Below are 45,488 nucleotides of genomic sequence, written 5' to 3'. Positions count from 1 at the left end.
TTACGTTCGGGCTACGCCCTCTCTACAGGGCACACAACTCTATCTGCTTGCAAAGGTAATCATTTTCCATCAGTTTTCCACCTTTCTGTGTCTACTTTTTGAGGGGCAGCACCCAGAGGTGGTTACAGTGGTTGCGGTTACAGAAGTTACTAACACATTTCTGCAGGGCATTTTTGGTGGTATCAGAAAAAAGTCGTATCTTTGCAAACAATAAGTAATCATGACTTTATTGAGAACTGAAATAATAACAATTTAAAATTAGATGAGTATGAAAAGACGAATCTTTCTGATGGCTGTTCTTAGCCTGGTGTTTGTAACAAGTGGTTTCGCACAGTTTCAGAGATCAATATTCAACCATGTTGGTTTGAATGTGGGTGCTGGTACTGAGGGTATCAACGTGGGTGTGGCTGCTCCTCTCACCAATTATCTTGAGCTGGAGGCGGGAGTCAGTCTCATGCCAAGCATCAAGGCTAATGCCGATGTTGACTTGCACTCGAATGTATCGCTCAACGTGCAGGGAGTGGCGGTGAGAATCCCAGATGCTACGGTGAATACCGAGGTAGATATCGCTCGTACTACCTTCAACGTCAAGGCACATCTCTATCCTTTTGGAGGAAACAGCAAGTTCTTCCTTACCGGTGGTTTCTCATTCGGCAATCCTAAAATCGCCAAACTGAGCGGCCATAGTGACGAGATTGAGAGATTCGCCAACCAGTATCCAGCTTACAAGCAGGAAATCCTTGACCTGGTCAGCGTGGGACTGGCTGATTATAACGTGAAGCTGGACGATAACTTCGATATCCATGGCGACATCCGCTGCAATTCCTTCCGTCCTTATCTGGGTTTGGGCTTCGGCAGACTGGTTCCCAAGAAGCGCGTAGGTGTACGTGTGGAACTGGGATGCCAGTTTATGGGAACCCTGAAGGTTTACCAGAACGATGAGAAGGTGGAAATCAACAAGGTGTTGGACGATACGATGGGCGATGATGCTGACGACATCTCCAAGTTTATCGAAGACTGGAAGTACTATCCGGTGCTCAAATTGCAGATTGTAGGCAGAATCTTCTAAGGTTGCCAAGATGGGGAAAAATAGTTGGCAGGTGCATGGAACGGTGAACTTTTGCAGGCTATGTACAAGAAAAGTTTGAATTTTGCATAAAAAATACGCTCAAACGCTAGCAATCTGCTCATTTTTTCGTAACTTTGCACCCGCAAACTTATAAATAATAAAAGAAGAATGGCTAATTTGAGATTTGAGGTTGTAGCCGAGGCCTTTAAGAAAAGACCTGTAGAGGTAGAGGCTCCCAAGGTGCGCCCTTCGGAGTACTTTGCCAAGTATGTATTCAACCGTCAGAAGATGTACAAGTATCTGCCATCTGATGTGTACGAGAAACTCATCGATGTGATTGATAATGGTACTCGTCTGGACCGTTCCATCGCTGATGCCGTGGCTGCCGGCATGAAGCTCTGGGCTGAGGAAAACGGGGTAACACATTATACTCACTGGTTCCAGCCATTGACAGAAGGTACTGCCGAGAAGCATGATGCCTTCGTGGAGCACGATGGAAAGGGGGGTATGATAGAAGAATTCTCTGGCAAGCTGCTCGTACAGCAGGAACCTGATGCCAGCTCATTCCCTAACGGCGGTATCCGCAACACCTTCGAGGCTCGTGGCTATTCTGCATGGGATCCAACATCGCCTGTGTTTATCATCGACGATACCCTCTGTATCCCTACCATCTTTATATCTTATACCGGTGAGGCTTTGGACTACAAGGCTCCATTGCTCCGCTCGCTCCATACCCTGAGTGAGGCGGCTACCGAGGTGTGCCACTATTTTTACCCTCAGGTGAAGAAGGTGCAGACCAATCTCGGTTGGGAGCAGGAGTACTTCCTGGTAGACGAGAGCCTTTACTCGGCTCGTCCTGACCTGATGCTCACGGGTCGTACCCTGATGGGACACGACTCTGCAAAGAATCAGCAGATGGACGACCATTATTTCGGAACCATCCCTGAGCGTGTGCAGGCTTTCATGAAGGATTTGGAAGTACAGGCGCTCGAACTCGGCATCCCTTGCAAGACCCGTCATAACGAGGTGGCACCAAACCAGTTTGAGCTGGCACCAATCTATGAGGAATGCAATCTTGCCGTAGACCATAATATGCTCCTGATGAGCTTGATGAAGCGTGTGGCTCACAAGCACGGTTTCCGTGTGCTCCTTCACGAGAAGCCATTTGCCGGTGTGAATGGTTCGGGCAAGCACAACAACTGGAGTCTCTGCACCGATACCGGCGTGCTGCTCCATGCAGCAGGCAAGACACCGGAGGACAACCTCCGCTTCGTAGTCTTCATCGTAGAGACCCTGATGGGCGTTTACAAGCACAACGGACTCTTGAAGGCATCCATCATGAGCGCAACCAATGCGCATCGTCTGGGAGCCAACGAGGCACCACCAGCCATCATCTCTTCATTCCTCGGAAAGCAGTTGACCGACCTGCTCGACCATATCGAGAAGGCAGACAAGGAAGAACTCTTTGCTCTGGCTGGCAAGAAGGGTATGGAGCTGGATATCCCTGAGATTCCAGAGCTGATGATTGATAATACCGACCGCAACCGTACCTCTCCATTTGCCTTCACCGGTAACCGTTTCGAGTTCCGTGCTGTAGGTTCAGAGGCCAACTGTGCATCATCCCTCATCGTATTGAATGCTGCCGTAGCTGAGGCTCTTGAAGACTTCAAGACTCGTGTAGATGCCTTGATAGCAAAGGGTGAGGACCAGACATCGGCTATTATAGATATTGTACGCGAGGATATCAAGACCTGCAAGCCTATCCGCTTCGACGGCAACGGCTATTCAGATGAGTGGAAGGAAGAGGCTCAGAAGCGAGGTCTGGACTGCGAGGCATCCTGCCCGGTAGTCTTCGACCGTTATCTGGACAAGGAAAGCATCGAGATGTTTGCCAAGACCAACGTGATGAGCGAGAGCGAGTTGAAGGCGCGCAACGAGGTGAAGTGGGAGACCTATACCAAGAAGATTCAGATTGAGGCTCGTGTGATGGGCGACCTGAGCATGAACCACATCATCCCAGTGGCAACCCACTATCAGAGCCGTCTGGCAAAGAATGTAGAGGGCATGATTCACATCTTCGGTGGCGAGGAAGGCAAGAAACTGACAGCCCGCAACGTGAAGATTATCCGTGAGATAGCCGAGCGCACCGAGGCAATAGAGCGTGGTGTAGAGGCATTGGTAGATGCCCGCAAGGTAGCCAACAAGATAGAGAGTGAGCGCGAGAAGGCAGTAGCATATCACGACACGGTAGCTCCAAAGATGGAGGAAATCCGTTATCAGATAGACAAGCTCGAGCTTCTCGTAGCCGATGAACTTTGGACATTGCCTAAGTATCGTGAGCTGCTGTTCATCAGATAATATTTCCAGGATTAGGAATTAAGATAATAAAAAAGAGTGCATTGTTTGTTACAGTGCACTCTTTTTTTGCTTATCCTGAGCAGAAAAGCGCAAACTAAGTTAAATATTCATAAAAGTTTAGGGTTAAAACTCGTAACCTACACATAATCAAATAAAAATGTGTAATTTTGCAGTCCGATTATTTCGGGGATACACTTAGAGTCCCCTGGGTATGGTGTGTTAATAGCACTTCCTGTGGCCGGGATTTGCGGTTAGTGAATCACCTATCCGAAACATAAGTGAGTAAGAAAAGATTAAAAACGTTTTTTAGTAGTAAATTTAAATTTTAAAATGGACACATTAAGTTTCAAGACTATCTCTGTTAATAAGGAGACAGCTAAGAAAGAGTGGGTTGTAATCGACGCAACAGACCAGGTAGTAGGTCGCCTTTGCTCAAAGGTTGCTAAGTTGCTTCGCGGTAAGTACAAGCCAACTTTCACTCCACACGTAGATTGTGGTGACAACGTAATCATTATCAATGCAGCTAAGGTTGTATTCTCTGGCAAGAAGGAGACTGATAAGGTTTACACACGTTACACTGGTTACCCTGGTGGTCAGCGCTTCAATACTCCAGCTGAGTTGCGCAAGCGTCCTGATGGAATGGACAAGATCCTCCGTCATGCAATTAAGGGTATGTTGCCAAAGGGCCCTCTCGGTCGCTCTTTGATGGACAACCTCTTCATTTACGATGGCACAGAGCACAAGCATGAGGCTCAGCAGCCAAAGGCAATTGATATTAACCAGTATAAATAATTAAGGTAGAATGGAAGTAATTAATGCAATTGGTCGCCGTAAGAGCGCTGTAGCTCGCGTATACCTCACAGAGGGTACAGGTAAGATCACAATCAACAAGAAAGATATTGAAACATATTTCCCATCAGCAATCCTTCGCTATGTAGTAAAGCAGCCATTGCAGTTGCTCGAAGCTGAGGGTAAGTATGATATTAAGGCAAACCTCGACGGTGGTGGTTTCACCGGTCAGAGCCAGGCTCTCCGCCTCGCTATCGCTCGCGCTCTCGTTAAGATCGACGCTAACGATAAGAAGGCATTGAAGGATGCAGGCTTCATGACACGTGACTCACGTGCTGTAGAGCGTAAGAAGCCAGGTCAGCCAAAGGCTCGTCGTCGCTTCCAGTTCAGCAAGCGTTAATCTTATACATATTATTATATATTCAGATTATTATAGCTGAGCTAAAAAGTTTAGTATCTAAATCGGTGAGATTCCATTAATCGGGGACTACTCATCGACTGATTCTAGTAGATTTTTTTCGATAAGCGAGAGCAGAGCCATGCTTGCATGAGTTATGCCGAGCAGAGAAAAAATGCACGTTAGTGAATTCAAAAGAAAGTAAACACAATTTAAAAAGAAAAGACAATGTCAAGAACAAATTTTGACCAGTTACTTCAGGCAGGTTGCCACTTCGGACACCTCCGTCGCAAGTGGAACCCAGCAATGGCTCCTTACATCTTCATGGAGCGTAACGGTATTCATATTATTGACCTCAACAAGACTGTTGCTAAGGTTGACGAGGCTGCTGAGGCCCTCAAGGAAATCGCCAAGACAGGTAAGAAAATCCTGTTTGTCGCTACTAAAAAACAAGCTAAGGATGTAGTTGCCGAGAAGGCAGCTTCTGTAAATATGCCATACGTTAACGAGCGTTGGGCTGGTGGTATGCTTACCAACTTCCCTACAATCCGTAAGGCAGTTAAGAAAATGACAAACATAGACAAGTTGATGAACGATGGTACATTCTCTAACCTCTCTAAGCGTGAGTTGCTGCAGATCAGCCGCCAGCGCGCTAAGTTGGAGAAGAACCTCGGTTCTATCGCTGACTTGAGCCGTCTCCCTAGCGCACTCTTCGTTATCGACGTAATGAAGGAGCACATCGCTGTTAAGGAGGCTAACCGTCTTGGTATTCCAGTTTTCGGTATCGTTGATACAAACTCAGATCCTAAGAATATCGACTACGTTATCCCAGCTAATGATGACGCTAAGGACTCAGTAGAGGCTATCCTCACTGCTGTTTGCGGTGCTATCGCTGAGGGTATCGAGGAGCGTAAGGCTGAGAAGGCTGACGACAAGGCTGCTGCTGAGCAGAAGGATCAGCCTAAGAAGAAGGCTGCTCGCAAGGACGAGGCTGAGTAATTAGGCAAACAAAAATATACTGGAGCCATTGATTCTGTTTTATGATTCGATGGCTTTAGTACTTTTAAAGCAAAGATTATTATTAACTTTTAATATTAAAAAATATTATGGCTGTTTCAATTGAAGATATCAAGAAACTTCGCGCTATGACTGGTGCTGGTCTTGCTGACGTTAAGAAGGCACTCACAGAGGCTGAAGGTGATTTCGATAAGGCAAAGGAGTTGCTCCGTGAGCGTGGTCTCGCTATCGCTGCTAAGCGTTCTGACCGTGAGACTTCTAACGGTTGCGTTCTCGTTAAGAAGGTTAACGATTTCGCTGCTATCATCGCTCTCAAGTGTGAGACAGACTTCGTTGCTAACGGTGCTGACTTCATCAAGTTGACATCTGACATCCTCGACGCTGCTATCGCTGCAAAGGCTCATACTCTCGACGAGGTGAAGGCTTTGAAGGTTGGCGAGTCTGATGCTCAGGCTGCTGTTACACAGCGTTCTGGTATCACCGGTGAGAAGATGGAGCTCGACGGCTACTGCGTTCTCGAGGGTGACAACATCGAGGTTTACGACCACATGAACAAGCACACTTTGTGTACTATGGTTCAGCTTAACGAGAACAACGTAGAGGCAGGTCACAAGGTAGCTATGCAGGTAGCTGCTATGCGCCCTGTAGCTCTCGACGAGTCTTCTGTTTCTGAGGAGACTAAGAAGACTGAGCTCGAAGTTGCTGTTGCCAAGACTAAGGAAGAGCTCGTAGAGAAGGCTGTTAACGCAGCTTTGAAGAAGGCTGGCATCAACCCAGCTCACGTTGACTCTGAGGATCACATTGAGAGCAACACCAAGAAGGGTTGGTTGACACCTGAGCAGGCTGAAGAGGCTCGCAACATCAAGAAGACTGTAGGTGAGGAGAAGGCTGCTTCTTTGAACCCAACTATGATCCAGAACATCGCTAACGGTCGTCTGGCTAAGTTCTTCAAGGAGAACTGCCTCGTTGACCAGGAGTTCCAGTTCGGTGATGGCGACAAGCAGACAGTTGCTCAGTACCTCGCTTCTCAGAGCAAGGATCTCAAGATTGTTGCTTACCAGCGTTTTACTCTTGCTGCTGAGTAATCATTATTCGGAAGCAACTGTTAATTTGACTTATAGTTAAATTAGAATATCCGGGAGTTATGGAGTTAAAGCTTTGCTTTGCTTCTAACTCCCATTTCTTTTTTATAAATATTTTTGAGTTATGAAGATATTTGCTATCGGTATGAACTATACCGAACACAATAAATCGCTCCATGGTACGTTATCTAAACCAGAGCGTCCTGTTATCTTTACCAAGGCAGACTCGGCGCTGCTCAACAACGGCAAGCCTTTCTTCATTCCAGACCATCTGGGAAGAATTGAATATGAGACAGAATTGGTGGTGAGAATCTGTAAGTTGGGAAAGACCATTCCGCAGCGTTTCGCCCACCGCTATTATGATGCGGTGACCGTGGGCATCGACTTTACCGCCCGCGAGATGCAGAAGAAGCTGAGAGAGGCTGGACAGCCATGGGAACTTGCCAAGGGATTCGACGGTTCGGCTGCCATCGGAGAATGGGTAGACATCCAGAAGTTCCGTGACATCCAGGCCATCCATTTCCATCTCAACATCAACGGTGAGAACGTGCAGGAGGGCTGTTCCTGCGATATGCTCTACAAGGTGGATGAGATTATCTCCTACATCAGCCAGTACTTCACGCTGAAGACGGGCGACCTGCTCTATACGGGCTGTCCTACTGGTTGCGGTCCGGTGAAGATTGACGACCATCTGGAGGGCTATCTGGAAGACAGAAAGGTGCTCGATTTTATGTGTAAATAATCAAAAGATAGAATTCTAGGTAGGAATATATGAATATGAGTAAGACTTTTCGGATATGGTGGATAGGGTTGTGCCTTCTCTTCATGGCATTGCCCGTTTCGGCACAGAAGTTCTTTAACCTCACTTCGGATGAAGTGAAGGTAGACTCTGTCTTGCCGCAATTCATCTATTCCTATCCCTTGCAGGGTGATTATCAGGATTCCATTTATACCGTAGAGCTGAAATATCCGGAATATATCGATATGTCGGCTGATGATATTGCGCATTATAATCATCTTTCCGGTGCCATTCTGCCTGGTCAGGTGGTGGTAAACCAGAAGGTGATGGAATGCCGCAAGAAGGGAGTCCTGATGGTTTCTCTTTCTCCGCTCCTCTTTAGGCAGAACAGATATCAGGCGCTGGTGAGCTTTATGCTCGATGTCAAGGCGCAGCCCTTGAAGCGGGCACAGCAGGAAGCCGGCAAGGAAAACTTGATGAAAAGCCGTGCTGCGGGCAAATCGGCTTCGCTCTATGCTGACCATTCTGTCCTGGCATCGGGAGCATGGGCTAAGATTAGAGTGAGCCAATCGGGCATTCATCAATTGACGGATGCCGTGGTGCGCCAAGCCGGATTCTCTAATATAAATAAGGTGAAGATTTATGGCTATGGCGGAAATCTGCAGAATGAGGCGCTTATAGCCGGTGAACTGAAGAAGCTTGATGATTTGCAGGAAGTGCCGCAATGTATTGTTGATGGCAAGCACTATTTCTATGCCAAGGGACCTGTAAGCTGGGAGGACAAGACTTCTATCCAGCGCATCCGGAATCCTTATTCTGATTACGGATATTATTTCATTACCCAGACTGGGGAAGAGCCTGCACGGATGGATTCTGCCACCTTTATATCTACCTATTTTCCCCAGGCTGAAGACTATCATTCGCTCTATGAGAAGGATGGATACAGCTGGTTCCCTGGAGGAAGGAATCTCTTCGACCCTACCGAAGTACCGTTGGGAGGCAAACAGCAGGTAGCCATCGTCAATCAGACCGGAAGCAGTAACGGAAAGTTGACCGTTGGGGTTACGATGGGTGTCAATGGTTCGGTAGAAGTTCAGAAGAATGGCGTTTATCTGGGAACCATCACCCTGCAGAAGTCGGTGACCTCTGATGCTTCCTACCAGATGGCAGTAGAGAGCTTTGCCACCTATCCACTAAAGGATTTATCAGAAAAGGATACCATCACCCTGCTGCCGAAGACGGGAGGTCCGATGCATCTCGACTATGTGGCGATGACTTGGGAGAAGCCTGTCCCTTTCCCTGGATTCACAGGCATGGTGCCTGCAGCACAGTATGTTTATGGCATCACCAATCAGGACCATCATGCTGACGGGGCGGCTGATATGGTCATCATCATCCCTACCTCCCAGAAATTACTGAAACAAGCTAAAAGACTGAAAGAATTTCATGAAACCCATGACGGGTTGAGAGTTACGATAGTGCCGGCTGATGAACTCTATAACGAGTTTGCCAGCGGAACCCCTGATGCCAATGCCTATCGCCGCTATCTGAGAATGCTCTACGACAAGGCTCAGACCGAGGCGGATATGCCTAAGTATCTGCTGATGTTTGGCGATTGCGTCTGGGACAACCGAATGCTGACGGCAAGCTGTAAGACGCTGAATCCTGACGACTATCTGCTTTGCTATGAGAGCGAGGAGTCTTTCTGCAAGGTGCATTGCTTCGTGAGCGACAGCTGGCTGGGCATCCTGGGCGAAGGAAAGGGAACGGATCCGAGAACCGAACTGCAGGATGTGGGTGTGGGAAGATTCCCGGTAACCACCGTCGACGAGGCTAGGATTATGGTAGACAAGACCATCAACTATGCCAATAACGAGAATGCCGGAAGCTGGCAGAACACCCTGATGTTCATGGGCGATGACGGCAACAACAATCTCCACATGAAGGATGCCAACGAGGTGGCTGATTTCATCTCTTCCCTCTATCCGGGCTATCTCGTCAGGAAGGTGATGTGGGATGCTTATAACCGTGTCACCTCTTCTACCGGAAATACCTATCCCGAAGCTACCAAGATTATCAAGCAGCAGCAGACCGCTGGAGCATTAATCATGGATTATGCCGGACATGCCAGCGAAACGCAGCTCTCTCATGAGGGCGTGCTGAAGATAGCTGATTTCAGGGAGTTCCGCAATGCCAATCTGCCTCTGTGGGTTACTGCCTGCTGCGATATTATGCCGTTTGACGGAGTGACTTCCAATATCGGCGAAGAGGCGGTGCTCAATGCTGGCGGCGGTGCTGTGGCTTTCTATGGTACAACCCGTACGGTTTATGCCCTGGAAAACAAGTATATCAACCGTGCTTTCATGCGCAGGGTACTGAGTAGGGTAGACGGCAAGCCGATAACGTTGGGCGAGGCACATCGTCTGGCTCAGAATGACATCATGATGGGCGCTGTGGTCCAGGGAGAAAAGGATAATTCCGAGAATCATCTCCAGTTTTCGCTGCTGGGAGATCCTGCCCTCTCGCTCAATCTGCCTCAGATGAAGGTGGTGGTAGACTCCATCAATGGGGTGGATTGCCGACAGACAGATGCGGTGGCGAAACTGAAGGCAGGTTCTATTGCCCGAATTGCCGGACATATTGAAGGGGCAGAGGATTATCAGGGTGTGGTGACTGCTACGGTTCGCGATTCCAGAAATCAGATTACCTGTAAGTTGAACGATACTTCTGATGATGGAGCTTCTGAGGCTTTCAGGTTCTATGACCGTCAGAAAACCCTCTTCAATGGTTCTGATAGTGTAAGAAATGGTCAGTTTGTCCTCTCCTTTGCTGTTCCTAAGGATATTAATTATTCGGATAGTGCGGGTCTGGTGAATCTCTTTGCCATCAACGGCAGCAAGAACCAGCCTGTGCAGGGGGCTTCCGACCGTTTCCTGGTGGGAGGCAGTGAGGAGATGCAGAATGATTCCATCGGTCCTTCCATCTATTGCTATCTCAATTCTCCTTCTTTCACGGATGGCGGAAGGGTGAATGTCACTCCTTATTTCGTGGCACAGATTACGGATAAGGACGGAGTGAATGTGTCTGGTAGCGGTATCGGACATGACCTGCAGCTCGTGATAGATGGAGATATGTCGAAGACCTATGTGCTCAACGATCATTTCACGTATGATTTCGGAAGCTATACCAGTGGTTCCACTTATTACAGCATTCCGGAGTTGGAGCCGGGCAAGCATCAGCTGATGTTCCGTGCATGGGATATCCAGAACAACAGTTCTACGGTCCGGCTGAACTTCAACGTGGTGAAGGGACTTACGCCTAATCTCTTCCAGGTGGGCGTGACGGAGAATCCTGCCCGTAATTCTACTACCTTCATCATCTCTCATGATAGGGCAGAGAGCAATATGGATGTGGTGATAGAACTCTATGATACTTCCGGTCGTCAGATATGGCGGCATGCAGAAAATGGAGTTCCTGCTTCTGGGACCTATACCGTGAAATGGGACTTGACGGTTGATGGCGGGCGACCTTTGTCTACAGGTCTCTACCTCTATCGGGTAAGGATTGCTGCCGGGGGTAGCAGTTATGCATCGAAAACCCAAAAACTGATAGTAATCAAATAGATAATATAAAAAATAAACATAATATGAATCAGACTTTCAGAATAATCATAGTAGGAGTCCTCTCCTGTCTGTCCTTGGGAGTGAAGGCGGCAGATGATGATGATACAAAGGAAAAGTTGTTCAATCCTGTCAATTACGCTGTCATATCGCAGACCATTGCGCCTGATGCCCGTGGTGGCGGTTTGGGTGATGTGGGTGCGGCTACCGACCCGGATGTCAACTCCCAGTATTGGAACCCGGCAAAGTATCCGTTCAATATTTCGCGTGCAGGTATCTCCCTGAACTTCACCCCTTGGCTGCGTTCATTGGTCAATGACATGAACCTTGCCTATCTGTCTGGTTATTACCGCATTGGCGATTATAGTGCCGTCTCTGCCTCCTTGCGCTATTTTAATATGGGCGAGGTATATACCGAAGATCCGGGTGTCAATCCGAATGCCAATCCGAATGCCATGACCATCAATCCATACGAAATGTCATTCGATGTGGCTTATTCTCTGATGCTCAGTGAGAAGTTTTCGCTTGCAGCAGCCATCCGCTGGATTTATTCTGATATGCGTTTCGATTACAAGGAGGACAGTTCTCCGGCTTCTGCCTTTGCTGCCGATATTGCCGCCTATTATCAGAACTATGTGGTTATTGGTCAGCGTGAATGCCAGCTGGGTGTGGGTTTGAATATTTCCAATATCGGTAGCAAGATTACTTTCAGCGGTGAGGAGTATAGCGAGTTCCTGCCTGCCAATCTCCGTCTGGGAGCTTCCCTGATGATTCCTATCGATGAGTACAACCGTATTACCCTGGCTGCCGATGCCAACAAGTTCCTCGTTCCTACGGTTCCACAGCAGGAAGAGGGTGAGGATGCGGCTGAATATAAGGATCGTGTGCTCAGGGAATATAATGATGTTTCTGCCATCAGCGGTATTTTCAAGAGTTTCAGCGATGCGCCGGGCGGCTTCAAGGAAGAGATGGAGGAAATCAACTATGGCTTGGGTGCCGAATATGTTTACAATGATAAGTTTGCGTTGCGTGCCGGTTATCATCACGAGAGTCAGAGCAAGGGCAACCGCAAGTATTTCACCGTGGGTGCTGGTTTCAAGATGAACGTGTTCTCCCTGGATGCTGCCTATGTGGTGGCTACAGCCAAGAGTAATCCGCTCGACCAGACGCTCCGCTTCACCCTCTCCTTTGATATGGACGGTCTCAAGGACCTCTTTAAGAGATAATGTATAATTTATAATGTATAATTTATAATGATGAATATTCGTGTAGGATTTGGATATGATGTCCACAAGCTGGTGGCAGACCGAGACTTGTGGCTGGGTGGCATCAAGATAGATTATGAACTGGGATTGCTGGGTCATAGTGATGCCGATGTGTTGATACATGCCATTTGCGATGCTTTGCTGGGGGCTGCCAATATGCGTGATATTGGTTATCACTTCCCGGATACGGCTGCCGAGACGCTCAATGTGGATTCCAAGATATTGCTCCGCAAGACGATGGACCTGATTGCTACCAAGGGCTATTCTCTGGGCAATATTGATGCTACCGTCTGTGCTGAGCGGCCTAAGCTCAATCCGCATGTCCCTGCCATGAAGGCGTGCCTGGCTGAAGTGATGGGAGTAGACGAAGACCAGATTTCCATCAAGGCTACTACCACCGAAAAGCTTGGCTTTACGGGAAGAATGGAGGGTATCTCGGCTTATGCTACAGTGTTGATACAAAGGGCATAATTACACTTAATAGCTGTTAAGAACTATTGAATTATTGCAATTCGATTGATGTAAATCAAAAAATATTCATAAAAGGAGTGTTTTTTTGATAAAACATTTGGTGGATAGAAAAAATCATTGTATCTTTGCAGCGTCAAAAGGTTAATAGATTGTTTAGGTTAGTAGTAATAGATTTAGGTTTTTAGTTATTAGGTTTTAAGGTAGATTGTTTAACAGAAAATTGATGAAGGTCGTGAGACTATCTTTGATTAGAATTTTTAAGTTAAACATATTGCATGCCACAGCTCGTTGAGAGTTGTGGCATGTTTTTTATGTATTCCTCTGTTTTTATTTCTTCTTTCTGAAATCGTTTAGTTTGCGTTTCTTGCAATCTTTTTCTTCTTTCCCAATTCCCTCAGGGCATTTCCTAGTGCTTTTTGGTGATATGGTTGTCTGACAGCTCTCTTAAAAGAGTACTATAAGTCGTCGGAAGAATAAGGATATATTTCCGTAAGATATAGGTATCTTGGCCGCACAACAGCTGTTGTGCGCTCGCATATCAGCTGTTGTGCACATGTCCACCACGTGTTGTGCAGCCGTAGCTCGGCCGTTGTGCGGTCATCTGTCTATACTGAAACAAAACTCCCCAACCCGCTTGAGAAAGTAGGTTGGGGGATAGTTTTCCGTGCTCATGTTCAAGGGGTCAAAAAGGTATGGAACAGCGTAATTTGCGCAATCTGCATGAGTTTTTTCTTGTTTTTCTTTTGTTTGCACATTTTTTTCCTTACCTTTGCAATCGTAAAATAAATTAGCAATGCGAGTACTCATAGTAAATACAAGTGAGAAGGCGGGAGGAGCTGCTGTTGCAGCCAATCGCCTGATGGACGCCCTTAACAACAATGGTGTTAAGGCCAAGATGTTGGTGCGCGATAAGGTGAGCGAGGATATTACGGTTGTGGGACTGCCCCGTTCGCTCAAGTCACAGTGGAGTTTCCTTTGGGAGCGCTGGTGCATTTTCTGGCATTTGCATTTTTCCAAAAAGAATCTCTTTGCCCTAGATATAGCCAATGCCGGAAACGATATCACTTCCCTGCCCGAATTCAAGGAGGCTGACGTGATTCATCTGCATTGGGTGAATCAGGGAATGCTGTCGCTGAAAGGTATCAGGAAAATCTTGAATAGCGGCAAGCCGGTAGTCTGGACCATGCACGACATCTGGCCTGCTTCTTCCATCTGCCACCTCACCCTGGGATGTCATCACTATAATAACGGATGCGGCAACTGCAAGTATCTGCCTCAGGGAGGAGGCAAGAACGACTTATCGGCCCGTATCTGGAAGAAAAAACAGAAATTGTACAGCGCTGGAAGCATTTCGTTCGTAACCTGCAGCCGCTGGCTGGCTTCCGAGGCAAAGCTCAGCGGACTTCTTGCCGGTCAGCGGATAGAAACCATCCCGAATCCTATAGATACGCATCTCTATCGTCCGGAAGACAAGAAGGAGGCACGCCTGCGAACTCATCTGCCAGCGGACAAGCACATCATATTGTTCATTGCCCAAAAGGCGACCAATCCTTACAAGGGAATGGATTATCTGATAGAAGCCTGCCAGCTGATGAGCGAAACCTATCCGGAGATGCGGGACAATACCTGCGTGGCAATCCTTGGCGGTCATGGTGAGGATTTCGAAGGCAAACTGCCTTTCCCGACCATATCCCTGGGCTATGTAAGCGAGGATAAGCGCATTGTTGACATTTATAATGCGGCAGACGTATTCGTCCTGCCTTCCCTGTCGGAGAATCTTCCGAATACCATCATGGAAGCCATGGCATGTGGAGTGCCTAGCGTAGGATTCAAGGTGGGAGGCATTCCGGAGATGATAGACCACCGCAGGAATGGCTATGTAGCCAACTACCGGGATGCCAAGGATCTGGCTGCCGGCATCCACTGGGTACTCTTCGAGGCAGACCAGGAGAATATCAAGACCGCATGCCTCCAGAAGGTGATGCACAATTATTCACAACATGCTGTTGCTTTGCAATATATTGAGGTATATAACCAGGCGATGGCTTTCAAACACTATCGTATATGATCAAATTCACAGTTGTTACCTGTACCTACAATGCGGCATCCGTATTGCAGCGTACACTGGACAGTATCCAGCGCCAGACGTATTGCAATATAGAACACATCATCATGGATGGCGGTTCGAAGGACAAGACCCTCTCAATGGTGAAGACCTATGAGCACAAGACCGAAGCAGGTGAGAATGCTCATCAGATAGTGGTGGTTTCAGAACCCGACAAGGGACTCTATGATGCGATGAACAAGAGTATCGACCGGGCAACAGGCGATTACCTGGTGTTTATGAATGCCGGAGATGTGTTCCCGTCGGATGATACCCTGGAGCTGGTAGAAGGATGTGTGGGTGAAGGTGAAGACCTGCCGGGCGTGCTCTACGGCGATACGGATATCGTGAATATGGAAGGACGATTCCTGCGTCATCGCCGGTTGACTCCACCGAAGAAGCTGACCTGGCGTTCCTTTAAATGGGGCATGCTGGTGTGCCATCAGTCTTTCTATGCCCGTACTGATATCGCCAAGCAGATTCATTACGACCTGCATTACCGTTATTCGGCAGATGTAGACTGGTGCATCAGAATCATGAAGGAGTCGGCTCGCAGAGGATTACCGCTGCGCAATGTGCATACGGTGCTGACGAATTTCCTGGATGGCGGAATGACCAGTCAGTATCACAAGGCATCGCTGAAGGAGCGTTTCCAGGTGATGAAAACCCATTATGGTCTACTTACAACCCTCTGTGTCCATGCCTGGTTTGCGGTAAGAGGTGTACTGAAACGATAAAAAAGAAGGAATTTGAATAGGGGTAAAAAATAGAAAAGAAGTATTTGAGGTTGTTTTATTTACACTATAAAAATAGAATTTACACCCTAAAAAACAATTATTATACCCTGCGTATTCAAAAATCCACTATCTTTGCAATCGAAATAAAGACAGATCAGTGTGGTGGCACGTAAACATGTCATTTACACTCAAGATATTTTTTCATAAGAAATTTAAGTTTAGTGTTATCTAGAATTGATATTTAATTTGGTATTTTAGCCGTATAATTCGGTTTATTTATGGTTCAACAGGTATTTAAAATATATCAGGTGAGAAATTACTTGATTACATATTTTAAGAAAGAAAGCGCCAGTCGTGATGACTAGCGCTTTCTTTTTTTATGAAAATGCATGCCTGTTTGCAGTTTTTATTGTATCTTTGCAGCAAATTTAAGAAATCAATGGCAGAAACATTAAAGGAAAAAACAGCGAAGGGGCTCTTCTGGGGAGCCATGAACAATGGGGCGATGCAGGTTATCGGACTGGTATTCGGCATCATCCTGGGCAGACTGTTGTCGAAGGAAGACTATGGAATGATGGCGATGATCAATGTGTTCCCGCTCATAGCGATTGCTCTTCAGAACAGTGGATTCGCTTCAGCCATCGGCAATCTGAAGAATCCTACAGCCAATGATTACAACTCCGTATTCTGGTTTAACATCCTTGTGGGTGGTTCTCTTTATGCTATCCTTTTCTTCTGTGCCCCTTTCATAGCCGATTTCTATCATGATGAACGGCTGGTTGCATTGTGCAGACTGGCTTTCATCAACATTCTCTTTTCCAGCCTGGGTACGGCTCAGGCGGCATTTCTCTTCAAGAATATGATGGTGAAGCAGCAGGCAAAGGCGAGTATCACGGCAGTGCTGCTGTCGAGTAGCGTGGGCGTTCTGATGGCATGGAATGGCTTTGCCTATTGGTCATTGGCTGCCCAGGGAGTGGTTTATGTGGGGTTAAATACCCTGCTGGTATGGCATTATTCCACCTGGCGACCTTCGCTGAAGATAGATTTCACGCCCGTGAAGACAATGTTTCCGTTCAGTTTCAAGATAGCAGCCACAACCATCGCCACCAAAATCAACGACAATGTGATGAATATCCTGCTGGGCCGTTTCTATACCAATGCCATTACGGGTAGCTACAACCAGGCTTATCAGTGGAACTCGAAGTGTTATCTCCTGCTGCAGGGAATGCTGAATCCGGTGATTCAGCCTACCTTGGTGAATCTCTCTGACGACAGGGAGCGCCAGCTGATGGCTTTCAGAAAGATGGTCAGGTTTATCTGCTTCCTTTCTTTCCCTCTGCTGTTCGGACTGGGACTCGTTTCCAATGAGTTCATCATCATCACGCTGACCGAGAAATGGCAGTCGAGTGCAGAACTGCTGCGTATGTTGTGCGTGGGCGGTTCTGTGATGCCACTCTATACGCTGTTTTCCAATGTGGTGATCAGCAAGGGAAAATCCGGTGCCTATTTCTGGTGTACGGTATCGCTGAGCGTTACCCAGATCGTGCTGATGCTGTTTCTCTGGCCTTATGGCATCCATCTGATGGTATCGGTCTATGTGGCATTGACCATCGGCTGGATGTTTGTATGGTATGCGCTGGCTTACCGCTATATCAGTTACCGTCCGCTGGACTTTCTGAAAGATACCTGTCCGTTCCTGCTGGCGGCTCTGGGCGTGATGATCCTCACCTATCTGGCAACGATGAGCATTACCAATCTGGCATGTCTGCTTCTGGCTAGGGTTGTGATGGCAGCCGTATTATATTTCGTGGTCATGAAAGTGGCTCGGGTTGCCATATTGGATGAGTGTATCCGTTTTGTATTAAAGAAAAAATAGATGAATATGATGGAAAATCAGACAAGACAATATAGTAATGAGGAGTTGAGAGCCCGGTTCAATCCCGAAGGTTCCCAGCTGTGGAAGCATCAGCAAAGGATGGTAGAGCTGCTGCTGGCTTTTGATGCCATCTGCAAGCGCCATCACATCCGTTACTGGCTGATAGGCGGCACACTGATTGGTGCAGCCCGCCATCAGGGTTTTATTCCCTGGGATGATGATATGGATGTGCAGATGCTTCGGGAGGATTATCTGAAGATGATTGAGATTCTGCCACGCGAACTGGATGAAACGATGGCGCTGCAATGCAGGCAGACGGACGAAAACTATTTCTTCCAGTATGCCAAGCTGAGAGACCGCCGTTCTGTGCTGGATGAGAACAATGGCTATGACAGGATTTTCAAGGAGCGTGGCATCTATATAGATATCTTTCCTATCGACAAGCATCCCAAATGGCTGCAGCGGCTATCGATGCAGACCATCGGGCACACCTACAAGATATTGAAGCGGAAGGATCTGAAGAATGAGGTGATTATCGGCAAGGTGATGCGCTGGGTGCATCTGAATGAACGGCTGATTTATCCGGTGATGAGGGGCATCGCCAAACTGACCGGTGGCGCCTATCTGGATGCTTTCGGCGTGCCTTTTGTCGTAGAGCGCCATCTGGAAGACATCTTCCCGCTGACCACCCTGGAGTTTGAGGGGCATCAGCTGCCTGTACCGGGAAACTACGACAAGGTGCTGACAGATCAATATGGCAACTATATGCAGTTGCCGGATCTGGACAAGGTTAATCTGCATGTCGGCAAGTTGGAGTTCAAATCATGAACCAGTTATAAATGGAAAATTCCAGCAACTAAAGCGATTGCTTGAGTTGCTGGAATTTTTGTTGGCAGTGCTGCTTATAGCTGTAACCGAACCATTTGCGCTGATATTTTCTATAGGTATAGATGGTGCAGTATTTGAGGGAATCCCAAAGGGAATGTCTGCCCACCTTATAGATGGTTGGCGGAATCCTGACAAAATACAGGTCTGCCACCGTATCGAAAGCTGAGAAAGCCTTTACTCCCGGCAGACTCAGCAACCATTCCTCAGCCATGAAACGGTTGTGCAGCTTGGTATCTTCGTCTAGGGCAGGGAGCGTTCTGAAATAAGAAGCCTTTGCCCACCAGAAGTTGCCGGCATACATCTTGTTCTTGAAAGGGGGGAAGAGATAGCTTCCGTAGGTATCATATCCCGCTTCCAGGGTGTTGACAGCCACTTTCCACTGGTTCATCAGGAAATATTCCATCATTCTTCTCCATGCCACAATCTTATCCACGAACCCCCTGAATTCCCTGTCTTCCTGATGCAGGGTAGTCTGATAGGTGATTCCCTTGGTATGGAAATAGTAGAAGAGGAAGTCTTCGTGCTGCGATTTCTCATACATATAGTCGAGTGCCGGAAACTCGAATCGCTGCGGATTGGTGGTCTTGGAAACAAATTCTATCTTATCTTTAGAGTATTGTCCCAGGATATCTTCCAATTCCATGATGTCTTCGTCGTTTCTGGCGATGCAGCTGATATAGAGGCGGTTGCTTGCCTCGAGCAGTCCGCTGTCGGCAAGATGCTGCATCTGTTCCCTTACCATTTCTTTCCAGTTGGCGTCGCAGAAGATATGGTAGATGCCGTAGATGGGAGTAGAACAGGCAGGAGTATGGCTCCAGGACGACAGGTTCTTGCGTTCGTATATTCCCAATGTACTCTTGTATATTCTCTTTAGAATGGATGTCATGATTCTGATGGATGCTTTTGATGTTTTAATGAGAAGTTGCTGCTGATGCTTTCAGGGAATTGATGAGACGCTGGAACATGGTTTCCATGTCGTATCTTGGCGTCCAGCCGAGTTGATGCACCTTGCTGCAGGACAGACGGAGCCGGGTCATCGGAGAATAGCCCATGCCTTCCTTCAGCTGGATGACCGGCTGTATGTCGGGATTGAAAGTCTTGCAGAGGAACTTCGCCATATCGATGATGGAAATGTAGGTTGACTCGTTGGCAACATTGTAGGCCTCACCGTCTTCACCCTTCAGCAGGATGAAAAGGATCGCCTCGATAGCATCAATCGTATAGCAATAGCAGCGGCTCAGTTCACCGGTGGTATGGAGAACGATGTCTTCTCCGGCAATGATGTTGCGGGCAAACTGTGCGAAGACGCGGTTGTCATCTGCCGTAACGCCTGCTCCGAAGGTCTGGGCGAGGCGGGCTGTCTTGACGTGCACCCCATATTCGCGGGCATAGGCATGGCATAGACATTCGGCTGCTCTCTTGGCTACGGGATAGCTGCTGCGGGTATCTGAAAGATGGATGTATCCCTGCTCTTCCTCGCTGAGCGGATGGGAATCATCATAGATGCTTCCATATACCTCCAGGGATGAAACATTGACGATAGAGGCGGTGTTCTGGCGGAGGGCGAAACGCAGGAGCTGGGCCGTGCCGTCGAAATCGGTCATCATGGTTTCTACTGGTTTGCTGACAAAGTATTGTGAAGCCGTAGGACTGGCAAAATGCACCAGATAATCGATGTGAATCTCCTGCGGCATCTCCTCTGTCTTGCTGAAATCATGCTTCAGGATAATGATGTTCTTGCTCAGAGCTTCTCCTGAATGGGCATCATCCTGAGGATGACCCAGTACCTGCTGCGCCTTTTCTTCGTTTCTTACGAAGCAGACGATGGTCAGGTTTAGTCCGTGCAGCCTGTCGAGTTCTTCCAGACAATGAACCATGCAGGAGCCCAGCAAGCCCGTAGCTCCCGTAATGCCGATGGTCTTGTTTCTCAGTTGTTCGTAAAGCGGAAAGCTTTTGGCAAAGTCTTTCCAGTCTTCCAGTTCTATTTCGTTATGTTTCATTTCTTCTCTATCTTTATCAGAAACCGAAAATCTGCTGGTTCTCATGTACTGTTACCATGGCACGGAACACGAAGAAATCGGTTGGCGTTGTAATCTTAATGTTCTCCATCGGACCGATGATGGTACCGAGTTTATAGCCGTAATGGCTCATCATCGTACAGGAATCAATAAAGTTGTGCCTGCCTTCTTCAATCGCCTTGCGGTGTGAAGAGAGGATATCTTTCAGTCGGAAACTCTGTGGTGCTCTGGCAATCAGAGAATTGTCTCGTTCCGGAATTTCCAGCGAGTTGTCTTCCTGTTTTACGATGAAAGTCTCTGTGGCTGGTATACAGGTGATGCAGGAGCCGCATTCTTCCACCTTTCGGATATTGTCTGTAATGGTTTCCTCGGTGATGAGTGGGCGTACGCCGTCATGAATGAGCACGTTGGCATCCTTGCCGTCGGCAAACTCCTCGGCAGCACAGAGTCCGTGATAGATGGAGTCCTGTCCGCTGTTGCCGCCAGGAACAATCTTCACTACCTTGCTGATTTCGAACTTGCGTATCATCTTCTCCAGGAAAGGAATCCATGATTCGATGCAGGCTATGACGATTCCGTCTATCTCCGGATGATTGTCAAACAATTCCAAAGTATAGATGATGATAGGTTTGCCGTTCAGTTCCAGGAACTGCTTAGGTCTTGACTTGGTGTGCATTCTGAGGCCTGAGCCTCCTGCAAAGATGACTGCTATGTTCATAAGATTCCTTTTTTAGAGAGTTATTATAAAGAATGTGGCTTTTTAGAGCCGCTTATTTCATGATCTGGGTTGCCTGGTCTGACATGTAAGTGATCAGCCAGTAGCCATTCCATGCCCAGAGATACAGGGTGAGTAACCAGCAGAAATATCTCAGGATAATCTGTTTGCCCGGTGTGAGTGACTTCATCAGATAGGCTATGGCAATAGGAATGATGAATATCCAGTGGCAAGCCATGATATACATCTCGTTTAGTCCGAATCCCATCACGAAGTGGATGACGATGTCTAATCCCAGCCAACTCAGTACCATGAGGAAGAACTTATGTCGGATGCCAACCACGATGCTGATGAGGAACAGCAGCGAGATGATGGCTTCGATGACATAATTGAATGTGTAGTTATACTTCACGATGGTAGGTCGGTTTACGCACATATCGTCCAGGAGATAAGAGTCGTGGAGCTGGATGGATTCTCCCATCATGTTGTGAATCAGGGCATCTGTCCTGGAAGTTGACGTATCGGTCCATTTCCAGAATCCTTCCTTCTTCATCGGTTCTCCTGTATGAGCCAGAACCCATGCATGATGGATGGAATCCTTTCGCTGCTGTTCCGGATCCTTGGCATGTGTCTTTACCTCAATCTGCTTATCTACATGAAACTGAGGTTCCCTTACCTCTGTATAGATAAGATAGGCAGTAGTTACCAGCAGGATGGCTGGCAGAATCATAGCCACGAGATTCTTAGGGGCGAAGACCTTCCTGCCGTTGGTAAACCAGGCTGCCAGATAGGTCTTGGCAATGTTGCTGAGGGTGACTCCTCCGGTCAGGAAACTGAGGATGCCGATGGTCCAGGCAGACAGTTGGCGTCTTTCCTTCATCGCCATGCCTGCCAGATACAGCGTCATGGTCAGCATGAGGAGCGACCAGCAGAAGTGGTCGGGTACCAGCATGGAAACCATCACCATACCGAAGGAATAGAGCATGGTGGAGAAAAGAATGCAGTCTTTCTTCTTCAGTTCTATGATTTCCCGGAAGATGCGATATACGAAGATGAAGGAATAGAAGGCGCTTGCAATGAGCAGGATAGCCATGAATATCATCGCATAGTTGGTATCGCCCGAAGATATCAGTTCCTTGTTGATGAGATAGAAGGGATAAAGGATGACAGCAAAGAGCGGATGGCGCGGAATCTCGAAATAGAGTTTGCCATTCGACATAAAGATGTACGACCATGCATCAAAGCCGGATACATGGAAGGTCTTGGCGAACAACTGCCAGAAGCTGACGTGGTGCGCTCTGAGGAAAAGGTTGCCGTATTTGTAGAAGAACAACCCGTTGAGCAGTACGAATACCAGTAAAGCCACGAGGGCCGGTATCCTTTCTTCTTTCTTGATTTTAAAAATATTCTTCATTCTTCTTTTCTTATTTGCCTGCAAAGTTAGTGTAAAAAATTGATTGTAGGAAGAAAAAATGGGAAATATTGCATCTTGGCTTGTTTTTGGGGCAGTTTTATTTGGCATTGTCTCCTTTTTGCGTTATCTTTGCAGAGAATATAGTTTCTAGAGTTGGCTAATTTTGTAAACAAGTAATATATATGAAACAACCTGCTAAGATAGATGTGGCTGTATTGATGCTGTTCTTCAATCGCCCGGATCATTTCCAGAAAGTTTTCGACGAGGTAAGGAAGGCTCGTCCTGCCAAGCTGTTCCTCTATCAGGATGGAGCTAGGGGAGAGCGGGATGTGCCGGGTATTGAGGCGTGCCGCCAGATTGCGTCGGATGAGAATATCGACTGGGAATGTGAGGTGCATCGTTCTTATCAGACCAAGAACCAGGGATGTGACCCTTCGGGACATCTCTCGCAGAAATGGGCTTTCTCGATGGTTGACAAGTGCATCGTCCTGGAAGATGACTGTGTACCGTCTCAGTCGTTTTTTCCTTTCTGCAAGGAAATGCTCGACCGCTATGAGCACGATGAGCGTATCTCCATGATTGCAGGATTCAATGAGGACGAGATTACCGCTTATTGTCCCAACAGTTATTTCTTTACTTCGGTATTTGCCATCTGGGGGTGGGCTTCGTGGCGTCGTGTTTTCGATAAGCGCGATGAGCAGTATGCTTTCCTGGATGATGCTTATACCATGCGGGAACTGAAGTCGTTTGCCAAGAGCAGGAAGCTGCGTTCTGATCTTATCCGGATGATGCAGGACCATCGCGCCTCAGGCAAGCAGTATTTCGAAAGTCTGTTCTGGTCTGCCATGCTGCTGAGTTCGGGTATGGCGATTATGCCGGCAAAGAATCTGATTAATAATCTTGGCTTGTCTGATGAGTCTACCCATTTTTCGGGTAGCATGAAGACCACGCCGAAGGCTTATCGCAGGATTTTCATGATGAAGCGCCATGAATTGGAGTTCCCGCTCAAGCATCCCCGTTATATCCTGGAAGATGTTGAGTATAAGGAACGTCTCTACAAAATTAATTGCTGGGGCCATCCGTGGATTAAGATAGGCCGTTCGATGGAAGAACTCTTCCTCAATCTGCGATACGGCAATTTCTCCATCATCCTGAAAGCCATCCGGAAACGGTTGGGAAAATGGATGGGAACGGAAAAGCATGTTTAAATGAAAGTATAAAAAAACGCCCTGTAAGAGCAAAAGCATCATTAACGTTTAGTTTTAACGCTTTTGCCTTTACAGGGCGTTTCTTGTTTACAGACAGAAATATCTGAATATCAATGATCCGTTGTATAGAATGAGATAGACGGTCAGGATGCCGATGGTGGTGATGATGCCCTTGCGGAATCTGCCTTGGGCTGACTTGCAGAGATATGCCATGGCTATTGGCAAGACATAGATCCAATGTGCCGTCATGATATATACTTCGTTCAGTCCGAATCCCAATCCGATGTGCAGAAACAGGTCGAGTGCAAAATAGGACAGGGCAAGCCACAGGACCCTGTGCTTTCTGCCTGCCCAGATACCTCCGGCAAACAGCAATAGCAGGATGGCTTCTGCTGCATAGTTCCACCAATGGCGATAAGGTACAAACATCGGACGGGCACAGTTGTTTCTCAATTCATCTTCCAGCAGATAATCTTCGTGCAACTGGATGCTTTCACCGAAGAAGTTTTCGATGAGCGCCTGGCTTCTGGAGGTAGTGACATCGGTCCAGCTCAGAAATCCCACCTTCTTCATCGGTGCTCCCTGCTTTGGTCCTTTTTTCTTCTTAGCCTCTTCCTTTGCCAGCTGTTTTGCCTTCTGTATGCTGTCGTTCTTGGCTTTCTGTGCGATTTCCTCAGGCGTGATAATCTTGAGTCCTCGCTGGATGGAATCCTGAACGAGCGAATCCTTCAGCTGCTTCAGTTTGGCTGCACGTTGCTGTTTTTCCTTTCTTGCCGCCATCTTCTTGGCTTTCGCCTCTTTCTTCGCCATTTCCTGAGGCCATACCAGTGTGCGGTATTCCCATTGACAGAATCCCCAGAGCAGTCCTGCCGGTAAGACGACTGCCAGCAGAAGGTGCTTAGGCCGGAAGAACGCCTTGCCGTTAACGAAGAAGGAAGAGAGGAAAATCTTCAAACCGTTGTTGAGCGAGGTTCCTGCGGTGAGCAGGAAGTAGAGGATGCTCTGCCAAATCTTGAACTGATGATGACTCTTCATTCTCTTGCCGGAGATATAAAGTGCCAGAATCAGCAGCATCATCGAGATGACAAAGTGGTCGGGAACGATGGTGGTGACCATGACGAATCCGAAGGAAAAGAAGAGCAGGGTGAGCATCCGGGAAACTTTCTGTCCCAATTCTACGACTTCACGGAAGATACGATAGAGGAATATCATGGCATAGAAGCCGCAGAATATCTGAATGGCGATGGCGATGAAGAGGGCACAGTTGTAGCCTGTCAGCTTCATCAGTCCCATATTCAGCAGATAGGGAACGTACATATAGGCTGCCAGCAATGGATGGCGGTATACATTATATGCCGCACTCCAGTCGCTCAATACCCAGTAAGTCAGCGGGTCGAAGCCTGATACGCAGAAGTGGCGGATGAAATTCTTGTAGTAATCATCGGTTATCTGTGTGAAAGCCCCAGCGTATCGGGCAATAACGAAGCTGTTGAGGACGGCAAGCATCAGGAAAATGTCGAGTGCCAGCCATCTTTCTTCTTTTCTAATCTTGAATATATCGAAAACTTTTCTCATATTGGTTTTGCTATGATAAATCTTTTATTTCTATTTCTTTTTGAGAAAGAACCTCACCAGGAGGAAGTTGACTGGGATGCAGATGCAGAGCGTAGGAATCATTGCCCATTGTTTGGCGAGTCCCAGCCCTACGAAGACATTCAGGCAGAGGGTCTGCATCGAATAGTTAACGATGTGCGACAAGGTGAATCCTGCTCCCCGCTTGGCATTCGCTTTCACCTTGAAGGTATAGCGCGTGCTGGCGATGAAGTTGAAGATGAAACTCACCAGGTAGGCGATGGTATTGGCGGTAGTTGCCAGGGTATGGTCGCCTATCTGCGGAATGAAATGAGCCAGGGCTGGCATCATGGCAAGGTAGATGACGTATTGCAGTATGGTGGCTAGTCCGCCCACAATGCCAAAGCGCACTACTTCGCCCAGCTTTTCCCGCTTGGCATCATCCATATCGTTTATTTTTTTCTTGATATTCATGGTTCTATTCTTTTATTGAATTATCTTAATATCTTTCCCTTTCCGAAGAGGTAAGCCAGTTTGGTCTTTTCCATGATTCTGGCAATGGCGATACTTCCCAGGATGGCGAGTATCACGGTGAAGAGAGCAAACGAAATCTCGCTCGGATCCCAGGCAAAGAGGGGATGGTAGAACTTCGCAGCCATCGTAAAGATGGGGTGGAAGAGGTAGATAGGCAGCGTGTTGCGACCTATATATAATAAGGTGTTCTTGATTCTGTTGGTCACCTTTGCCGCTTTTTCTATCATTGGACTGAAATCCTTGAAGCGTTCGGGAGCATCGAGCAGGTGTTGCAGGAACAGCAGGGTGCTGATGCAGCACCAGCAGGAGAAAACGATGGCCAGGTTGCCCCAGTCGTACCAATCATCGTGGTTGAGCAGATAAATCCACAGGATGATGGCGAAGGACTCGTGGCGGAACAGCTTGTTCCACTCCGTCTTGCTCTGTCGGATGACCACGCCGATGAAATAATAGGCTGCTGCACTTGCCGATAGGGCTGGAGTTTCTGATATCAGGAGCAGCGTAAGTGCGAAGACGAAAAGGCTGGCATAGGTATCTCTTTTCGTATAATTCTTGCGTAAATCATTCCAATTCCTTCCACGGAAGCAGAAATAATAGAGCGTTCCGCAGATAATCATGGTCTGGATAAACCAATAGGGACCGATGGAAGTGATGAAGATTTTCTCGCCTATCTGGGAGAGGGAGAGCTCTGTGATGCCATCTCTCACCGGCATATAATAGGAGAGGACTGAGAATCCTGTCACCATGATGACATAAGGCAGGGCGAGGCATTTCAGATAGTTTCCCATCTGCCTGCCGGTCTTCTCGATGTTCACGAGATAGCCCGTGATGATGAGGAAGGTAGGCATCATGAATGACAGGATGCCTGCCTTGAGCTGGGGATATGCGTTGCCGAAACTCACGATATGAATCAATATCATGAGGATAATGAGGATGGCTCGAATGAAATCGAGATCGGTATTTCTTTTCATCTGGTTCCTTCTGATTTATATGTTTCTATATCTGTGACTTATCTTTCAGGAAGACTTCTTCCGGGAGTGATTATTCTCTGAAAGGTTTATTCACTGGATGGTTTATTCTCTGAAAGGCTTGTAGTGCCCCTGGTCTGCGAAGGCAAGCATCTCCTTATCGCCACGGCTGTCGCCGAAGGCTTCTATCTCATAGAGAGAACGGTCGAGAAATGTCTTGTCGCCGGTATCTGCTGTTTGTGATGCAGAAAGGGCTTCCGTGATTCGGCATACTTTTTCTGCTCCATAACAGTTGTTGCTCTTGAAGCGGCCCGTCAGTTTGCCTTCCACAACTTCTATCTGTGTACCAAGCACCAGAACGCCTTTCAGATTCCGAATCTCAAAGAAGGGGCGCACCCAGTTGTCGATGCTGGCACTTACGATGAAGACCTTTGCCCCAGCCGCCAATGCTTCATGTACCAGGGTGATGCCCTTAGGACGAAGCAGATGCTGGCTTTCTTCAGCGAAGCCACAGCAGAGCGCATCAAACTTCTCGATGCGCATGCCGGCAAAGAGGTGAGCAAAGATGAGTTGCTTCGCCTTCCAGTTGGGAAAGAGATGCAGTTTCATCAGCACCAGGAGCGGACTGTACATCAGAAAAACCATCAGGAAACGGCTGGTTCCCTTGGCATACTTGATGAATTCCAGCAAGGTATCGCTTGTTGTCAGTGTTCCGTCGAAATCGAAACAGTATATTTTCTTCTTCATTTCTTGTTCTTCTTTTGGATTAATCTTATACGATATAGATAAGGATGAGGAAGGAGAGCAGCCAGGCAAGGACGATAAACTGGGTAATCCTGTCGCGCAGGATAATCTTCGTAGGGTCGCCGCTTTTCTGGTCTACCACTGCTATCTGGATGTATCTCAGCAAACCCACCAATACGAATACACTGGTAAGATAGAGATAATCAGTATGGAAATTCTCGATAACCTCAGGACTCACCGTATACATGATGTAGCATACCAGGGTAACCGAGGCGGTAATGGTAATTGCCTGGTTGATGAAGGTGAGGTTATAGCGGCTGGTGTTCTTGCGGGGAGCCTCGCCCGTCTTTTCCATGCGCAATACATCGTCGCGGCGCTTGGCAAAACTCATGAAGAGGGTGATGAGGAAGGTCATCAGCACAATCCACTTACTCAGCATGATATGGGTAGCCACACCACCTGCCAGCAGGCGGAGTACGAAACCGAAGGCTACGATACAGACATCGATGATGGCATACTGCTTGAGCTTGGCGCAGTAGCAGAGGTTTAAGAGCCAATAGAAGGCGATGATGCCCATGATTTCCCATGATTCCAGCAGACAGCATGTACCCATGGAGAGTGCCAGCATGAGAAACATCAGACCGTATGCCTGCCTGATGCTTACCGCTCCTGATGCAATCGGGCGGTGGCACTTCACGGGGTGACGGCGGTCGGCCTCTACATCAAAGATGTCGTTGAAGCAGTAGATGCTCGATGCAGCAAAGCTGTAGGCGAAGAAGGTAATCAGTCCAGCCAGCAAAGCATCGATTTGGAACAGGGCACCGCCAAAGAACAGCGGTACGAAGATGAATCCGTTCTTGATCCATTGTTTTGGGCGAATCAGTCGCATTAAGGCAGCCATTCCTTTGCTGTCTTTCATTTTATTCTCGTTCATAAAAACTCCTTTTTACTTGATAATCTTAGCTAATTCATTAGAAATCCATCCTGCTATCTTGCTCAATATCCATGCTGCAGGCAGGGTGATTGCTATGCAGGCAAGGAAGGTTGGCCAATAGCCCAGATGATAAGGTTCTATATATTTGAGTACGAAGTGGATGTGGATGAGATAACATTCCAGGCTCAGTGCTCCTACCAGCATGAAACCGCGGTTGAACCAGTGGGGCGTACGGCGGAAGATGCGGTTGAGCAGCAGGATACTCGTGATGGTGAGCGGGATATAGAGCATTCGCTCCAGGAAGAGCGGGAACATGCCATGTTTCTCCTGCTCCAGGAAGATACTCGCCAGCAGCGTCATCAGGAACATCAGCCATATCATCCATATCGAGGCTCCGTCGAGTGTCTGCTTCTGTCTTACCATCTCACCCATATTGATGCCGATGAAGAAGATAGGCACGCGGCTCCAGAATATCTCCAGATGTCCCACAGCCTGATGTATTGGGGTGACATATTGTACCAGGATGCACCACATGATCATCACCACCGGCAACCACCGGTAAATAGGGTGGCGCTTGATGAGTTCCATATAGGCAGGGGCAAAGAGATAGAGCATCATCGTGGCTGGGATGTACCAGAAGTTGAGTTCATCATGCAGCCAGAACCCCCAGTTGATGGTTATCTCGCCAAAGAGATTGATCCAGTTCCATGCACTGCCTCCCTGGAACCCTGGGATATAGAAGAGGCAGGCGATGATGAGCCAGGTTGGGTAGATGCGCAGATAGCGGCGGATGAAGAAATGCTTGGCAGAAGGATTCTTCGTCCACGAGAACCACAGTCCTATTCCGCTGAGGAATAAGAACATATCTACTCCCACATTACCCATTCTGCGAAGCCCGAAAAAGGCATCCTCTCTAGGTAGTGCTACATGGAACAGGATGATGAAGAGCATCGCCGCTCCCATCAATTCTCCGCGAAATCTGCTGATATTCGCCAGTTCTATATCTTTTATCTTCATAAGCTAAGTGAAGAGTGAAGAACGAAGAGTGAAGAATTCTCTTGTCTTCTTGTTTGTTTTTTGTTATGGAGGTGAAAAACGAAGGGTGAGTTTCAATAGCTATTGAATTCTTCACTCTTCACTCTTCGTTCTTCACTCTCAATACTTTGGATTTGGAATCTTCTTCATCAGTTGGGTAAACAGCCATGCCAGACAAACGCTGGCTATGATGTAGAGCAGCAGACCGGCATAGATGTCGCCACGGCGACTGATAGGGATGAAGATTTTGCGGGCTACCGGATGAATGACGAAGAGGGCACCTGAGATGCTGCCCATCCATGCCAATACCTTGTAAGTGCCCTTCAGCCAGTTGATGTCCTGCAGGAGTTCAGCAAGCAGTACGCTCAGCAGACAGATGAAGAAGGGAACGAAGGTCCAGCCCAGCATGCTTCCGCTCAGACTGTAGATGAGCGAGATGCTGAAGATGATGCCAAAGAAATTGGTAACTGGAGAATGGAAGGTCATCAATATCTTCTCGCCATAACGTGCATAGAGGATGCCGAGTCCGAATGGCAGCATGCCTCCCATGAAGTTGTAGCGGTAGCGGTTCATCGCTTCACTCTCCGGATTGTCGAATCCCAAGGCTAGCTGAATGCCGATGCAGATTGCCATCAGCGCCACCGTCCATCCCCAGTGACGGCGATAGATGAAGAGGCGGTATACGATGTAGAGCTGCAGCATCAGTCCGAAGAACCAGTATGGTCCCGGCCAGATGATGTTGTCTGGGTTTGGCAATACATTGTTGAACATGCCCAGCATTGCCACAATGTCGAGCGCTGCATAGTGATGAGAGCCCGGCGTGATGAGGTCGAGCATGGTGAATGCTGCAAAACCGGTTATCATCATCTTGAAGAGTTTCAGATAATGATAGCGCACGAAGCGCAGCGGCTCGCGCCAGTTGATGCGCCAAGCCGATTTCTCACCAGAGATATGATATATCTGTGCTTCCTGTTCTGCTGAGAGGTGGGGTTTTGCCTCATATTTCATCACCAGTCCGTAGGCACTCAGGAAGAGGAATACCGGCACTCCGTAATGACCGAAGAACGAGAGCAGGTGGATAGGCAGGTTAAAGTCGGGATTGACGATAACCTGAGCCAGCCAGTCTACGTTGTGCTGGATATACTGATATTCGTTCTCCTTGACGATAGGACCTAGCCAATGACAGTAATTGTGCAGGAAGATGCCGATGATGGCAAGTCCTCTCAGTGCATTGCAGGCTTCTCTTGTTAATATCGACTGTTTCATTTCTTATCTCCTTTCTTGCTTTTTTCCTTTTTCCTTTTTTCCTTTTCTACCTTTTCCAGATGCTCGTCGCGCAGCTGGTCGTAGTCGGCTGAATTCTTGAGGATACGTGGTCGCATCTCGTTGTATTTCGGACTCAGGATATTATATTCCTCCTTGTAGGTAGGCGTCTCGATGCCAGCCAGATATAATAATAGGTGAGGCAGGGCATCGGTCATGAATCGCTTGTCCTTTGCCTTGCGTATCTGACGGTAGATGTCGCGGTGGTTCCTGATATACTTCGGTGAACAGTATATCCAGAAAGGAATTTCGAATTCGTAGTGGGCCAGCGGCCAGTCGATGTTGGCTGAATGGTTACGGCAGATAAAGCCGCGGTCCTCCTCATAGCATTCCTCGCCATGGTCTGGTACATAGATGACAACGGCATCCTCCTTCTGGAATCGTTTCACGATCTGCGCCACGATAGAGTCGTTGTAGAGGGTAGCATTGTCGTAATGGCTCAGCATCTTGCGCTGTGCCGTGGTCAGCTCTGGTCGCTTTTCCTCGTAGCTGCTTGCCCAGAACTTGGCTTGTTCCTTGCGGTAGCGCAGCTTGTAGTTCACGTGCTGTCCCATCAGGTGGAAGATGGTGAGGTTGTGCTCCTTTTGGAATGTCTTCAGACTGTCGTCATAGTCTTTCAGCAATCCGTCGTCAAGATCGTGCAACTGGGTATTGCGATGGTCAAACTGCAGCTTGCTCAGTTCCGGATTGTTCAGGAAGAAGCCACCGCTGAAGTCATAGACGGCTTCTTTAGCCTGCGGCAGGAATTCGTTTGTGATGAAGGTAACGTTGTAGCCAGCCTTTCTGAACACTTCCGGGAAGAGCGGATAGTCGCACCATTCTCCTTTCTCGCCTATCACATGGGTGGAGAGCATGTTCTTGAATACGAAGCTGGTCAGGTTCCAGCAGGTTACTACATCGGTGAATTTGGTGAGTTTCCGGCTCTTTTCCAGGGCTGTCTGTCTAGGAGTCGTCTCCATGAAATAGCCGTATTGCTGCGAGTGATGTCTGCCGTAGCTTTCGCCGATGATGAGCACGATATTAGGTGAGCGATAGCTGCAGCTGTCCACCTTTACGGTATGTGCGGCACGGATAAGCTGGGTTATCTGATGCGCTGCCAGCTGGTTGGCATAGATACTGAAGTCGAGTCGGTAGATAGGCAGATAGAGCACGGCATGGTCTTTCTCTGTCAGGGTGTGCTCCACCTCTCCGATGGTTTTGCCCGACATCAGCTTGTGGAAAGCCGTCTTGTTGTGCCATGAAGTGCACAAGCCAGTGATGAAAACAGCGATACAGAGGATTCCGAAACTTGCCGGCATGGCTGCGGTCATACGAGGAATGGCCATCAACCGTTTCTTGAGCGAAGCCAATTCGAGTATGGTGATGAGGAAGACATAGAGCTTGATGAGTGGCTTGCGGAAGATGGCGATGAGTATCTGAATCAGAGCCAGGAGCAGGATCCAGCCTACGCTGCTGAAGAGAACTTCGGCAGAGATGAGTGCTGAGAGGAAGTTGCTCGCCTCTGCACTGTTGGTTTCACCCACCAGCATCAGCATGGAAGGATTGAGTGTGGAACCGAAATTCACGAAGCAATAGGTGTCTGCGGCTGCGGTGCTATATAATATAATGTATAGCACGATACGTAGACAGAAGCGTACCTTCTTGGGGAAGATAGCAAGAATGGCACACAGGAGGTAGAGGTCGACAAAGAGTTCCAGAAACAGATTGTCGTACAATGAGCCATATTTCGGTATGGTCACCAGTGAACTGATCGTGCCCAGTAAGTACATGAACACGAAGAAGTTGGCATTTCTGCGAATAGGAGCAGATGCCACACTAAGACACTTCTTGATGATTTCTTTCCAACTCATATCTTTCTATTGTTGTTTAAAATGTTGTAAACAGTTTTTTGAAGCAAACGTTATATGCTTTTAAAAGGCAGAAGTTTCCAAACACCCGGATGTTATTTTTTTATCGGGCGTTATAGTTTCTTTTTACCAGTTCTTCGATGCTCTCCGGTACCATTCCCTTGATACTCTTTCCTTCTTTGATGCGCTGCCGTATCTCGGTACTGCTGATGTTGAGCAATGGAGTTGCTACTATTGTTACGCCTTCAGGCACTTCGCCCACGCTGCTTCCCTGACGGGGATAGACAACGATGGGGTAGTGGGCAAGGATATCTTCGTGATGATACCACTTGTCGAAGGCAGCCCAGTTGTCCCCACCTATCAGCAGCGTAAACTCGATGTCTGTGAATTCCTGGCTGATGGCTTGAAGCGTGTGCCAGGTATAGGATGGCTTGGGCAGGCGAAACTCGTAGTCGCATGTCTTGAGCTGAGGCTCCTTCTCCAGTGCCTTCTCTACCATTTCCAGTCGCAGATGGTCATCGAGCAAGTCGGTTGCCGTCTTTTTAAAGGGGTTCATAGGCGATACCATAAACCACACCTCGTCCAGCCCCGCCTTCTCGCACAGGCTTTTCGCCAATGCGATATGGCCGGTATGGATGGGGTTGAAGCTACCGCCAAAGATTCCTACTTTCTTACTTTGAACTTTGAACATAGAACTTTGAACTTTATGATTAGCAAAGCGAGCTGTATTTGCCTTTTGGACAGGCGACGGAATCGCCTGGAACGGGGGCTTTGCTTTCTGATAGCTGGCTTCGCTTTAGCTATTTTTTGCTTATGCTTTAGCTATTCTTTGCTTATGCTTTAGCTATTCTGCGTCTAAAAAGGCTTTTACGAGCTGATAAACCTCTTGCTGAGCCTTCTCCAGGTCATCGTTGACAACGACGTTGTCGAACTGAGGAGCGAAGGTCAGCTCATAGCTGGCTTTGGCAAGGCGCTGTTCGATAACCTCTGGGGCATCAGTATTACGACCCACCAGGCGGCGGCGCAATTCCTCAACCGAAGGTGGCTGTACGAAGATGCTCAGGGCACGGTCGCCATAGAAATTCTTGATGTTCACACCGCCTTTAACGTCAACGTCGAAGATTACCGACTCGCCCTTGGCAAGCTGGTTTTCCACCTGCGACTTCAAGGTGCCATAGAATCTGTCCTGGTAAACCTCCTCGTATTCCAGGAATTCATCAGCTTCTATCTTAGCCTTAAACTCCTCAGGAGAGAGGAAGAAATATTCAACACCATTCTGCTCTGTGCCACGAGGAGCACGAGAGGTACAACTGATGGAGAAAGCCAACTTCAACTCTGGGTGTTCTTTCATCAACCAGTTGACGATGGTGCTCTTACCACTGCCCGATGGGGCACTGAAAATTAATAATCCGTTCTTCATTGTTCCTTTTTCTTTTTATATGCCATTCTTTTGCCAGGCGATGGAATCGCCTGGAACGGGGGCTCTTTTTGGGGGGCTCTTTTTGGGGGGCTCTTTTTGGGGGGCTCTTTTTGGGGAGAGCTTTTCTCTTTAGAGAGCATTCAGCACCTGTTCCTTGATCTGCTCCAGCTCGTCCTTCATCTTCACCACGATGTTCTGCATTTCTGCCTGGTTGCTCTTGGAGCCGGTGGTGTTGATTTCGCGTCCCATTTCCTGTGCGATGAAACCGAGTTTCTTTCCTACGCCATGACCTTCCTCGTTCATGGTCTCACGGAAATACTTCAGGTGGTTGGCAAGACGCTGCTTCTCCTCGCTGATGTCGAGCTTCTCGATATAGTAGATAAGCTCCTGCTCCAGTCGGTTCTTGTCATAATCCACATTCGGAATCTGCTGCAAGCCGGTAACGATGTTCTGTCTGATCTTCTCCACGCGAGCCTTCTCGTATGGTTCGATGCTAGCCAGGAGAGCCTGGATGTTATCCACTTTCTCGGTAAATTTCTTCTGAAGAGCGGCTCCTTCCTGCTTGCGGAAGTCCTGAAGATGGGTCACAGCCTCGCAAATTGCATTTTTGGCAACCTCCCATTCCTCTTCTGTCAATTCTTCGACTTCTGTCTTCGTTGTTACATCAGGAAGACGCAACAGACAGTTGTACCAGTCAGTTGGCTCAGGAATACCGGTTTCTTCCGATATTTTCTTGATCTGCTGGTAATAATTCTGTACAAGCGCACCGTTGATAGGTGTAGCATCGGTGGCAGCATCCTTCTCTATCCAGATAGAGAAGTCTATCTTTCCTCTTTCCAATGACTTAGCGATGTACTGACGAATTTCCATCTCCTTCTCTCTGTAGAGCGGAGCTATACGTGTAGAGAGGTCAAGCGTTTTGCTGTTTAATGACTTTATCTCTACATTAATCTTCTTTGTTTTGTAGGCCGCGGTAGCTTTTCCGAAGCCTGTCATTGACTGTATCATATAATCTTTCGCGTTAAATTTCTGCAAAAGTACAAAAAAAAGCGAGAAAATGCGTATATTTGCAACTTATTTAAGAATATATTTTTAAATTATGTCGTGTATTTTGAATATTGAGACGAGTACGGACGTGTGCTCAGTGGCAATTAGTGATAGTGGACAGGTGATTTTCAACAAGGAAGATCACTCAGGTCCTAACCATGCAGTTAAGTTGGGTGTGTATGTTGATGAGGCTTTGGATTTTCTCGATTCTCATGGTCTTCCATTAGAGGCTGTGGCTGTAAGTTGTGGTCCAGGCTCCTATACCGGATTGCGTATCGGCGTGAGTATGGCGAAGGGCATCTGCTATGGCCGTGGCGTGAAGTTGATAGCAGTTCCAACCCTTGAACTGATGGCTGTGCCTGTATTGCTAGGCGAACATCCTGAAGATGAAGACGCCCTCATCGTACCTATGCTCGACGCCCGTCGCATGGAGGTATATGCCGAAGTGCTCGACCGCGCCTTGAAGGTGGTTCGCCCTATCCAGGCTGATATTGTGGATGCTGATACTTACAAGGAATACCTTGATCAGCATCATGTGTATTTCTTCGGCAATGGTGCTGCCAAGTGTATGGAGACCATCAATCATCCTAACGCTCACCTCGTAGAGGGCATTGAACCATTGGCAAAGAACATGGCTCCGCTTGCTGAGAAGCGATTTGTAGAAGGCAAGTTTGAGGATGTTGCCTATTTCGTGCCTTTCTATCTCAAGGACTTCGTAGCCAAGATGCCGAAGAAATTAATTTAAGCGGCTCTCATCCATGAGCGCATTGACTATATTAAAATAATTAGATGAAGAAGAATATGAATATACAAGGATTAGATTACAATACACAGCGGGAGAAACTCGTGCTGCCAGAATATGGCCGCGAAATCCAGAAGATGGTGGATCACTGTCTGACGCTCACCGACCGCAATGAGCGCCAGCGTTGCGCTGAGTCCATCATCAGTATCATGAAACGTATGTTCCCAGAGGGAATGACGCAGGCAGAGAAAGACCGTAAGTTCTGGGATCATCTTGCCATCATGAGCGGATTCCAGCTGGATATCGACTATCCTTACGATATAGCTCATGCTGCTCTGATTGCCAAGAAGCCAGAGCCAATGGACTATCCGATGAAGCGCATTCCTGTGCGCCATTACGGAGCCATGATGTTCGGTGTGTTTGAACAACTCGAGCATATGGAGCCGGGAGCAGAGCGTGATGCGCTTGTAGAATTGACAGCCAATCAGATGCGTCGCGACCTGATGCAGTGGAGTCATGGCTCGGCTGATGAGGAGAAGGTGGCTTCTGACCTTGCCCGCTATACTCATGGTAAGATACAGCTGGATCTGGGCACCTTTAAGTTTGCTCCTATCCGTGATGTGCCTTACAATAATAATAACGGTAAAAAGAGAAAATAAGTAACACATTATTAAATAGAATTCTATGGAGTCTTTCATTATAGAGGGCGGACATCCGCTCCAGGGTACCATCTATCCCCAGGGCGCCAAGAACGAGGCGCTGGAGGTAATCTGTACCACCATCCTTACCGATGAGCCTGTGCGCATTAATAATGTGCCGGACATATTGGATGTGAACAACCTCATCAAGTTGCTCAAGGAAATAGGTGTGAAGGTTACTCAGCATAACCGTCACGACTATACCTTCCAGAGTGACGAACTGAATCTGGACTATCTCGAAAGTCTGGAGTTTGTGAAGAAATGTTCTTCCCTTCGTGGCAGTGTGCTCATGTTTGGTCCGCTGCTCGGAAGATGCGGCAAGGCTACCATTGCCAAGCCGGGTGGCGATAAGATTGGTCGTCGCCGTCTCGATACCCATTTTCTGGGTTTCAAGTATCTGGGTGCAACCTTCGTCCATGACGAGGAGCGCAATGTGTATCAGATTCAGGCAAAGAAGCTCAAGGGCTGCTATATGTTGCTTGATGAGGCTTCCGTGACGGGTACAGCCAATATCATCATGGCTTCCGTCCTTGCTGAGGGAACCACCACCATTTACAATGCGGCTTGCGAACCTTATATCCAACAGCTCTGCCATCTGCTCAATGCGATGGGAGCACAGATCAGTGGCATTGCCAGCAATCTGATTACCATCGTGGGCGTCAAGAAGCTGCATGGTGCCAGCCATCGCATCCTGCCCGATATGATCGAGGTGGGTTCGTTTATCGGAATGGCTGTCATGTGTGGTGCCGGTATCCGCATCAAGGACGTTTCGGTCAAGGATCTCGGTATCATTCCTGATTCTTTCCGCCGTCTCGGTGTGAAGATCAAGGTAGAGGGCGATGACCTTGTCATTCCGGAGCAGAAGCATTATGTGATAGATTCGTTTATCGACGGTACCATCATGACGCTTGCCGATGCTCCATGGCCTGGACTTACGCCAGACCTTCTTTCGGTGCTCCTCGTGGTGGCTACTCAGGCTCGTGGCAGTGTGCTTTTCCATCAGAAGATGTTCGAGAGTCGTCTCTTCTTCGTAGATAAGCTGATAGATATGGGTGCACAGATTATCCTCTGCGATCCTCATCGTGCCGTGGTGGTAGGTCATGACCATAAAATCAAGTTGCGTGCTGGCAGGATGACGAGTCCGGATATCCGTGCCGGTATCGCCCTGCTGATTGCTGCCATGAGTGCCAACGGTACCAGCCGTATCGAGAATATCGCTCAGATAGACCGTGGTTACGAGGATATCGAGCATCGCCTCAATGCGCTGGGTGCCAAGATTACCCGTGTCTGCGACTAGGTGTTCAAAATTCAAAGTTCCAAGTAATATGATTAGACGTGACGAAGTATATAAGATAGGTAAGTTGGGAAAGCCTCATGGGGTGAAGGGCGAGATAACCTTTGCCATTACCGATGATGTTTTCGACCGTGTGGATGCCGAGTATCTGGTGCTCGACATCGACGGCATCCTCGTACCTTTCTATTTAGAGGAGTATCGTTTCAAGAATGATGAGAATGTACTCGTGAAATTTGAGGATATCGATACCCAGGAGCAGGCTCGCAACTATACCGGTCGCGAGGTCTTCTTTCCACGCCACCTTTCAGATAGCGATGGTGAGAACATGACCTGGGCAGAAATCATCGGTTTTCAGCTGGTAGATGCCGTAAGTGGAAAGTTGGTAGGTACTCTGGATCGTGTTGATGATTCCACCCTCAACCTCCTTTTCGAAGTGACGACTCCTGAAGGTGATGACATTCTCATCCCTGCCAGCAACGACCTCATCGAAGAGGTGAATGCTGAAAAGAAGGAAATCAGAATGGCGATTCCGGAAGGATTGCTTGACTTATAAATGATATAATGATGAAGAAACAACAGATATGTATTCTCGGTTCTACCGGCAGTATCGGCACGCAGGCACTCGATGTCATCGAGCAGCATAGCGACCTTTACGAGGTATATTGCCTTACCGCCAACAACCGGGTGAAGGAACTTGCCGAGCAGGCACATAAGTTCCACCCTGCTGCCGTAGTGATAGCCAACGAGAACCACTACGAGGAATTGCAGGATATGCTGAGCGATGAGCCAGATATCAAGGTTTATGCAGGTGCCCAGGCGCTTTGCGACATCGTACAGGCAGAGCCTATCGATATGGTGCTGGCTTCCATGGTTGGTTTTTCTGGCTTGGAGCCGACTATCCATGCCATCAAGGCTCGTAAGAAAATTTGTCTTGCCAACAAGGAAACCCTCGTGGTGGCAGGTGAGTTGATTTGTAATCTTGCCCAGGAATATCATGTGCCTATCCTTCCGGTAGACAGTGAACACAGCGCCATCTTCCAGAGTCTGGTGGGCGAGGGCGACAACGAGGTAGAGAAGATTCTCCTGACCTGTTCGGGCGGTCCGTTCCGTAATTATACCCACGAGCAGTTGGAGAAGGTTACTGCAGCCGATGCCCTCAAGCATCCTACCTGGGATATGGGAGCCAAGATTACCATCGATTCGGCTTCGCTCATGAACAAGGGTTTCGAGGTGACAGAGGCGAAATGGCTTTTTGGCGTTCCTGCCGACAAGATAGAGGTTCTCATCCATCCTCAGAGTGTTGTTCATAGTGCTGTTCAGTTTGTCGATGGAGCCGTGAAGGCTCAGTTGGGCGTGCCTGATATGCGTCTGCCTATCCAGTATGCCTTCTCGTTCCCTCAGCGTCTGCATCTCGATGGGGAGCGTCTCGACCTCTTCAAGACGCAGGATTTGCAGTTCTTCAAGCCTGACTATAAGAAGTTCAAGTGCCTGCAGCTTGCCTTTGATGCTATCAGGAAGGGTGGCAATATGTCGTGCATCGTGAATGCAGCCAATGAGATTGTGAATGCCGGTTTCCGCAAAGGCGAATGTGGCTTCCTCCAGATGGCAGACATCATCGAGGAGACGATGGCTAAGGCCACCTTCGACAGCAATCCAGATCTCGATGTCTATCTGCAGACGGATGCTGAGGCTCGCCGCATAGCAACGGAGCTGATGCTCAAGTAATAATTAATAATGTAGAATTAATAATTAATAATTAATAATTAAAATGAACGCAGGATATAGGACTCATCATAAAGTTCAAAGTTCCAAGTTCAAAGTTCAAAGTAAATAAATGGAAGTATTTTTGATCAAAGCGTTGCAGCTGATGCTGTCGCTTTCCATCTTGGTGTTGCTCCACGAGGGCGGACACTTCTTCTTCTCCAAGCTCTTCGGTGTAAGAGTAGAGAAGTTCTATCTGTTCTTCGACCCTTGGTTCCATCTCTTCGAGTTCAAGCCAAAGAATTCGGATACCACTTACGGTTTGGGATGGTTGCCTCTCGGAGGATATTGTAAGATTTCGGGTATGATAGACGAGAGTTTCGATACTGAACAGATGAAACAGCCTGAGCAGCCTTTCGAATTCCGCAGCAAGCCGGCATGGCAGCGCCTGCTGATTATGATTGGCGGTGTGCTGGTCAATTTCGTACTGGCTCTCTTCATCTATTCCATGATTCTTTTCCATTGGGGCGAAGACTATGTAGCAACCAAGGACATGACTCAGGGAATGAAGTTCAATACCGAGGCAAAGGCATTGGGTTTCCAGGACCATGATATTCTCGTGGGTACTGAATTCGGAGCTTTCAAGACCTTTGATGGCGACATGTATCGCGATCTTTCTACAGCCACTCGTGTAGATATCATCCGTGGCGGCAAGCCGATGAGTCTCAATCTGCCAGGCGACCTCGACATGCTCAGCATGATCAAGGAGAGTCCTCGCTTCGTAGAGGTTTATCTGCCATTGCAGATTGACAGTGTGATGAAGGATTCTCCTGCCAGCAAACTGGGTTTGGCAAAGGGTGATAAGATTCTCGCTCTGAATGGCAAGAAGGTGGATTCTTTCAATGAATTCCAGTTGGAGCTGGGACGCATCAATGATGTTCTCGCCTCTACCTCTTCTCATCAGGACAGCGTGAAGGCATTGACAGCTCAGGTAACCTATCTCAAGGCGTCTGGCGATACATTGAAGAACAATGTCATGCTGCAGTCTACCGAGAACGGTGTGAAGTTTGGCTTCTATAATCATCCTGTTCTCCTGGATTACAAGGTTACCCATATCAGCTACGGCTTCTTCCAGAGTTTCCCTGCGGGTATCAAGTATGGTTGGAATGTATTGTCGGGCTATGTAGGCGATATGAAGTATGTCTTCACCAAGGAAGGTGCCAAGAGTCTGGGTGGTTTCGGAGCCTTGGGCAGCTTGTTCCCTTCTATGTGGGATTGGCACGCCTTCTGGATGATGACCGCTTTCCTGAGCATTATTCTGGCGTTCATGAACATTCTTCCTATTCCGGCATTGGATGGCGGACATGTGTTCTTCCTCCTTTACGAAATTATTACAGGCCGCAAGCCGGGCGATAAGTTCATGGAGCGTGCCGAGTATGTCGGTTTTGCTATTCTCCTCCTCCTGCTCGTTGTAGCCAACCTGAATGATGTGTTGAGATTCTTCCACCTGATGTAAATGCCTTATATAATAAAGGTGGATAAAATATAGAAAAGATAAAGGTCGCTGCCATGACGGTAGCGACCTTTTTGTTGGTATTTTATATGAATCGGTTTTTGTTAATTTTAAATTTTGTTTGCTATTTATCGTATTTCGTGTCTTGTAGTTTCCTAATTATGAGTAGCGGATAATCTGTCCCGGTGTCAGCTTCTTATCCTTCTTGTAACCGTTGAGTCGGCAAATCTGCTCTACGCTTACACCACGTTTCTCAGCGATGCTCATGAGCGTTTCACCATACTTAACCTTGTGATAGAGCTTTTCTCCTGATGGACTGGCGGTATATCTTCCAACCTCTCCACCGTTCACCTGCTCCTTGGTATATCCACCGTTTCCAATCTTGCCGCGTGCAGCGTTAGCCTCTGCATATTCGCTCTCGTAGGTATCGCGATTGAAATTGTAGAAGTCGCCAGTGACATCCTGATTGCGGAAATCGAAGAAGAGTGCCGGGTTCAAAGCCACGCCACAGAGACGGGTTTCGAAATGGAGGTGAGAACCTGTGCTTCGACCGGTGTTACCACCCAAGCCGATTACATCTCCTGCTCTTACTTCTTCGCCCTCAGTAACGAGCTGCTTTGAGAGGTGGCCGTAGATGGTCTCCAAGCCGTTGTTGTGACGAATAACGATGTACTGACCGTAACCACCACCTTCATATCTTACGATGCGAACTCTGCCTGAAAAGGCTGAGCGGATTGAGTCGCCAATATAAACCTTGATGTCCATACCTTTATGTTGGCGGCCAAAGCTAGCACGGTAACCGAAGTTACTTGTGACAACGCGACTAGGAGTTGGCATGCAGAAATGACGAAGGTCGATACGGAAGTGCTCTGGCAATTTTGTTGCCTTATGGGCATACTTGTTAGAGAAGTCCTCGTACAGTTCAGCTGCAGGATTTTCTCTATCTTCCACTAGTCGATAGTGCGAGACAGCAAGCGTGTCAAGCGCTTTCATTCTGTGGTCTACTGGAGCTTGTCTTGCTAACAGATCCTGTCCGCAAACGGGAAAAGCTGTTAACGCCAACAAGGCAACGACCGAAATTTTTTTCATTCTTTTTTTAAAACTCATACTACTTTTTCTATTTTCTTTTTTAGGTCCATGTCAATAAGCGCAGAATCCATAATCCAAATTCTGCAAAAACCACTAGGGCAAGTACCCTAATCTGCGATTTTGTTATATAGACGTTGCAAATATAACAAAAAAATCTCGAAAAACAATGGTTGTTAACGCCAACTCCCCGATATTTAACGTGATAATCTAGTTTTTAACGTTTGTTATGAAGGTTCGGTGCAATTAATTGTCAATCTGCTCGTTTTCATGCTTTTGCAGGATTCTGAGCAATGCCACGGCAGGGGAATGTCCCATGAAAATATACTTTTTTACCTCCGGACTGGTAAATCTGAGGCATTCCTGATAGGCTCGGAACAGGTCATCCAGGTTGATGGTGAATTCCTTGCCCGATGATTCCCGGATGCCGATAATCATTTTGGCGGTTACATGTAATTTAATGTATCTGATGCCCGTTACGCTTTCTATTTCTTTCAATTCCGATAAGATAGCACGCATCTCGTCCATGGTGAGTTCCGGACGAGGTTCTCTGATGGCTGGTTTTCTTCTTCTATCCATAATTGCTTTTGTTTTTTAATGTTTTTTGCCTGGCGATAGAATCGCCAGGAACGGGGGGTGATTGCTGAAACCGCCTTTTTTATTGCCGCTTTAGCTGATGGCTGCCCAGTTGATATGGGTTTTCTTCAATTCCTTGAGGCGGTTCCAGAGCAGGGCGTTCTGAGGGGCATTGCATTGCGGGTCGTTGTCGATGATTTCCTGGGCTTCATTGCGTGCCAGCTGAACCAGCTGGCCGTCTCTGGCAATATTCGCTATCTTCAGGTCGAAAGCCATGCCGCTCTGCTGCGTACCTTCCAGGTCGCCGGGACCACGGAGCTTCAAATCGGCTTCGGCGATGCGGAAACCGTCGTTGGTATCACACATGATGTCGATGCGCTTGCGTGTCTCCTCAGAAAGCTTGAAGTTGGTGACGAGGATGCAGTAACTCTGGTCGCAGCCTCTTCCCACACGGCCTCGCAGCTGATGCAGCTGGGAGAGACCGAAGCGCTGGGCATCCAGTATCACCATCACCGAGGCATTCGGCACGTTCACGCCCACCTCTATGACGGTGGTGGCAACGAGAATCTGCGTCTCGCCCTTCACGAAAAGCTCCATCTCCTCTTCCTTCTCGGCTGATTTCATCTTGCCATGAATCTTGCTCAGCTTGAATTCCGGAAACGCCTGTTTCAGCGTCTCGTAGCCTTCTTCCAGGTTCTTCAGATCGCTCTTCTCGCTCTCCTTGATGAGCGGGAAGACGATATATACCTGTCTGCCGAGATTAATCTGATGGCGGATGCTCTGGTAGAGGCTGGTGAGCTGGGTATCAAACTTATGCAGGGTCTGTATCGGTTTTCTGCCCGGTGGCAGTTCGTCGATGACGCTCACGTCCAGGTCGCCATAAATGGTCATGGCGAGGGTGCGCGGGATAGGGGTGGCAGTCATCACGAGGATATGCGGTGGATTCTCGCTCTTGCTCCACAGTTTCGCTCTCTGTGCCACACCAAAGCGGTGCTGCTCGTCGATGACGGCAATGCCCAGGCGCTGGAACACCACGGGGTCTTCCAGTACGGCATGGGTGCCGACCAGAATCTGGATATCGCCGGTGGCGAGGTCGGCAAGAATCTTTTCTCTTTTCTTTCCTTTCACGATGCCCGTCAGCAGTTCTACCCGGATGTCCATGCCCTTCAGGAAAGAGTGGATGGTCTGGAGATGCTGCTCGGCAAGGATTTCTGTAGGTGCCATCATGCATGCCTGATAACCGTTGTCCAGGGCGATGAGCATGGTCATGAGTGCCACGAGCGTCTTGCCCGAGCCTACATCGCCCTGCAGGAGGCGGTTCATCTGTCTGCCGCTGCACATGTCGGCCCTGATTTCGTGCATCACCCGTTTCTGCGCTCCCGTCAGTTCGAAGGGCAGATGGTCGGCATAGAAGCCGTTGAAGATGTCGGCGATGCGGTTGAAGACATAGCCCCGGTATTTGCGTCGCTGGTCGCTGGCATACCTTAATATATTAAGCTGCACATAGAAGAGTTCCTCGAATTTGAGGCGCACCTGAGCCTTCTGCATCTCCTGATGGGAATGCGGATAGTGAATCATGCGGATGGCAGCATCTCGCGAAACCAGATGCAGGCGCTCTACGATATGGCTTGGCAGTGTTTCGGGAAGAGGAGGAAGGATGGTGACCAGCTGTTTGCTCATCTTCTCGATGGAACGTGAGCTGTAGCCGCGCTTCCTGAGGTTTTCGGTAAGCGAATAGTAGGGCTGCATGCCCATCTCTGATATCTGAAGATGGGTGGCATCGTCCATGTCGGGATGAGTAAACTGGAATCTGCCGTTGAAGACGGTAGGCTTTCCGAAGACGAGGTATTCCGTGCCCACCTTATAGGTTTTCATGATGTATTGTGCACCACGGAACCAGGTGAGGTCTACCACGCCGAAGCCGTCGGAGAAATGAGCCACCAGCATCTTGTTCCTCTTGCCGGTATCTATTTCTTCGTAGCTCAGAATCCTTCCTTTTATCTGTACGTAAGGCATCTCAGAGGTGAGTTCGCTGATATGGTAGACCTTGGAGCGGTCTACATACTTATATGGATAGTATTCCAGCAGGTCACCGTAAGAGTTGATTCCGAGCTCCTTGCTCAGTATCTCTTTCTTCTTGGGACCTACGCCTGGCAGGTACATGATGTCTTGGTCTAAAATACTACTCATATTGTTGCAAAATTACTATTTTATGCCAAGACTGCCAAAAGTTTTACTTATTTTTTTTATAATTGCGTTACAAAACAAGGATTTCTGCGTCTTTACCTTATAAACAACTGAGCTTTCGCATATCAGGAAGTTAAAGGAGTTAAGGAGTTAAGACGTATGTCTTGCTGCTTAAAAACTATGCAAAAAAGACTGATGCTCCTTTAGTTTGGAAACTATTTCATTAGCAGTTCTCATAATAACCTCCTTTCTGCTTTATATAATTTCGTTCAAGAAGTCCATGAAGGAGTCCTTGTCGGCAATATCATTGTTAGGCAAGAAACGGCCCTGCAGAGTTCTGTTAAATGGATTTAATATTTACGGGGAATATTGTTAATAAAAATAAGTCATGAGCCCACTTTAAAAAGTAAGGACTGTTTAAAATGTTTATATTTCACGAAAATAATCTCTGCTTTATGCTGTTATCTGGAATATTTTTCGTATCTTTACACCATCAATTA

The 45,488-nt window shown here is 47.9% G+C and carries 40 protein-coding genes; 22 read left to right on the top strand and 18 right to left on the bottom strand.

Annotated elements, in window-relative coordinates; translation table 11 throughout:
• The 15 genes from ACTQ53_RS11710 to ACTQ53_RS11640 form a co-directional block, all read left to right on the top strand.
• Positions 1-214: hypothetical protein (locus tag ACTQ53_RS11710; protein ID WP_441933109.1), on the top strand; the 214-nt coding region annotated here is incomplete at its 5' end.
• Between the two features lie 54 nt (positions 215-268).
• Entirely contained in the window at positions 269-1,069 is an 801-nt protein-coding gene (locus tag ACTQ53_RS11705) for a hypothetical protein (RefSeq protein WP_295347011.1), read from the top strand.
• A 168-nt stretch (positions 1,070-1,237) separates the two neighbouring features.
• On the top strand, positions 1,238-3,427 hold the full coding sequence (locus ACTQ53_RS11700) for a glutamine synthetase III (protein WP_294969164.1): 2,190 nt from the start codon (positions 1,238-1,240) through the stop codon (positions 3,425-3,427).
• A 330-nt stretch (positions 3,428-3,757) separates the two neighbouring features.
• A complete protein-coding gene (gene rplM, locus ACTQ53_RS11695) occupies positions 3,758-4,219 on the top strand; it encodes a 50S ribosomal protein L13 (protein ID WP_153125664.1) in 462 nt (153 codons plus the stop codon).
• 10 nt (positions 4,220-4,229) lie between these two features.
• A complete protein-coding gene (rpsI, locus tag ACTQ53_RS11690; protein ID WP_006848006.1) occupies positions 4,230-4,616 on the top strand; it encodes a 30S ribosomal protein S9 in 387 nt (128 codons plus the stop codon).
• 225 nt (positions 4,617-4,841) lie between these two features.
• Positions 4,842-5,612, top strand: coding sequence for a 30S ribosomal protein S2 (gene rpsB / locus ACTQ53_RS11685; protein WP_153125662.1), 771 nt, complete (start codon positions 4,842-4,844; stop codon positions 5,610-5,612).
• A 107-nt stretch (positions 5,613-5,719) separates the two neighbouring features.
• Positions 5,720-6,715, top strand: coding sequence for a translation elongation factor Ts (gene tsf, locus ACTQ53_RS11680; RefSeq protein ID WP_441933108.1), 996 nt, complete (start codon positions 5,720-5,722; stop codon positions 6,713-6,715).
• A 121-nt stretch (positions 6,716-6,836) separates the two neighbouring features.
• On the top strand, positions 6,837-7,454 hold the full coding sequence (locus ACTQ53_RS11675) for a fumarylacetoacetate hydrolase family protein (protein ID WP_441933107.1): 618 nt from the start codon (positions 6,837-6,839) through the stop codon (positions 7,452-7,454).
• Positions 7,455-7,489: 35 nt separating this feature from the next.
• Positions 7,490-11,074: a type IX secretion system sortase PorU gene (gene porU / locus ACTQ53_RS11670; protein ID WP_441933106.1), complete on the top strand. Its 3,585-nt coding sequence runs from the start codon at positions 7,490-7,492 to the stop codon at positions 11,072-11,074.
• A 23-nt stretch (positions 11,075-11,097) separates the two neighbouring features.
• Positions 11,098-12,297 carry a type IX secretion system outer membrane channel protein PorV gene (gene porV / locus ACTQ53_RS11665; RefSeq protein WP_294969178.1) on the top strand — a complete coding sequence of 400 codons (1,200 nt, stop codon included), beginning with the start codon at positions 11,098-11,100 and terminating at the stop codon, positions 12,295-12,297.
• Positions 12,298-12,327: 30 nt separating this feature from the next.
• Positions 12,328-12,807, top strand: coding sequence for a 2-C-methyl-D-erythritol 2,4-cyclodiphosphate synthase (gene ispF, locus ACTQ53_RS11660; protein WP_217760548.1), 480 nt, complete (start codon positions 12,328-12,330; stop codon positions 12,805-12,807).
• Positions 12,808-13,600: 793 nt separating this feature from the next.
• On the top strand, positions 13,601-14,875 hold the full coding sequence (locus ACTQ53_RS11655) for a glycosyltransferase family 4 protein (protein ID WP_441933105.1): 1,275 nt from the start codon (positions 13,601-13,603) through the stop codon (positions 14,873-14,875).
• On the top strand, positions 14,872-15,648 hold the full coding sequence (locus ACTQ53_RS11650) for a glycosyltransferase family 2 protein (RefSeq protein WP_264951227.1): 777 nt from the start codon (positions 14,872-14,874) through the stop codon (positions 15,646-15,648). The genes ACTQ53_RS11655 and ACTQ53_RS11650 overlap by 4 nt, the downstream gene beginning before the upstream one ends.
• A gap of 439 nt (positions 15,649-16,087) precedes the next feature.
• Positions 16,088-17,524 carry a lipopolysaccharide biosynthesis protein gene (locus ACTQ53_RS11645; RefSeq protein ID WP_294969184.1) on the top strand — a complete coding sequence of 479 codons (1,437 nt, stop codon included), beginning with the start codon at positions 16,088-16,090 and terminating at the stop codon, positions 17,522-17,524.
• A 6-nt stretch (positions 17,525-17,530) separates the two neighbouring features.
• The gene (locus ACTQ53_RS11640) at positions 17,531-18,352 is read left to right on the top strand and encodes a LicD family protein (RefSeq protein ID WP_441933104.1); all 822 of its coding nucleotides are present in this window, start codon (positions 17,531-17,533) and stop codon (positions 18,350-18,352) included.
• A 28-nt stretch (positions 18,353-18,380) separates the two neighbouring features.
• Here ACTQ53_RS11640 and ACTQ53_RS11635 read toward each other — a convergent pair whose 3' ends face one another.
• The 4 genes from ACTQ53_RS11635 to ACTQ53_RS11620 are packed head-to-tail and all read right to left on the bottom strand — an operon-like array spanning position 18,381 to position 22,559.
• Positions 18,381-19,298: a hypothetical protein gene (locus tag ACTQ53_RS11635; protein ID WP_441933103.1), complete on the bottom strand. Its 918-nt coding sequence runs from the start codon at positions 19,296-19,298 to the stop codon at positions 18,381-18,383.
• Between the two features lie 25 nt (positions 19,299-19,323).
• Positions 19,324-20,412, bottom strand: a complete 1,089-nt coding sequence (locus ACTQ53_RS11630; RefSeq protein WP_441933102.1) for an NAD-dependent epimerase/dehydratase family protein — start codon at positions 20,410-20,412, stop codon at positions 19,324-19,326.
• A 16-nt stretch (positions 20,413-20,428) separates the two neighbouring features.
• Complete coding sequence (locus tag ACTQ53_RS11625; RefSeq protein ID WP_441933101.1) at positions 20,429-21,148, bottom strand: IspD/TarI family cytidylyltransferase; 720 nt, start codon at positions 21,146-21,148, stop codon at positions 20,429-20,431.
• A 52-nt stretch (positions 21,149-21,200) separates the two neighbouring features.
• Positions 21,201-22,559 (bottom strand): DUF6080 domain-containing protein, encoded by a 1,359-nt coding sequence (locus ACTQ53_RS11620; RefSeq protein WP_294969196.1) that lies wholly within the window; start codon positions 22,557-22,559, stop codon positions 21,201-21,203.
• Positions 22,560-22,741: 182 nt separating this feature from the next.
• Between ACTQ53_RS11620 and ACTQ53_RS11615 the strand changes: the two genes are divergently transcribed.
• Positions 22,742-23,767, top strand: a complete 1,026-nt coding sequence (locus ACTQ53_RS11615; protein ID WP_441933100.1) for a hemolysin activation protein — start codon at positions 22,742-22,744, stop codon at positions 23,765-23,767.
• A gap of 87 nt (positions 23,768-23,854) precedes the next feature.
• Here the strand turns inward: ACTQ53_RS11615 and ACTQ53_RS11610 are convergent, their stop codons facing one another.
• From ACTQ53_RS11610 to ACTQ53_RS11560, 11 genes are all read right to left on the bottom strand, one after another.
• Positions 23,855-25,342 (bottom strand): DUF6080 domain-containing protein, encoded by a 1,488-nt coding sequence (locus tag ACTQ53_RS11610; protein WP_441933099.1) that lies wholly within the window; start codon positions 25,340-25,342, stop codon positions 23,855-23,857.
• Positions 25,343-25,372: 30 nt separating this feature from the next.
• Positions 25,373-25,813 (bottom strand): GtrA family protein, encoded by a 441-nt coding sequence (locus ACTQ53_RS11605; RefSeq protein WP_153125635.1) that lies wholly within the window; start codon positions 25,811-25,813, stop codon positions 25,373-25,375.
• 20 nt (positions 25,814-25,833) lie between these two features.
• Positions 25,834-26,844 (bottom strand): acyltransferase family protein, encoded by a 1,011-nt coding sequence (locus ACTQ53_RS11600; RefSeq protein WP_441933098.1) that lies wholly within the window; start codon positions 26,842-26,844, stop codon positions 25,834-25,836.
• Positions 26,845-26,946: 102 nt separating this feature from the next.
• Positions 26,947-27,588: an HAD family hydrolase gene (locus ACTQ53_RS11595; RefSeq protein WP_217760508.1), complete on the bottom strand. Its 642-nt coding sequence runs from the start codon at positions 27,586-27,588 to the stop codon at positions 26,947-26,949.
• Between the two features lie 25 nt (positions 27,589-27,613).
• Positions 27,614-28,486 (bottom strand): decaprenyl-phosphate phosphoribosyltransferase, encoded by an 873-nt coding sequence (locus ACTQ53_RS11590; RefSeq protein WP_441933111.1) that lies wholly within the window; start codon positions 28,484-28,486, stop codon positions 27,614-27,616.
• A 45-nt stretch (positions 28,487-28,531) separates the two neighbouring features.
• Positions 28,532-29,536: an acyltransferase family protein gene (locus tag ACTQ53_RS11585; RefSeq protein ID WP_294969213.1), complete on the bottom strand. Its 1,005-nt coding sequence runs from the start codon at positions 29,534-29,536 to the stop codon at positions 28,532-28,534.
• Positions 29,537-29,674: 138 nt separating this feature from the next.
• Positions 29,675-30,820, bottom strand: a complete 1,146-nt coding sequence (locus ACTQ53_RS11580; RefSeq protein WP_294969216.1) for an acyltransferase family protein — start codon at positions 30,818-30,820, stop codon at positions 29,675-29,677.
• Complete coding sequence (locus tag ACTQ53_RS11575; protein WP_441933097.1) at positions 30,817-32,727, bottom strand: sulfatase-like hydrolase/transferase; 1,911 nt, start codon at positions 32,725-32,727, stop codon at positions 30,817-30,819. Before ACTQ53_RS11575 ends, ACTQ53_RS11580 begins: the two co-directional genes overlap by 4 nt.
• 100 nt (positions 32,728-32,827) lie before the next feature.
• A complete protein-coding gene (nadD, locus tag ACTQ53_RS11570; protein ID WP_441933096.1) occupies positions 32,828-33,415 on the bottom strand; it encodes a nicotinate (nicotinamide) nucleotide adenylyltransferase in 588 nt (195 codons plus the stop codon).
• A 153-nt stretch (positions 33,416-33,568) separates the two neighbouring features.
• Positions 33,569-34,144 (bottom strand): guanylate kinase, encoded by a 576-nt coding sequence (gmk, locus tag ACTQ53_RS11565; protein ID WP_441933095.1) that lies wholly within the window; start codon positions 34,142-34,144, stop codon positions 33,569-33,571.
• 129 nt (positions 34,145-34,273) lie between these two features.
• On the bottom strand, positions 34,274-35,152 hold the full coding sequence (locus tag ACTQ53_RS11560; RefSeq protein ID WP_217760504.1) for a YicC/YloC family endoribonuclease: 879 nt from the start codon (positions 35,150-35,152) through the stop codon (positions 34,274-34,276).
• 91 nt (positions 35,153-35,243) lie between these two features.
• On the opposite strand from ACTQ53_RS11560, the gene tsaB reads away from it, so the two are divergent.
• The 6 genes from tsaB to rseP all read left to right on the top strand — a co-directional run bounded on the left by tsaB (position 35,244) and on the right by rseP (position 41,142).
• Positions 35,244-35,936 carry a tRNA (adenosine(37)-N6)-threonylcarbamoyltransferase complex dimerization subunit type 1 TsaB gene (gene tsaB / locus ACTQ53_RS11555; protein WP_153125618.1) on the top strand — a complete coding sequence of 231 codons (693 nt, stop codon included), beginning with the start codon at positions 35,244-35,246 and terminating at the stop codon, positions 35,934-35,936.
• A gap of 56 nt (positions 35,937-35,992) precedes the next feature.
• Positions 35,993-36,592: a DUF4290 domain-containing protein gene (locus tag ACTQ53_RS11550; RefSeq protein WP_294969230.1), complete on the top strand. Its 600-nt coding sequence runs from the start codon at positions 35,993-35,995 to the stop codon at positions 36,590-36,592.
• A 25-nt stretch (positions 36,593-36,617) separates the two neighbouring features.
• Positions 36,618-37,928 (top strand): UDP-N-acetylglucosamine 1-carboxyvinyltransferase, encoded by a 1,311-nt coding sequence (gene murA / locus ACTQ53_RS11545; RefSeq protein ID WP_295347029.1) that lies wholly within the window; start codon positions 36,618-36,620, stop codon positions 37,926-37,928.
• A 28-nt stretch (positions 37,929-37,956) separates the two neighbouring features.
• Positions 37,957-38,478 carry a ribosome maturation factor RimM gene (rimM, locus tag ACTQ53_RS11540; protein WP_294699896.1) on the top strand — a complete coding sequence of 174 codons (522 nt, stop codon included), beginning with the start codon at positions 37,957-37,959 and terminating at the stop codon, positions 38,476-38,478.
• A gap of 11 nt (positions 38,479-38,489) precedes the next feature.
• The gene (locus ACTQ53_RS11535) at positions 38,490-39,650 is read left to right on the top strand and encodes a 1-deoxy-D-xylulose-5-phosphate reductoisomerase (protein ID WP_441933110.1); all 1,161 of its coding nucleotides are present in this window, start codon (positions 38,490-38,492) and stop codon (positions 39,648-39,650) included.
• Positions 39,651-39,759: 109 nt separating this feature from the next.
• Entirely contained in the window at positions 39,760-41,142 is a 1,383-nt protein-coding gene (gene rseP / locus ACTQ53_RS11530) for an RIP metalloprotease RseP (protein ID WP_295347030.1), read from the top strand.
• Positions 41,143-41,298: 156 nt separating this feature from the next.
• Here the strand turns inward: rseP and ACTQ53_RS11525 are convergent, their stop codons facing one another.
• From ACTQ53_RS11525 to recG, 3 genes are all read right to left on the bottom strand, one after another.
• A complete protein-coding gene (locus tag ACTQ53_RS11525) occupies positions 41,299-42,246 on the bottom strand; it encodes a peptidoglycan DD-metalloendopeptidase family protein (RefSeq protein WP_441933094.1) in 948 nt (315 codons plus the stop codon).
• A 225-nt stretch (positions 42,247-42,471) separates the two neighbouring features.
• Positions 42,472-42,804 carry a hypothetical protein gene (locus ACTQ53_RS11520; protein ID WP_217760499.1) on the bottom strand — a complete coding sequence of 111 codons (333 nt, stop codon included), beginning with the start codon at positions 42,802-42,804 and terminating at the stop codon, positions 42,472-42,474.
• 90 nt (positions 42,805-42,894) lie between these two features.
• Positions 42,895-44,991, bottom strand: coding sequence for an ATP-dependent DNA helicase RecG (gene recG / locus ACTQ53_RS11515; RefSeq protein ID WP_294969239.1), 2,097 nt, complete (start codon positions 44,989-44,991; stop codon positions 42,895-42,897).
• Positions 44,992-45,488 lie beyond the last annotated feature (497 nt).

The sequence above is a fragment of the Prevotella sp. Sow4_E9_plate genome (assembly GCF_052116205.1).
Taxonomy (GTDB): Bacteria; Bacteroidota; Bacteroidia; order Bacteroidales; family Bacteroidaceae; genus Prevotella.
The sequence above is the reverse complement of the archived record's forward strand: the minus strand, read 5'-3'. Positions and strand labels throughout refer to the sequence as shown.

Bases quoted from the DNA above. Each gene is read 5' to 3' on its own strand.
- rplM (WP_153125664.1), top strand. From the start codon at position 3,758: ATGGACACATTAAGTTTCAAGACTATCTCTGTTAATAAGGAGACAGCT.
- ACTQ53_RS11615 (WP_441933100.1), top strand. From the start codon at position 22,742: ATGAAACAACCTGCTAAGATAGATGTGGCTGTATTGATGCTGTTCTTC.
- ACTQ53_RS11580 (WP_294969216.1), bottom strand. From the start codon at position 30,820: ATGAAACAGTCGATATTAACAAGAGAAGCCTGCAATGCACTGAGAGGA.
- gmk (WP_441933095.1), bottom strand. From the start codon at position 34,144: ATGAAGAACGGATTATTAATTTTCAGTGCCCCATCGGGCAGTGGTAAG.
- porU (WP_441933106.1), top strand. From the start codon at position 7,490: ATGAGTAAGACTTTTCGGATATGGTGGATAGGGTTGTGCCTTCTCTTC.
- ACTQ53_RS11585 (WP_294969213.1), bottom strand. From the start codon at position 29,536: ATGAAGATAAAAGATATAGAACTGGCGAATATCAGCAGATTTCGCGGA.
- ACTQ53_RS11625 (WP_441933101.1), bottom strand. From the start codon at position 21,148: ATGAACATAGCAGTCATCTTTGCAGGAGGCTCAGGCCTCAGAATGCAC.
- ACTQ53_RS11645 (WP_294969184.1), top strand. From the start codon at position 16,088: ATGGCAGAAACATTAAAGGAAAAAACAGCGAAGGGGCTCTTCTGGGGA.
- tsf (WP_441933108.1), top strand. From the start codon at position 5,720: ATGGCTGTTTCAATTGAAGATATCAAGAAACTTCGCGCTATGACTGGT.
- rpsI (WP_006848006.1), top strand. From the start codon at position 4,230: ATGGAAGTAATTAATGCAATTGGTCGCCGTAAGAGCGCTGTAGCTCGC.
- ACTQ53_RS11525 (WP_441933094.1), bottom strand. From the start codon at position 42,246: ATGAGTTTTAAAAAAAGAATGAAAAAAATTTCGGTCGTTGCCTTGTTG.
- ACTQ53_RS11705 (WP_295347011.1), top strand. From the start codon at position 269: ATGAAAAGACGAATCTTTCTGATGGCTGTTCTTAGCCTGGTGTTTGTA.
- ACTQ53_RS11535 (WP_441933110.1), top strand. From the start codon at position 38,490: ATGAAGAAACAACAGATATGTATTCTCGGTTCTACCGGCAGTATCGGC.
- tsaB (WP_153125618.1), top strand. From the start codon at position 35,244: ATGTCGTGTATTTTGAATATTGAGACGAGTACGGACGTGTGCTCAGTG.
- rpsB (WP_153125662.1), top strand. From the start codon at position 4,842: ATGTCAAGAACAAATTTTGACCAGTTACTTCAGGCAGGTTGCCACTTC.
- ACTQ53_RS11650 (WP_264951227.1), top strand. From the start codon at position 14,872: ATGATCAAATTCACAGTTGTTACCTGTACCTACAATGCGGCATCCGTA.
- ACTQ53_RS11640 (WP_441933104.1), top strand. From the start codon at position 17,531: ATGATGGAAAATCAGACAAGACAATATAGTAATGAGGAGTTGAGAGCC.
- ispF (WP_217760548.1), top strand. From the start codon at position 12,328: ATGAATATTCGTGTAGGATTTGGATATGATGTCCACAAGCTGGTGGCA.
- ACTQ53_RS11655 (WP_441933105.1), top strand. From the start codon at position 13,601: ATGCGAGTACTCATAGTAAATACAAGTGAGAAGGCGGGAGGAGCTGCT.
- rseP (WP_295347030.1), top strand. From the start codon at position 39,760: ATGGAAGTATTTTTGATCAAAGCGTTGCAGCTGATGCTGTCGCTTTCC.
- ACTQ53_RS11620 (WP_294969196.1), bottom strand. From the start codon at position 22,559: ATGAAGAATATTTTTAAAATCAAGAAAGAAGAAAGGATACCGGCCCTC.
- murA (WP_295347029.1), top strand. From the start codon at position 36,618: ATGGAGTCTTTCATTATAGAGGGCGGACATCCGCTCCAGGGTACCATC.
- ACTQ53_RS11610 (WP_441933099.1), bottom strand. From the start codon at position 25,342: ATGAGAAAAGTTTTCGATATATTCAAGATTAGAAAAGAAGAAAGATGG.
- ACTQ53_RS11605 (WP_153125635.1), bottom strand. From the start codon at position 25,813: ATGAATATCAAGAAAAAAATAAACGATATGGATGATGCCAAGCGGGAA.
- ACTQ53_RS11630 (WP_441933102.1), bottom strand. From the start codon at position 20,412: ATGAAACATAACGAAATAGAACTGGAAGACTGGAAAGACTTTGCCAAA.
- ACTQ53_RS11590 (WP_441933111.1), bottom strand. From the start codon at position 28,486: ATGGCTGCCTTAATGCGACTGATTCGCCCAAAACAATGGATCAAGAAC.
- ACTQ53_RS11560 (WP_217760504.1), bottom strand. From the start codon at position 35,152: ATGATACAGTCAATGACAGGCTTCGGAAAAGCTACCGCGGCCTACAAA.
- porV (WP_294969178.1), top strand. From the start codon at position 11,098: ATGAATCAGACTTTCAGAATAATCATAGTAGGAGTCCTCTCCTGTCTG.
- rimM (WP_294699896.1), top strand. From the start codon at position 37,957: ATGATTAGACGTGACGAAGTATATAAGATAGGTAAGTTGGGAAAGCCT.
- ACTQ53_RS11600 (WP_441933098.1), bottom strand. From the start codon at position 26,844: ATGAAAAGAAATACCGATCTCGATTTCATTCGAGCCATCCTCATTATC.
- ACTQ53_RS11575 (WP_441933097.1), bottom strand. From the start codon at position 32,727: ATGAGTTGGAAAGAAATCATCAAGAAGTGTCTTAGTGTGGCATCTGCT.
- ACTQ53_RS11595 (WP_217760508.1), bottom strand. From the start codon at position 27,588: ATGAAGAAGAAAATATACTGTTTCGATTTCGACGGAACACTGACAACA.
- ACTQ53_RS11520 (WP_217760499.1), bottom strand. From the start codon at position 42,804: ATGGATAGAAGAAGAAAACCAGCCATCAGAGAACCTCGTCCGGAACTC.
- ACTQ53_RS11550 (WP_294969230.1), top strand. From the start codon at position 35,993: ATGAATATACAAGGATTAGATTACAATACACAGCGGGAGAAACTCGTG.
- recG (WP_294969239.1), bottom strand. From the start codon at position 44,991: ATGAGTAGTATTTTAGACCAAGACATCATGTACCTGCCAGGCGTAGGT.
- ACTQ53_RS11700 (WP_294969164.1), top strand. From the start codon at position 1,238: ATGGCTAATTTGAGATTTGAGGTTGTAGCCGAGGCCTTTAAGAAAAGA.
- nadD (WP_441933096.1), bottom strand. From the start codon at position 33,415: ATGTTCAAAGTTCAAAGTAAGAAAGTAGGAATCTTTGGCGGTAGCTTC.
- ACTQ53_RS11675 (WP_441933107.1), top strand. From the start codon at position 6,837: ATGAAGATATTTGCTATCGGTATGAACTATACCGAACACAATAAATCG.
- ACTQ53_RS11635 (WP_441933103.1), bottom strand. From the start codon at position 19,298: ATGACATCCATTCTAAAGAGAATATACAAGAGTACATTGGGAATATAC.